The sequence below is a fragment of the Shimia biformata genome, assembly GCF_016888515.1.
Classification (GTDB): domain Bacteria; phylum Pseudomonadota; class Alphaproteobacteria; order Rhodobacterales; family Rhodobacteraceae; genus Shimia_A; species Shimia_A biformata.
In genome coordinates this window covers 285,316-341,573 of the sequence record NZ_JAFEJK010000001.1, presented here as the reverse complement: position 1 = coordinate 341,573, position 56,258 = coordinate 285,316, and the positions used below count along the sequence as shown (strand labels likewise).

Genomic DNA, 56,258 nt, shown 5'->3' with positions numbered 1-56,258 from the left:
GGGCGGGACCCGTTGGGGTCCTTGGCCAAAACGCTATTGGCACGGCTTTCGGCCTATACGGGCACGGACGCGTTTCCCGACGATGTTTCGGGAATGGTCCTGGCGTTTGACCATTAGCCCAGAGCCAGCCGCGCAAAATGCTGATCGCCGGTATTGGCCAGAAGTGGGATTGCGTCCTCGGCGTCCATCCAGAAGGCAGTATGCCCCGGTTCGGTCGGCGGACCCAGCCGTGTGACCGGGCGCGCCAGGTAGATCGTGCATAGTTTTTCGGCCCAAAGGTCATATTCCGGCATATAGGCAAACCGACGGAACGCGCCCAGCCGTACTGGGGTCGAAATGGTCCAGCCGGTTTCCTCGTAAACCTCGCGGTGCAGTGCGCGCTGGGGTGATTCGCCGGGGTCGATACCGCCGCCTGGCAGCTGAAACTCGTAGTCCGGTTCGTCCTGGAAGGTGACCAGCATGTCCCGACCCCGCAGAAGAACAGCATAGGCGCCGGGGCGCGGACGGTAGTTGATACCGGCTGTTGGGGGGGCGCCAAATCTGGGGATCATGGGGTCGGTCCCTTCCTGTTCGTCTTGTCGCCCTTATATAGTCGCGATAAGGCAAGGGAAGACCCCGAAGGAAACCCGATGAGTATTGGTACCAAAATCGCCTGGGACGACACGGTATTGCCGTTCCAACTGGATGCTTCTGATGTGCGCGGTCGCGTTGCGCGGCTGGATTCCGTGCTGAGCGGCATCCTGAAGCAGCACGACTATCCCCCGCAGGTCGAGGCGCTGATCGCCGAGATGGCGCTTTTGACCGCTTTGATCGGTCAGACGGTCAAGCTGCGCTGGAAGCTGTCGCTGCAGGTGCAGTCGAAGGGCGCCGTGCGCATGATCGCAACCGACTATTACGGCCCGACCGAAGAGGGTGAGCCCGCCCGCATCCGCGCCTATGCCAGTTTCGACCGCGACCGCCTGACCGACGCGCCGCCGTTTGAGCAGGTGGGCGAAGGGTATTTCGCGATCATGATCGACCAGGGCACGGATATGCAGCCCTATCAGGGGATCACCCCGATTGCGGGCGGGTCGTTGAAAGCCTGCGCCGAGGCCTATTTCGCCCAGTCCGAACAGTTGCCGACCCGGTTCGAACTGCGTTTCGGCAAGTCAATCGAACCCGGTGTCGGCGAACACTGGCGCGCCGGTGGAGTGATGCTGCAGCACATGCCCAAGGCGTCACCTTTTGCCAAGGGTGAAGGCGGCAGCGGCGAGGATGGGTTGTTGGTGGCCAGCGACCTTCTGGATGGCGACGACGGCGAAAACTGGAACCGCGCAAACATCCTGCTGGATTCGGTTGAGGATCTAGAGATGATCGGCCCTTCGGTGGACCCGGCAACCCTGTTGTTGCGCCTGTTCCACGAGGAAACCCCGCGCGTCTATGACACTCAGCCGGTCCGCTTCGGCTGCACCTGTTCCGAAGATCGCGTGCGCGAAAGCCTGTCGATCTATTCGGCCAGGGATATCGAGACGATGACCACTGATGATGGCATCGTCACAGCCGATTGTCAGTTCTGCGGCGCACATTATGCATTGGACCCCAAGACGCTGGGGTTTGATGCTGATGGGGAAGCCGAAGGAGAGGCGCGTGACTGATCCGCTGGTGCCCCTCATCGCGGCATTGCAGCGGGATGGCGGGGCGTCGTCGGATTTTGACCTGAACCCGGATGTGAAACTGCCCGAGGGCCGGAAATTGCGACCGGCCGGGGTGTTGGTGCCGATCCAGATCGTCGATGATGTGCCGCATGTCATTCTGACCAAGCGGGCCTCGCATCTCAAACACCATCCGGGTCAGATCGCCTTTCCCGGCGGCAAGCAGGATGACGGGGATGCCGATGTCATCGCCGCCGCCCTTCGTGAGGCGCGTGAGGAAATTGGCCTGCCGACCGGCAATGTCGACGTTCTGGGCACGTTGCCAACCCATGAAACCGTGACCAGTTTTACCGTGACACCTGTTTTGGGCAGGGTCAGGCAGGCATTCGACATCGTTCCCGAGCCCGGTGAAGTCGAGGAAGTGTTCCACGTGCCGCTGTCTCATGTAACAAACCCGGCGCGGTTCTCGATTCAGTCTCGGCGGTGGATGGGGCAGCGACGGCATTATTTCACGGTGCCGTTTGGCCCCTATTACATCTGGGGTGCGACGGCGCGCATCTTGCGCGGACTGGCTGAAAGGCTGCCGCGATGACAAAAATAACCGGCGACTGGATCACCCGACCTGCGACGCAGGCCGTGTGTGTCATGCTGGAAGGCGCCGGGTATCAGGCGCTGTTTGTCGGTGGCTGTGTGCGCAACGCCCTGTTGGGCACCGAGGTCAACGACATCGACATCGCCACTGACGCGCATCCCGATCAGGTGGTCGCGCTGGCGGAGAAGGCGGGATTGCATGCGATCCCAACGGGTATCGACCATGGCACCGTTACGGTGGTGTCGGATCACGTCCCGCACGAGATCACGACCTTCAGAAAGGACGTGGAAACCGACGGGCGCCGTGCGGTGGTAGCGTTTTCGCCACGGGTTGAGGATGACGCCCATCGCCGCGACTTTACCATGAACGCGCTTTACGCGTGTTCGGACGGCACCGTTCTCGATCCATTGGGTGGGCTGGCCGACCTTGACGCGCGGCGGGTGCGCTTCATCGACGACGCGACAGAACGCCTGCAAGAGGACTATTTGCGGGCGCTGCGTTTCTTCCGGTTTCACGCCTGGTACGGCGATGAAAAGGCTGGAATGGATGCAGATGCACTGGCGGCAATTGCCGCGAATCTGGACGGGTTAGAGACACTTTCGCGTGAACGTGTCGGGGCCGAGACGTTGAAACTGCTGGCCGCACCCGATCCCGCGCCAGCCGTGGGCGCGATGCGAGCGACCGGGGCGCTTGCGCGGCTTTTGCCCGGCGCAGATGACCGCGCGCTGGCCCCTCTTGTTCACCTTGAGGGGCAGGTTGGCGTCGCGCCGGATGCGCTGCGGCGATTGGCGGCGCTAGGCGGGGATGACCTGCCGAAACGTCTGAGGTTGTCGAGACAGGACGGCAAACGACTGACCCTGCTCAGAGAGCAGATCGGAACACCCGCTGGCGCGGCGGAACTGGGCTATCGTTTCGGCAAGGACACTGGATGCGATGTGTTGTTGTTGCGGTCGGCGGTGCTGGAGATGACCTTGCCTGACATGATGCAGGCCGATCTTACCAAGGGCGCGGCGGCGCGGTTCCCCATCTCTGCCACCGACCTGATGCCGGATGTTCAGGGTCCCGCGCTGGGCGCGGCGCTGACCAAGCTGGAAAACCTCTGGATCGCTTCGGGGTTCACCTTGGACAAACACACGCTTCTGGCCTTGAAATGACAACGTTTTGGGCCGGATTAGACCCGCTTTTCGGGTTCGTCTTTCTTGGCCTGTTCTCCCCGGGTCCAAATGTCATTTTGCTGACCACGTCTGGCGCGCGTTTTGGTTTTCGCGCGACGTTGCCGCATTTGTTTGGCGTCGTGCTGGGGGTAGGGATCATCGCCGCGCTGACCGCGCTGGGCATTGGTGCATTGCTTCTGGCGATGCCGGTTCTTGAAGCAGGGCTGAGGATTGCCGCGGCGGTCTGGATGCTTTGGATGGCCTGGAAACTGTGGGTTACGGCCCCGCCCAGCACCGACACCAAGGCGCGGCCTTTCACCTTTTTTCAGGCGGTGTTGTTCCAATGGGTGAACCCGAAAATCTGGGCGGTCGCGTTGGCGGCGTCATCCGCGTATCCGTCGGGCCTTCCTGTTGCAGCCGAAGCGCTGCGAATGGGTCTGGCGTTTTCCGGCTTCAACCTGTTTGTCTGCCTGTTCTGGTCCGGCACCGGGGCTGGGCTGCGATACTTGTTGGCTCACCCGCAGGTATGGCGCATCTTTGCCCGCGTCATGGCGGCGGTGCTGGCGGCATTTGCAGTTTCGCTGGTCATCTGACCTGCAGATTTGACAACCGACGACCTTCGCGCCAATGTCACCGTTACCTGACAAGGAGGGTGCAGCATGTATCGCGGGATTTGGTTCACCTGAACCGATAAACCAGCGCGCCAGTTTGAGCGGCGCGGCCGATCCCATTTGCATGTCCTGTTACCTGAAGGCACCCCCTGATGTTCAAGTATTTCGAAAACCTCGTTGATCCCTATGTCGATTACGTCGAAGAAGACGCCCCGCCGCAAAAACTGTGGCCTTTCCTGGCCCGTTACATGGTCCCGTTCCGCAAGGTGTTTGTGGTCGCGGCGATCATGTCCGTCGTGGTCGCGGTGATCGAGATCTGGCTCATTTACTACATGGGCCGGCTGGTGGACCTGCTTTCCGGCGATCCGGCGCAGGTCTGGCAGACCTACAAGTGGGAACTGATTGGCGTCGTGGGTTTCATGCTGTTGATCCGTCCGGCGATCCAGGCGTTTGACGTACTGCTGCTGAACAACACGATCCTGCCGAACTTCGGAACACTGATCCGCTGGCGGGCGCATAAGCACGTGTTGCGACAGTCGGTTGGCTGGTTCGAAAACGATTTTGCCGGGCGGATTGCCAACCGTATCATGCAGACGCCCCCAGCGGCGGGTGAGGCGATTTTTCAGGTCTTTGACGCGATCACCTTCTCGATTGCCTATTTCGCGGCAGCAATCGTGTTGTTGTCCGACAGCGATCCACGGCTGGTGATCCCGATGCTGATCTGGCTGGCGCTATACGCGGTGCTGGTGGTCTGGACCACGAAACGGGTCGGCCCTGCGTCGCAAAAAGCGTCGGATGCGCGCTCGGCAGTGACCGGGCGGGTGGTGGATGCCTATACCAATATCCATTCCGTGAAGCTGTTCGCGCATAACAGACGAGAGCTGGATTATGCCAAGGATGCCATCGAACACAGCCGCGAGACGTTCCGCGCCGAGATGCGGATCTACACGATCATGGATGTCGCGCTGGTCACGTTGAACGGCTTTCTTGTGGTGGCCGTGGTTGGCTGGGCGATCTGGCTTTGGATGGGCGGCGATGCCACCGTAGGCGTGGTGGCCGCCGCCGCCGCGCTGACCCTGCGCTTGAACGCGATGACGGGCTGGATCATGTGGGCACTGACCACGTTTTTCCGACAACTGGGCGTCGTGGCCGAAGGGATGGAGACGATTGCCCAGCCAATCGACCTTGTCGACGCACCGGATGCGAAACCATTGCAGATGGCTGAGGGTCGGATCGAATTGCGTGACCTGTCGCATCATTACGGGCGCGGGGCCGGGGGGCTGGACAAGGTGTCGCTGACCATCGCGCCGGGTGAGAAGGTCGGGCTGATCGGTCGCTCGGGTGCCGGGAAATCGACCTTGGTCAAGCTGCTTTTGCGCTTCTATGACGCCGAAGCTGGACGGATCCTGATTGACGGGCAGGACATTACGGGCGTGACGCAAGACAGCCTGCGGGACGTGATCGGTATGGTGCAGCAGGATTCATCGCTGCTGCATCGCTCGGTCCGTGACAATATCCTGTATGGCAGGCCCGACGCGAGTGAGGCGCAGATGATAGCGGCGGCGAAAAGGGCCGAGGCGCATGATTTCATCCTTGATCTACAAGACCCCGAGGGGCGAACGGGCTATGACGCGCAGGTGGGTGAGCGCGGGGTCAAGCTGTCGGGCGGCCAACGCCAGCGCATCGCGCTGGCGCGGGTGATGCTGAAAGACGCGCCGATCCTGATTTTGGACGAGGCGACAAGCGCACTTGATTCCGAGGTCGAGGCGGCGATTCAGGAAACGCTTTATGGCATGATGGAAGGAAAGACCGTCATCGCCATTGCCCACCGTCTGTCGACCATTGCGCGGATGGACCGCATCCTTGTGCTGGATGACGGGCATATCGTCGAGCAGGGCAGTCATGACGACCTTTTGGGCAAGAACGGGCTATATGCCAGCTTCTGGGCGCGACAGTCGGGCGGGTTTCTGCAAACCGAGGATGCGGCCGAATAGAGCCGGGCTTTCCTTGTGTGTGAGGTCGCGCTAGGGGAGGGGCATGACAGAATACGTGATCGAACGATTGGGACATCAGGGCGACGGCATTGCCGCCGGGCCGGTATTTGCGCCGATGACGCTGCCGGGTGAGGTGGTGACCGGGACGCTTGATGGCACCCGATTGACGGAAGTGCGAATCGTGACGCCCTCGGATGCGCGGGTGCGCCCGCCTTGCCGCCATTTCAAATCCTGCGGCGGGTGCCAGTTGATGCATGGCTCGGACGACTTCCTTGCAGGTTGGAAGCGCGACGTGGTGGTGCAGGCATTGGCGGCACAGGGGATCGCGGCCGATGTGCGCGCGACGATCACCTCGGGTATCGCAACTCGACGGCGGGCGACATTCTCGGTTCGGCGCACAAAGAAGGGTGCGCTGGCGGGGTTTCACGGGCGTGCCTCGGACGTGATTGTCGAGATCCCCGATTGCCAGCTGATCGATCCGGGTCTCAAGCCCGCGCTGGAAGTTGCCAAGGCGCTGGCGGTGCTGGGCGGCAGCCGCAAGGGGGAGATGTCGGTCACGGCGACCGTTTCGTTGGCGGGTTTGGACCTGTCGGTCGTTGGCGGCAAGCCGACAGACGGGCCGCTGTTGGCGACGCTGGCGCAAGCCTGTGAGCAGCACGGACTGGCGCGGCTGTCGTGGAACGGCGAAGTGGTGGCAATGCGCCATCCGCCGACTCAGGCTTTTGGCGCGGCGCGGGTCGTGCCGCCGCCGGGCGCCTTTCTTCAGGCGACGCCCGAGGGCGAGGCGGTGCTGCTGACGGCTGTGCAGGATGTGGTTGGAACGGCCAGGCGCGGGATCGACCTGTTTGCAGGTTGTGGCACCTTCACCCTACCGTTGGCAGAAAGCGCCGAGATGCACGCTGTTGAGGGCGAGGCCGCGATGGTGGCCGCACTGGATTCGGGCTGGCGGCGCGCACAGGGTCTGAAGAAGGTCACGACCGAGGCGCGTGATCTGTTCCGTAACCCTGTCATGGCCGAGGATCTGAAATACGATTTCGCGGTGATCGACCCGCCCCGTGCAGGCGCCGAAGCGCAAGTGGCAGAGCTTGGCGCATCCAAGGTGCCGGTGATTGCCTTTGTTTCCTGCAATCCGGTCACCTTTGCCCGGGATGCAAAAACCCTTTTGGAGTCGGGGTATCGCCTTGAGTGGGTGCAGGTTGTCGATCAGTTCCGATGGTCAAGCCATATCGAGATCGCTGCCCGCTTCAGCCGCTGATTGGCGCCTTTGTCGACAGTATTGCAATTGCGGCCTACCGAAGACGGTCGGTTTGGTGTAAAACATAGCCATATAAAACAAGGCAACGAGCAGTAGGGGCAGATTGAAAATGCGCTGGGTAGCAGTGGTGATGGCGTCCATTCTTGTGGTCGGACTGGGCGGGTGTTCATCCAAGTTCAAGACCTATAACGGCCCAGAGGTCACGCGTGTTCTGGTCTACAAGGAAAACCGCAGCATGTATCTGATGCACCACGACAAGGTGCTGAAGAAATACGATATCGGGTTGGGGTTCCAGCCCAGCGGCCACAAGCAACACGAGGGTGACGGGCGCACGCCGGAAGGGGCCTATCTCATCGATCGCCGCAACCCGAACAGCGAGTTCCACCTGAGTCTTGGAATTTCCTATCCTAATGAGACCGACCGCGCGCGGGCATCGGCCATCGGCAAATCTCCGGGTGGTGATATCTTCATCCACGGTGGGCCGAACCGGTATATTCGGGGCACCAAGGATTGGACCGCGGGCTGTGTTGCCGTATCGGATTCTGAGATCGAGGACATCTATGCGATGGTCAAGACCGGTACGCCGGTGATGATCTATCCCTGAGCCAGGGGTTTCCTGACGTCCGGCCGGATCAGTTCGGGATCATCGGCGCCTGTTCGCTTGTGCCCATGACCAGCGTCCACCAGATCTTGCCGTTGCTTTCCTGGAACCAGGCAAATCCCATGTCGCGGGCATCCTTGTCCAGGATCACCGCGCGGGTGTCATCCTGTTCCATCCACGCGCCGAGGGTTTCAAGCTCGGTCTCATAGGTTTCCGAGATGGTTTCACCGACTAACCGGCCCGCGTAACCTGTACGCGCCACGCGTTCGATCGGGGACGAGCCGTCCGAACCGAAATGCCAGGGCCGGTTCTGAACGGACATGTCGCGGGCATGAGTCGCGGCTGCGGCGTTCAACTGCGCATTCAGCTGCACCGGTTGCACCCCTGCGGCGCTGCGCAGCGCGTTTACCGAATCAAGCGTGCGGTACTGGACCTTGGACGTCCCTCCTGCCGAGACCTTGTATTGAGATGTGCCGACGCCGGCGTCGCAACCGGCAAGGGTCAGGGCAGACAACAGGACAAGGGCAATCAATCGGGTCATGGGACGTATTCCGTTTTCGTGTTGACGCCTTCTCTAGCCTGTTGTGCGTTGCAAAGGAAACCCACAATGGAACCAGAGCAGGCCGGGCCCGGTGTTTGATTTGCGACTGCGGCAATCCCGCAATATGATCGCGTGGTCTATTTGAGTTTCGTGGAGGGGTTCATGGCTGATTTCAAGTCCAGCAAAGTGGGGCGCCGGGCATTCTTGACCGGGAGTGCTGCGTTGTTGGCTGCGCCAGCGTTGGCACAGACTTCCGTGGATGGCGATGAAACAGTCGAGGTCGAGCGCGATGTCTCGGAAGTGGTCAAGCGCAATATCTCAAGTTTCCGCACGCTGGATTGGCGTCCCTATTTCAGCAATACCCGCAATGGGGCCATCCTTGTCGACATTTCGAGCCGGGCCTTGCATTACTGGTCGGATGACCAAAGCGTCTACAAGTTGTTCCCGACCAGCGTTCCACTGACCGACGACATGACCCGAAAAGGGCGCACCAGTGTCGTTCGCAAGGTCGAAGGCCCGGATTGGCGTCCGACACCGGCGATGCGCAAGCGCAATCCCGAGTGGCCGGACTATGTGCCACCCGGACCGGATAACCCGCTGGGCACGCATGCGTTGTATCTGAGCTGGACTTACTACCGTATTCATGGCACGCATGACACACGCAAGATCGGGCGGCGGTCGTCGAATGGCTGTATCGGCCTTTACAATGAGCATATTTCACAGCTTTTCGAGCTGGCGAAGGTTGGGACTCAAGTGTTGCTAATTTGACGACAAGTGGCCTGAGTCATTGAAATTGCCGTTAAGATCAGTTTGCAAAACCCCTAATTTGTTGTTTAGAGACAAATTACGAGGTAAGTCTTGGGAGCTTGTCGTCGTCCTCAATTTTGCGACGATGAGCTAAAACTGGAGGTTAATTATGAAGAAACTCGTTCTCGCAGCAGCCCTGGCCGCAGCCGCATCGACCGCGACCGCAGGTTCGATGGCTGACCCGATTGTTGAGCCGATCGTTGTTGAAGAACAAGCAGGTTCGTCGGCACAAGGCATCTGGGTTCCCCTGCTGCTGCTGGCCGTTGTTGCTGCTGCTGTTGCTGCTGCCGACTAAGTCGCAGTATCAATTGAATATTAAAAAGGCGGGGTTTTGGCCCCGCCTTTTTTCTTTTGGCTATCAACTCTGCACCAACTCAAAGCGTGAACCGCGCCGAGAGCGCACAGATCAGTCCAGCCAACCCCTGAGATTGTCCGAGATGATATCGGACAAGGCCGCGATATGGTCGGGTGCGTCGTTGAGGCAGGGGATATAGGTAAATGTCTCGCCCCCGGCCTCCTCAAAGCTTTCTTTGATCTCTTCGTTAATCTCTTCAAGCGTCTCGATGCAATCGGCGGAAAAGGCTGGGGCGATCACGGCGATGTTCTTCCTGCCATCTTCGCGCGCCAGCCGCGCAACTTCTTCGACCGTGTAGGGCTGCAGCCATTCCTCGGGTCCGAACTGGCTCTGGAAGGTGGTGATCAACTGGGTATCCTCCCAACCCAGCCGTTCTTTCAACAGCCGCGTCGATTTCTGACATTGGCAGTGATAGGGGTCGCCTTCCATCAGGTAGCGGATCGGCATCCCGTGGTAGGAAACCACCAGAAGCTCGGGTTTCTGATTCATCGCGCCATAAGCGGTTTCGACCGATTTCGCCAAAGCGTCGATATAGCCGGGATGCTCGAAATAGGCCGGGACAGTGCGCACGGCGGGCTGCCATTTCTCGTCCATCAGGGCGCGGAAAAACTCGTCATTCGCGGTGGCCGTCGTTGCGCCGGCATATTGCGGGTAAAGCGGGAAGAACAGGATACGTTCACAGCCCGCAGCCACCATCTCGCGGACCTTGGAGCGGGTCGAGGGGTTGCCGTAGCGCATGCAGAAATCGACCATGACCTGATCGCCGAACCGATCCTTCATCGTCGCGGCGATGGCGGCGGTCTGATCCTTGGTAATGGTCATCAGCGGACTTTCGCCCTTGTCCTCGTTCCAGATCGATTTGTAGGCCGCCCCAGAGGAAAACGGCCTTTTGGTCAGGATGATCGCCTGCAGGATTGGCTGCCATTTCCACTTGGGATAGTCGATCACCCGCTTGTCCGACAGAAACTCGTTCAGATAACGGCGCATCGGCCAATAGCTATAGTCGTCGGGTGTCCCGAGGTTGGCAATCAGGACGCCGGTCTTGCCGCGTGGTGTGGCGGGGTGGTCCTTGGGGGCGTGTTCGGGTCTGCTCATGTCTCGGGTCATCTTGTCCTGTGATCTAGCCTGATCGCGATCTAACGCGCCGGGGCGTCCGGTCAATCCTTAAGCTTTGTTTCGTCGGTGCCCAATGCGTCCGCCAGCCGCGCCGAGGCCGATCCGGGGCGCAGGGGTTGCGGCTGCGACGCATCGGGCGCCCAGCCGGTGAGAAAGATCATCTCGAACGTTGCCGGGATACGCCCGTCCTCCATGAAGGTCTGGGTATAGATTTCTGCCGCACGCATCAGGACCTTGCGCCCGGTGAAACGGCGCAGGCGATGGGCAAGGGCGTTGGCCTCGCCCATGGCGCGCAATTCGCGCATCAGATGCCAGGGCGTTTCATAGGTCACTTTCAGGGGCACAAGGTCGGCCACCGGCAGTGCCAACCCTGCCCGCTGCAGCAATCCGCCAAGATCGCGGATTTCGCCCATCGGGGCGATGCGGGGGGACAATCCCCCGGTGACTTCGGATTCGGCCTGGCCCAGCGCGGCGCGCAGCTCGGTCAGGGTCTGGCCACCAAACATCGCCCCAAGGAAGAATCCATCGGGTTTCAGTGCGTTTCGGCATTGCACAAGCTGGCCCACCGGGTCGTTGGCCCAATGCAGGCACAACCCATGAATGACAAGGTCATAGGTGTCGGGCTGCAGGCTCAGAACATCATCATCCGCGACGATATCAGCATGCGGCACGCAGCGCCGCCATTCGTCGGGCTGTGAGGTGACGATCGCGACCTTCGTAAACGCCCTGTTAACCATGGTCAGGCGATCCTGAACCTCTTCCACCGCCGCGCGGTGCAGGAACAGGCCATCTGGCCTGGCGCGGTTTCGGTTGCGCATCAGGGCGGCGCGGTCAGTCATTTGGGGTGGTCTTGTCATGAGGGCGGACAATAGGGCGATGTTGCGCGGGTTTCAAACCGCCTTGCGCATGATCTATCCCGCCCGGTGCGTTTCCTGCGGGGACCGTGTCGACAGCGATTTCGGCCTGTGCGGTCCTTGCTGGCGCGAAACGCCGTTCATCGGCGGATTGGTGTGCGATCTGTGTGGCACACCGCTGCCGGGAACGACGAACGAAGGGGCCTCTGTGCATTGCGATGACTGCATGACCATTCCCCGCCCGTGGGCGCAAGGGCGCAGCGCGCTGATCTATCGCGGCAATGGTCGCAAGCTGGTGCTGGGATTGAAACACGGCGATCGCACCGATATCTGCCACCCGGCCGCGGTCTGGATGGCGCGGGTCGCGAAACCGATGCTGACCGGGACCGAGGTTCTGGTGCCCGTTCCCATGCACAAATGGCGCTATCTCAAGCGTCGCTACAATCAGGCTGCGCTTCTTGCGCAGGAAGTTGGCGCGCGGCTTGGGGCTTGATGTCATCCCGGATGCGGTATTGCGGACGGGCGACAAGGGATCGACCGACGGGCTGAGTTTCGATGAGCGGTTTCAAAGGCTGGACGGCGCGATGAGTGTGAACCCACGCCAGGCCGGGCAGCTGATGGGGCGAAACGTGATCGTGGTGGATGATGTCATGACCTCGGGGGCGACTTTGGCTGCGGTCGCTGAAGTCTGTCATGCGGCGGGCGCGACACGGATATGCGTTCTGACACTGGCGCGCGTCGACAAGGACGCCTAGATTTGTCCCAAAGGACGAATTTGGACCAAGAGACATGAAACCCGTCGAAATCTATACCAGCCCGCTTTGCGGATTTTGTCATGCTGCCAAGCGGCTTCTGACCCAGAAAGGCGTCGCCTTCACCGAAATTGACGTTCGGAGCGATCCCGACCGCAAGCCCGAGATGATCGCCCGCGCCAATGGTGGGCGCACTGTTCCGCAGATTTTCATAGGCGAAACCCATGTCGGCGGCTGCGATGACCTTTATGCGCTTGAGCGGGCCGGCAAGCTTGACCCGTTGCTGGCGGCCTGATCGGTGAAGGCGGCGCTTCTACAGATCACCTCGTCCGACGATCCGGGCGAAAACCTTGGCGCAGTGCGCGCCATGTTGCGGCAGGCGGCGGAACAGGGGGCGGGGTTCTGCCTGACGCCTGAGGTGACGAATTGCGTATCGGGCAGCCGGACGCATCAAAACGCTGTTTTGCAGCTGGAGCAGGACGACTCCACTCTTGCCGGGCTACGGGACGAAGCCGCCAAGCTGGGTATCTGGCTGTTGATCGGGTCACTTGGGCTCAAGACACATGATGCAGACGGCCGCTTTGCCAACCGGTCTTTCCTGATAGACCCGACAGGCGGGATCGTGGCACGATACGACAAGATCCACATGTTCGACGTCGACGTGACCCCGGACGAGACCTATCGCGAATCCGATGGCTATCGGCCCGGCGACCAAGCGGTGGTTGCCGACACCCCGTTTGGCAAGATCGGGATGACGATCTGTTACGATGTGCGTTTTCCCTATCTGCACCGTGCGCTGGCCAAGGCCGGGGCGCAAATCCTGACGGTCCCGGCTGCATTCAGCCATGTGACCGGCGCGGCGCATTGGCATACGCTGTTGACGGCGCGCGCTATTGAAACCGGTTGCTATGTACTGGCCCCGGCCCAGACCGGCACCCATGCTGCCAGCCGTGGCAGAACGCGCAAAACATTTGGGCATTCGCTGGCAATTGCGCCCTGGGGAGAGGTTTTGGCCGATGCGGGCGAGGCGCCAGGGCTTAGTTTTGTCGATCTGGACCTTGCCAAAGTGGACGAGGCGCGGAAAAAGGTGCCATCCCTGCGCCATGACCGCCCGTTTGACGGACCCTCCGTTTGACAGCCCAAGGCCACCCTGAACCTGGAAAGGCCGGATATGAGCGACAATAACGCACTTGCGATCTCGTTGTTTGGAGAGATCCTGATGGCGGACCAGCTGGCCCGCGCCCGGCTTACCCGCGCGTTGCCCAAGGGCATGGAATTGTCGCATTTCTCGGTTCTCAACCAATTGGCGCATTCCGGGGTGGAACGCAGCCCGGCGCAACTGGCAAAGGCATTCCACGTCACGCGGGGCGCGATGACCAACACCCTGTCGAAACTCGAAGCGGCGGGATACGTGCATATCCGCCCCGATTGGGACGATGCGCGGCGCAAGATGGTGTCGATCAGCCCGGCGGGAAACCGCGCCCGCGACGCGGCGCTTGCCTCGATCGCGCCGATGATCGGCGAAATCGTGTCGGAACTGGGCGAAAGGCGTGTGCGTTCAGTGCTGCCAATTCTGCGAGAGCTGCGCGGCAGGCTTGAGGGCGACGGTTAGGCCGGCTTCAGGCTGGCGGTGACATAGTTCACGCTGAGGTCGCGATCCGACAGGGACCAGGTCCAGAAGATCGGGTTGAACACGAACCCCTTACGATCAACAGGCGTCAGGCCCGCTTGTTCGATCAGCGCAAACAACTCGTCCGGTGTGATGAACTTGTCCCATTCATGCGTGCCTTTGGGCAGCCAGCGCATGACGTATTCCGCCCCGACAATGGCCATGGCAAAGCTTTTCGGATTGCGGTTAATGGTTGAACAGATGTGAAGCCCGCCCGGTTTCAAAAGTTGCTGGCAGGCGGTGAGATAGGCCAGCGGGTCGGCGACATGTTCGACCACTTCCATGTTCAAAACCACGTCGAACTGTTCGCCTCCCTCGGCCAGCGCCTCGGCCGTGGTGTTGCGATAGTCGATAGTCAGCCCGGATTGTTCGGCATGGACCTGCGCAACGGGAATATTGCGTTCGGCGGCATCGGCGCCGACGACGGTGGCGCCCAGCCGTGCCATCGGTTCCGAGAGCAATCCGCCACCGCAGCCGATGTCCAGCAGCCGCAGTCCTTTGAACGGCTCCGGCGCGGAAAGGTCGCGATCGAACTCGCCCGCGATCTGGGACGTGATATAGTCCAGACGGCAGGGGTTGAGCATGTGCAGCGGTTTGAATTTGCCGTTGGGATCCCACCACTCGGCGGCCATGGCCTCGAACTTGGCAACTTCGTTCGGGTCGACGGTGGTCTGAGAGGCTTGCATTCTCGTCTCCATATGCTCATTTGGGCGCCCACACCTATATAGGTCATCCATGGACAAAAACTCGGGCCAAAAAAGCGCAGTTCAGTATCTCTATCCGCCGACGACCCCGTTCGATCAGCGGATGCTGGAGGTCGGCGACGGCCATACTGTCTATGTAGAGCAATGCGGAAATCCGCAAGGGGTGCCCGTGGTCGTGCTGCATGGCGGTCCGGGGGGCGGGTGCAGCCCGGCGATGCGGCGCTATTTCGACCCGGCGGTTTACCGGATCGTGCTGTTTGACCAGCGCGGCTGTGGCAAATCCACGCCGCATGCGTCGGTCGAGGCGAACACCACCTGGCATCTGGTTGCGGATATCGAACGAATCCGCGCGACGCTGGGCATCGAGCAATGGATCGTGTTCGGCGGAAGCTGGGGGGCGACCCTGTCGCTGGTCTATGCCCAGACCCATCCCGACCGGGTGGCCTGTCTTGTGTTGCGCGGGGTGTTCCTGATGACCCGGCGCGAATTGCAGTGGTTTTATGGTGGCGGGGCCGGTCAGTTCTGGCCCGAGGCCTGGGCGCGGTTCACCAGCCTCATCCCGGAAGACGAGCATAACGACCTGATCGCCGCCTATCACAAACGCCTGTTCAGCGGCGAGCGAACGACCGAAATCCAATATGCCCGCGCCTGGGCAACGTGGGAAAACGCACTTGCCTCGGTGTCGTCCGATGGTGCGGGCGGAGAGGTGCCGCCGGTTTATGCGCATGCGTTTTCGCGGCTTGAAAATCACTATTTCCACAATGCCGGTTTCCTTGAAGAGGACGGGCAAATCCTGAAGAACATCGCCCGGATCGAGCATATCCCCGGCTATGTCGTTCAGGGGCGCTATGACATGATCTGCCCGCCGCGGTCTGCCTATGAGCTGACGCGACGTTGGCCCGCAAGCCGCCTGCGCCTGATCCGCAACGCCGGGCATGCCCTGTCTGAGCCGGGAATCAGTGCCGAGCTGGTGCGGATCATGGACGAAATCGCCCGACTCTGACGGGCCATTTCTTGTTTGGCCATTTAAAAGTAAGACATTATTGCCTTTTTATTGCTTTACACGCGGGTATCAGCCGCTAACCTTTAGTGAAAACAGATAAAACCAACAGGTGAGGGCAATTGACCTCAATCTTACGGATCATAGCCCAGCGGCTTTTGCTGGGCATTTTGACCCTGTTTGTCGTGTCGATCGTGATCTTTACAGCGGTCAACATGCTTCCCGGAGACTTTGCGCAACTGATCCTTGGTCAGGGTGCAACGCCTGAAGCGGTTGAAGCGATCCGCAAGGACCTGGGACTCGATCAGCCGCCGATCACGCGATACTTCCAGTGGCTTGCGTCTGCGCTTCAGGGTGACCTGGGCAACAGTTTCGCGCAGGCCAACTTCGCCAGTTTCGTCGGTGCAGACGGGTCCACCAACATGGCGTCGGTGGCGGCGCAGATTGCCCCCAGGTTCGAAAACACGCTTTTCCTGGCCGGGGTGACGGCACTGATCGCCGTGCCGTTTTCGCTTTTCCTTGGCATCCTGGCTGCGCTTTACCGCAACTCGATCTTTGACCGCGCGACCAACATCCTGACCTTGTCGTCAATCTCGTCGCCTGAGTTCTTCCTGGCCTATATCTTGATCCTGTTCCTGGCGGTTCTGAACCCGATCCTGCCGTCCCTGTCGAACATCTATGCCGACATGCCCTTTGACGAGCGGTTGACACGCACCCTGTTGCCGGCACTGACGCTAACCTTGGTGGTGACCGCGCATATGATGCGCATGACACGCGCGGCGATCATCAACCTTCTGGCATCGCCTTACATCGAGATGGCGCGGCTCAAGGGCATTTCTCCGATGCGGGTGATCGTAAAGCACGCGCTGCCCAATGCGCTGGCGCCGATCATCAACGTGGTGGCACTGAACCTTGCCTATCTGATCACTGGCGTCGTGGTGGTTGAAGTGGTGTTTGTCTATCCCGGCATCGGCCAGCTGTTCGTCGACAGCGTGAAAATCCGTGACATCCCCGTGGTGCAGGCCTGCTGCCTGATCTTCGCCACCGCCTATATTCTTCTGAACCTGACCGCCGATATTCTGTCAATCATCAGTAACCCGCGGCTGAGGCACCCGAAATGAGTATCTGGCTGACTCTCATCCTTGGTCTTCTGGCCATCGCCGCCGGTGGCTGGCTGTTCCGCTTTGCCGGACAGAAGATCACCGGTGACGCGCCCAGGTTCCGCGACATGCCCTACGGCGTCGCCTTTGGGTATGTGTTCGGAGCTGTGATCGTCGTCTGGCTGGCATGGGCCTACTGGCTGTCGCGATCGGCTGACCCGGCCGTGGCGAATAAGTATTTCTTCCTCGGCAAGGCGATCGAGGGGCTGATCCTGTTTGCCATCGCCGCATGGCTGTTCCGGCTTCTTGGGCGCTCGGTCGGCACCGAAGGTACAAAAAAGCTGTTTCGCTCGATGCCGCTGACGGCGTCTTTCGGCATCCTGATGATCCTGATCTATGCCTTTGTCGCGATCTTTGCCGGCGCGCTGGCCCCCTTTGGTCAGGAAGAAGTGCTGGCGCAGGCCAATGTCGTGCCGGGGGGTGATCCCGCCATGGGCGGCAACCCGGACTATCCGCTGGGCACTGACCAGATCGGCCGCGATATCCTGTCACGTCTAATCTATGGCGCACAGAACACCGTGGGGATTGCGTTTATCACCACATGTCTTGCCTTTTTCATCGGCGGAACGCTGGGTTTCCTCGCCGCAACGCTGCAAGGCTGGCTGGACCAGGTTCTGAGCCGCGCAGTGGATGTCCTGATGGCGATCCCGTCTCTGATCTTTGCGCTTTTGTTGATGACAATTGCCAGCGCCTGGGCCGGGTCCGAGAAATGGCTTCTGACCGTTTACATGGTCATCATCATCGCTGTGATCGACTCGACCCGCGTGTTCCGTCTGGCACGGGCCGTCGGGCTGAACATCGTTGTGATGGACTATATCGAGGCCGCGAAATTGCGGGGCGAGGGGCTGGGCTACCTGATCTTCAAGGAGATCCTGCCGAACGCAACCGCACCGCTTCTCGCCGAGTTCGGGTTGCGGTTCTGTTTCGTGTTCCTGACCATTGCCTCGCTGTCCTTCCTTGGTGTCGGTATCCAGCCACCCTTGGCCGATTGGGGCACGATGGTGCGTGACCTTGCACAGTTCATCAATTTCGCGGTCTTCGCGCCGCAGGTCGCGTCGGCACCTCTGCTTGCGGCGGGCGCGATCGCCTTGCTGACCGTGGCGGTGAATTTCGTTGTCGACTGGATGCTGCACAAATCGTCGGGGCTGAAGGAATGAGTGATCTGCTTCTCAAAGTCCGTGGCCTGAAGATCGAAGGCCGGTCCGAAGAGACCTGGAACCAGATCGTCAATGGTGTCGACCTTGACCTGAACAAGGGCGAAGTACTTGGCCTGATCGGGGAATCTGGTGCGGGCAAGTCGACCGTGGGCCTTGCCACGATGGGGTTTACCCGCGATGGCTGTCGCATTTCTGCGGGGTCGGTCGAGTTTGACGGGATCGACCTTGTGAATGCCTCGGCCAAGGTAAAGCGGGGGCTTCTGGGCAAACGGATTGCCTATGTCGCGCAATCGGCGGCTGCGTCGTTCAACCCTGCCCATCGGCTGATCGACCAGCATAGCGAAGGCCCGGTGCAGCATGGTGTGATGAGCCGGTCGGACTCGGAAGCTGACGGGATCGAGCTGTACCGCAAGCTGCGCCTGCCCAACCCCGAGCAGATCGGCTTCCGTTACCCGCATCAGGTGTCGGGTGGTCAGTTGCAGAGGGCGATGACGGCGATGGCCATGTCCTGCCGCCCTGACCTGATTATCTTCGATGAACCGACGACGGCGCTGGATGTCACAACTCAGATCGAGGTGCTGGCGTCGATCCGCCAGATCGTCGAGGAATACGACACCGCTGCGATCTATATCACGCACGACTTGGCCGTGGTTGCGCAGATGGCGGACAAGATCAAGGTGCTGCTGAAAGGCGATGAGGTCGAAGAGGCCGATACCCGCACCATGCTGTCCGACCCGAAAGAGGATTACACCAAGTCGCTGTGGGCAGTACGCAGCTTCAAGCGCCCGCAGAAACCCGCCGTGAATACCGGCGCGACCCCGGTGGTTTCGGTCCAGAACGTGACCGCCGCCTATGGCACCCAGCCGGTGCTGTTCGACGTGAGTTTCGACATTCACGAGGCCCGCACCGTGGCGGTTGTGGGTGAGTCCGGGTCCGGCAAATCGACGACGGCGCGCTGTATTACGGGGCTTCTGCCACCAAAACAGGGGCATATCGAGTTCGACGGGCAAGCTCTGCCGCTGGACTATCGCAAGCGGAACAAGGACCAGCTTCGTCAGGCACAGATGATCTATCAGATGGCCGACACCGCGCTGAACCCGCGCAAGACGATCGGTGAGCTGATCGGGCGTCCGGTGCAGTTCTACCTTGGTCTGTCCGGAAAGGAAAAACGCCGCCGGGTCGAGGAACTTCTGGACCAGATCGAGCTTGAGCCAAGCCAGTATATCAACCGCCTGCCATCGGAACTGTCGGGCGGCCAGAAGCAGCGGATCGGCATTGCCCGCGCGTTGGCCGCCGAACCGAAGTTTATTATCTGCGACGAGGTCACATCGGCATTGGACCAACTGGTCGCCGAGGGCATCCTGAAACTTCTGGCACGGCTGCAGGACGATCTGGGCCTCAGCTATATGTTCATCACCCATGACCTTGCTACGGTGCGGTCCATCGCTGACGAAGTTGTGGTGATGAAGGACGGGCGCGTGGTTGAACAGGGACCAAAGACAGAGATGTTCCAGCCCCCGCACCATGCCTACACCGATCTCTTGCTCAGTTCGGTGCCGGAGATGGACCCGGATTGGCTGACAAATCTGCTGAACGAGCGTGGAGTTGATAACATCGGTGACGCCGCTGTTGATAAGATGACATGAGAATCGCCCGAGATAGGGCGACACAAGGGACAAGAACCCAAACAACAAGGGAGTATGATATGACCAGAATTAGCAGACGCGGATTGCTTCGCACCGGCGCGGCCGCTGGTGTGCTTGCCGCCACCGGCCTGCCGCTGCGCGCGGCGCCGAAACGTGGTGGTAAGCTGCGAGCGGGGCTTTCGGGCGCCAACACCTCGGACAGCTGGGATGGACGCACCCATTCCGACCTATTCATGATCGCATCGGCGCAAGGCACGGTGTTTGACAGCCTGACTATGGTGGCGGCGGACGGGTCGCTTCAGGGCGAACTGGCGGAAAGCTGGGAAGCCAGCGCCGACGCCAAGACCTGGACTTTCAACCTGCGTCAGGGTGTGACTTTCCACAACGGCAAGGCCTTTGGTGCCGACGACGTGATCGAGTCGCTGAACCTACACACTGCAGAAGGTGCGAAATCGGCGGCAAAACCCATCGTTTCGGCCATCACCGAGATGAAGAAGGTCACCGACCATCAGGTCATGTTCACGCTGGAAAACGGCAACGCCGACTTCCCCTATCTGATGTCGGACTATCACATCCTGATGTATCCGGCGGGTCAGATCGAAGAAGCCATCGCCAAGGGCATCGGCACTGGTCTTTATGCCGTGACCTCGTTCGAGCCGGGCGTGCGCATGACCGCGAAGCGCTATGATGGCCACTACAAAGGTGACAGCGCCGGTTTCTTCGACGAGGTCGAGTATATCGCGATCAACGACAATACCGCCCGGATGAACGCGCTGATGACCGGGCAGGTGGACGCGATCAACCGGATCGACTTCAAGACCGAGGCATTGCTGCGGGCGAACCCGAACATCGCGATCCAGGAAGTGACCGGCAACCAGCACTATACCTTCCCGATGCTGTCCAAGACGGCACCGTTCAATGACGTGAACGTGCGCCGCGCGCTGAAATACGGCGTCAACCGTCAGGAAATGGTCGACAAGATCCTGCAAGGCCACGGTCAGGTCGGCAACGACACGCCCATCGGTCCAGCCAACCAGTATTATGCCGGCGACATGGAGCAGCTGGAATACGATCCCGACAAGGCCAAGTTCTACATGAAAGAGGCCGGGCTCGATTCGATCGACATCGACTTGTCGGCGTCCTCGGCGGCGTTCGAAGGTGCGGTGGACGCGGCGCAGCTTTATCAGGCTTCGGCCAAAGGTGCGGGCATCAACATCAACGTGGTTCAGGAACCGGCGGACGGTTACTGGTCGAACGTCTGGCTCAAGAAACCGTGGTGCGCCTGCTACTGGTCGGGTCGCGCGACCGAGGACTGGATGTTCTCGACCGCATACGAGGCCGGCGCGCCCTGGAACGACAGCCAGTGGGATCACCCGCGCTTCCAGGAGCTGCTGCTTTCGGCTCGTGCCGAGCTGGATTCCGGCAAGCGGCGCGAGCAATACCGCGAGATGCAGGAAATCCTGCGGACCGACGGTGCCGTGATCGTGCCGATGTTCGCCAACTACGTTCAGGCGATCTCGACCAAGCTGGAAACCCCGGAAACCGTGGGCAACCTCTGGCAGATGGACAACGGCCGCATGGCGGAACGCTGGTGGTTCAGCTAAGCGACGCTGCTTGAACGACATGGAAACGCCCCGCCATTTGGTGGGGCGTTTTTCTTTTTGGCCGGGCGCACTAGGTGGGTTGGACAGGGAGGTGCCAGATGACCGAAAAACCAACCATCGAAGAACGTGAAAACGGCCCGCTTGTGGTCAAGGGATTGACCCGCCTGATCGGACCCGATGGAACGGAATACGAGACCAAGCCGGTCATGGCCCTTTGTCGATGTGGGCATTCCAAGAACAAGCCGTTTTGCGACGGTTCGCACAATGACGCCGGTTTCAAAAGCCGCGGCGGAACACCAGCGGGCATTGACCGCGTGTTGGTGTATGAGGGGGCGGATGTGTCGGTCTCGTTCAACCCGCGGCTTTGCGCGCATGCCGCCGAGTGCGCCCGGATCGCGCCAACGGTTTTTGACGCTTCCCGCAAACCCTGGGTTCAGCCGAACAACGGCAGCGTGGATGACATTCGCGAAGTGATCGCCGCCTGCCCCTCTGGGGCATTGGCCATCGTGACCGAAAGCGGCCCGCAGCATCTTGGCAAGAACGGGCCGCAGATCGAGGTCATGGACGACGGGCCCTATTGTGTCAGTGGCGTCGAACACCCCGCCCAGGCACCGGGTGAGGCGGCAGCGAAAACCAAGTTTGTGCTATGCCGCTGCGGATTGTCCGGCAACAAACCTTATTGCGATGGAACCCACCACGACAAAGGCTGGACCGCCGACTAGGCGATTCCCCTTGCAGACTCGGCCCATCCCGCATATATCCCCCTCAACAGCGATGTGCTGGGGTCCAAACCCGGCGCACACCGGATACGACGCGACGGGCCGCTGGCCCGTTTTTTTGTGCTTGGACGAAACGATATGAATGACCTGATTGCCAAGGCCGCCATCGACCGCCGCATGGCCGAGATCATCACTCCGGTGATCGAGGACATGGGGTTCGAACTGGTGCGCGTGCGGCTGATGGGCGGCAAGACCGCGACCCTGCAAATCATGGCCGAGCGGCCTGAGGGCGGGATCGAGGTCGACGAATGTGCCCGGATCTCGAATGCGGTCAGCGCGGTTCTGGATGTCGAGGACCCGATTGCCGACGCCTACAACCTTGAGGTCTCAAGCCCCGGTATCGATCGACCGCTGACCCGGCTCAAGGATTTCGAGACCTTCGAAGGTTATGAGGCCAAACTTGAAACCGCCGATCTGGTCGGTGGGCAGAAGCGCTTCAAGGGCGTTCTGGCCGGGGTCGAGGGCGACGAGGTGCTGATCAATATCGAGGGCGCCGATAAGGAAGAGGTCACCGTGGGCCTGAAATTCGACTGGTTGGCCGAGGCCAAGCTGGTCCTGACAGATGAACTGATCACCGAGATGCTGCGCCAGCGCAAGGCCGCCGGCAACATCGACGAATCCCAATTTGACGAGATTGAAACCGACACCGGTTCCGAGGAGGACTGAGAACATGGCAATTACTTCCGCAAACCAGCTGGAGCTGTTGCAAACCGCCGAGGCCGTGGCCCGCGAAAAGATGATCGACCCCGGTCTGGTGGTCGAAGCGATGGAAGAGTCGCTCGCCCGTGCCGCCAAGTCGCGTTATGGCGCCGAGATGGACATCCGTGTGTCGATCGACCGTCGCACCGGCAAGGCCACCTTTACCCGCGTGCGCACCGTTGTCGACGAGGAAGAGCTTGAGAACTATCAGGCCGAGTTCACTGTCGAACAGGCCAAGCAATACATGGACGACCCCAAGGTCGGCGACCAGTTCATCGAAGAAATCCCGCCGGTCGAACTGGGCCGGATCGCGGCACAGTCGGCCAAGCAGGTAATCCTGCAGAAGGTCCGCGAAGCCGAACGCGACCGCCAGTTTGCCGAGTTCGAGGACCGCATCGGCACCATCATCAACGGTGTCGTCAAGCGTGAGGAATATGGCAACGTCATCGTTGACGTGGGCCGTGGCGAAGCGATCCTGCGCCGCAACGAGAAGATTGGCCGCGAAAGCTATCGTCCGAACGACCGTATCCGCTGCTACATCAAGGATGTCCGCCGCGAGACCCGTGGCCCGCAGATTTTCCTGTCGCGCACCGCGCCGGAATTCATGGCCGAACTGTTCAAGATGGAAGTGCCGGAAATCTATGACGGCATCATCGAGATCAAGGCCGTGGCCCGTGATCCCGGTTCGCGCGCCAAGATCGCCGTGATTTCCTATGACGGTTCGATCGACCCGGTCGGTGCCTGTGTCGGTATGCGCGGCAGCCGCGTTCAGGCCGTCGTGAACGAACTTCAGGGCGAGAAGATCGACATTATCCCGTGGAACGAGGATCAGCCCACCTTCCTTGTTAACGCGCTGCAACCGGCGGAAGTCACCAAGGTTGTTCTGGATGAAGAAGCCGGCAAGATCGAGGTTGTGGTTCCCGAGGAACAACTGTCGCTGGCTATCGGCCGCCGCGGTCAGAACGTGCGTCTGGCGTCGCAGCTGACCGGTCTGGACATCGACATCATGACCGAAGAAGAGGAATCGGCGCGTCGTCAGAAAGAATTTGAGGAACGCACCGGCCTGTTCATGGAAACGCTGGATCTGGACGAATTCTTCGCCCAGCTTCTGGTCTCGGAAGGTTTCGCGACTCTGGAAGAAGTCGCTTATGTCGAACTGGATGAGCTTCTGGTCATCGACGGCGTGGACGAAGACACCGCGAACGAGCTTCAGGCCCGTGCGCGCGACTTCATCGAAGAACAGAACCGCAAGGCGCTGGAAGCGGCCCGCGATCTGGGCGTCGAGGACAGCCTTGTCAACTTCGAGGGTCTGACCCCGCAGATGATCGAGGCGCTGGCCAAGGACGGCGTGCTGACGCTGGAAGATTTCGCAACCTGCGCTGACTGGGAACTGGCCGGTGGCTGGACCACGGTCGACGGCGAACGCACCAAGGATGACGGCATTCTGGAACCCTTCGGCCTGTCGCTGGAAGAAGCGCAGGACATGGTTATGACCGCGCGTATCGTTCTGGGCTGGGTTGATCCGGCCGAGCTTGAAGCCGAAGCCGAGGAAGAGGCCGGCGAGGAAGCGGAAGGCGAAGAAGAACAGCAGCAGGAGGCCGGGGCCTGATCTCAGGCCCCGAGGGCTTGGCGATGGGGCGCGGCGGACGCACCAAGGACCACGTGGAAGGTCCCGAACGCAAGTGCATTGCAACGGGTGAGGTGCGCCCGGTGCAATACATGGTGCGGTTCGTGGTCGGACCCGATGGCCAGATCTTTGCCGATACGATGGGCAAGCTGCCCGGACGCGGCATCTGGGTCTCGGCGGATCGCGCTGCGATCGCGCTGGCGGCAAAGAAGAACCTGTTTTCGCGGGCGGCCAAGCAGCCCGTGACCGTGCCCGACGGCCTTGCCGACGCGGTCGAGGCGCAGATCGTGCGCCGTGTCGTGGATTTGATCAGCCTAGCGCGCAAGGCCGGTGATGCGGTGGCGGGCTATGAAAAGGTCAAAGACTGGCTGATGAAAGAAGAAGCCCGCGTGCTGATCCAGGCAAATGACGGATCGACGCGCGGGAAATCGAAACTGAGCACGCCCTACAAGGGCCATTACATCGGCTGGTTGACGGCAGATGAATTGGGTTTGGCATTTGGGCGACAAACTGTGATACATGCTGCGCTTGCGTCTGGCGGACTCACGCAGCGTGTTGTAGAGGAGGCCCAAAGACTGAAGGGTTTCCGCGAAATTGCGGTGGCAGGGGCCACCGGAAAGGGTAAGACGACTAGATGAGTGATAGTGACGGCAAAAAACCTCTGGGCCTGCGTGGTGGGCGTCCTGGCAACGTGAAGCAAAGCTTCAGCCACGGGCGGACCAAGAACGTGGTGGTTGAGACCAAGCGCAAGCGCGTTGTGGTGCCCAAGCCCGGTGCGTCCAAGCCAGCCGCAGGGTCGGCTTCGGGCGGCGCGCCCGGTGCCGGTAATCCCGCGCGCCGTCCCGCCGGTATCTCGGACGCCGAGATGGAACGCCGCCTGAAGGCATTGCAGGCAGCGAAAGCCCGCGAAGCCGAAGAAGCGGCCGCACGCGAAGCCGAGGAGAAGGCCCGCGCCGAAGAGCGTGAGCGTCGTCGCGCCGAGGCCGAGGCCAAGGAACGCGAACAACGCGAGTTGGAAGAGCGCGCGCGCCAGAAGGCCGAAGAGGATGAGCGCAAGAAGCGCGAGGAAGCGGAAGCTGCCAAGCGCGCGGCCGCTGAAGCGGCTGCAGCTGCTGCGCAACCGAAATCGGATGCTGCGCCAGCGCGCTCCGCGCCGGCCAAGACTGCTGCGCCCGCCCGTCGGCAGGAACGTGACGATCGTCAGAACCGTGGGCCCAAAGGTGGCCGCGATGACGGCCGTCGCTCGGGCAAGCTGACGCTGAACCAGGCGCTATCAGGTGAAGGTGGCCGCCAGAAATCGCTGGCTTCAATGAAGCGCAAGCAGGAACGCGCGCGTCAGAAGGCGATGGGCGGTCAGGTTGAGCGTGAAAAGGTCATTCGTGACGTCCAGCTGCCAGAAGCCATCGTGGTGTCCGAGCTGGCCAACCGCATGGCGGAACGTGTCGCTGACGTGGTCAAGGAACTCATGAAAATGGGGATGATGGTCACGCAGAACCAGACCATCGACGCCGACACCGCTGAACTGATTATCGAGGAATTCGGCCACAACGTCGTCCGCGTGTCGGATGCCGACGTCGAGGATGTGATCTCGGATGTGGAGGACAAGGACGAGGACATGGAACCGCGTCCGCCCGTCATCACGATCATGGGCCACGTCGACCACGGCAAGACCTCGCTTCTGGATGCGATCCGCGACGCCAAGGTTGTTGCGGGCGAGGCCGGCGGCATTACCCAGCATATCGGCGCCTATCAGGTTACGACCGACAATGGTGCGGTGCTGACCTTCCTCGATACACCGGGCCACGCGGCCTTTACTTCGATGCGGTCGCGCGGTGCGCAGGTCACCGATATCGTGGTTCTGGTGGTGGCGGCCGATGACTCGGTCATGCCGCAGACGATCGAGGCGATCAACCACGCCAAGGCCGCCAAGGTGCCGATGATCGTGGCGATCAACAAGATCGACAAGCCCGCCGCAGACCCGAACAAGGTGCGCGCGGAACTGCTGCAACACGAGGTCATCGTCGAGCAGATGTCCGGTGAAGTGCAGGATGTCGAAGTGTCGGCACTGACTGGTCAGGGCCTGGATGAATTGCTGGAAGCCATCGCGCTTCAGGCGGAAATCCTGGAACTGAAAGCGAACCCCAACCGTGCCGCACAGGGTGCCGTGATCGAGGCCCAGCTGGATGTTGGCCGCGGTCCCGTCGCAACCGTTCTGGTCGAGAAGGGCACGCTGCGCCAAGGCGATATCTTTGTTGTGGGCGAGCAATACGGTAAGGTCCGGGCTCTTATCAACGACAAGGGCGAGCGCGTCGAAGAAGCGGGTCCGTCGGTTCCGGTCGAGGTTCTGGGTCTGAACGGTACACCTGAAGCGGGTGACGTTCTGAACGTGACCGAAACCGAAGCGCAGGCGCGCGAGATCGCCGCCTATCGTGAACAGGTCGCCAAGGACAAACGCGCCGCTGCCGGTGCTGCCACCACGCTGGAACAGTTGATGGCAAAGGCCAAGGAAGACGAGAATGTTTCCGAACTTCCGATCCTTGTGAAGGCCGACGTGCAGGGTTCCGCCGAAGCGATCGTTCAGGCGATGGAGAAGATCGGCAACGATGAAGTGCGCGTGCGCGTGCTGCATTCGGGTGTTGGGGCCATTACCGAAACCGATGTCGGCCTCGCCGAAGCATCAGGCGCCCCGATCATGGGCTTCAACGTCCGTGCCAATGCCTCGGCGCGCAACACCGCCAACCAGAAGGGTGTCGAGATCCGTTACTATTCGGTGATCTATGACCTTGTGGATGACGTGAAAGCTGCCGCTTCAGGTCTGCTGAGTGCCGAGATCAAGGAAAACTTCATCGGTTACGCCGAGATCAAGGATGTCTTCAAGGTCTCGAACGTCGGCAAGGTCGCAGGCTGTCTGGTGACCGAAGGCGTTGCCCGCCGCTCGGCTGGCGTTCGCCTGCTGCGCGACAACGTGGTGATCCACGAAGGCACGCTGAAAACGCTCAAACGCTTCAAGGATGAAGTGGCCGAGGTTCAATCGGGTCAGGAATGCGGTATGGCATTCGAAAACTACGACGATATCCGCCCCGGCGACGTGATCGAGATCTTCGAGCGCGAGGAAGTGACCCGCACGCTGGACTGATCCGCGTCACACGGCAGTCAGAGAATAAGAGAGGGGACCGCATAGCGGTCCCCTTTTAGTTTCCGTGAGCATTTTCTTGTTATTAACACGCCGAAATAGGCGTGCCCGAGTAAACCTGTCTTCCGACCCGGACAGCAATCCGTCCTCCTGGCAGCTTCTGCACAAAGATGCCCTGAACGGACACGCAACTGCCCAGCATAATCGTTCTCAACACGTCGAAATCCCCCTCCCAGTAGATTTGACCGTACTCTGGTGAAACGTGGCGATCATGGCAGTGATCGACATATTCACATTTTTGTTACCTTAAGGGCAAGCTGTGAAATTGGGCAATAAACTTTTTCAACTATGCGCAAAAAAGGGTGCTCGCGAAAAATCGGCGAGAAAAGCGACTACAGCCAATCTCGGATCATGGGGATCAACGGCACGTCGGCGGGTGGCATTTCGAAATTGCGCAGATCTTCTGGCCGGACCCATTTCAATGCCTGCCCCTCGCGAGAGGCTGGAATCCCTTCCCACTTGCGGCAGGCAAAAAGTGGCATCAGCAGGTGGAAGTCATCATAGGTGTGGGATGCGAAAGTCAGGGGTGCAAGACAGCTGGCCCAGGTGTCGATGCCCAATTCCTCTTGCAGTTCGCGGATCAGGGCTATTTCCGGAGTTTCGCCGGGTTCGACCTTGCCGCCGGGAAACTCCCACAGACCGGCCATGGACTTGCCTTCGGGACGCTGCGCGAGAAGCACGCGGCCATCGCGGTCGATCAGCAGGACGGCAGAAACAAGAACGGTTTTCATGGCACGCTTTCTTTTGCGCAGGACCGGGGGCTAGCCCCCGGACCCCCAAGGTATTTCAGGCAAGAGGAAAATTATGAACGGTAGTCGGCGTTGATCGAGATGTAACCGTGGGTCAGGTCGCAGGTCCAGACCGTCGACGCGCCATCACCAAGACCAAGATCGACGCCAATGACGATCTCTTGTTCCTTCATCAGCGCTGCACCCTGTTCTTCCTTGTAGGACGGCGAGACCCAGCCGTTTTCGGCAACCACGACGTCACCGAAGCGGATCGACAGAAGATCGCGGTCGGCGGCGGCGCCGGATTTGCCGATGGCCATGACGATGCGGCCCCAGTTCGGGTCTTCTCCCGCGATGGCGGTTTTCACAAGTGGCGAGTTGGCGATGGCCAGCGCGTGAGTGCGGGCATCGGCGTGGTTGGCGGCACCGGTCACGTTGATCTCGACAAACTTGGTGGCGCCTTCACCATCTTTGACGACCTGGTGCGCGAGATCCAGCATCACGCCATACAGCGCATCGCGGAAGGGGCCAACAGTATCGGTGACTTCGACGCCGCTGGTTCCGGTCGCGGCCATCAGCAGCGTGTCAGACGTCGACGTGTCGCTGTCCACGGTGATGTTATTGAAGGTGAGGTCGGTCAGTTCCGATAGCACCTGCTGCAGCACGGGACGGGTGACCTTGGCGTCGGTGAAGATGTAGACCAGCATCGTCGCCATGTCGGGTGCGATCATGCCTGACCCCTTGGCGATGCCCGCGATTTTCACTGGTTTGCCATTGATTTCAACGGTCGCCGTTGCGCCCTTGGCAAAGGTGTCAGTGGTGCGGATGCCCTCTGCGGCGTCCTTCAGCGCGTTGGGCGAAAGTGCTGCCTTCAACTCGTCCAGCTTGGCTGTGATGCGCTCGTGCTTGAGCGGCTCGCCGATTACGCCGGTTGAGGACGAGAACACCCGGCTTTCCGGCAGGTTCAGGCATTTTGCGACGGCGCTGGTTACCGCGCGGGTGGCCTCGATCCCGTTCTTGCCGGTGAAAGCATTGGCATTGCCCGCGTTCACGATGATCGCCGCGCCCGCGTCGCTGTCGCCGCCGATCTTGGCCTGGCAATCCAGCACTGGCGCCGCGCGGGTCGAGGACCGGGTAAACACGCCCGCCACCGTGCTGCCGGGAGCAAGGGCCATCAGTGTGACATCCTTGCGCCCCTGGTAGCGCACCCCGGCCTCGATCGAGGCAAAGGCCGCGCCTTCGATCACCGGGAGGTCGGGGAAAGACGCGGGGGCAAGCGGAGAGACGGACGTGATCTTGGCCATGATTTATTCCTGCAAGAGGTCGATGTTGTTGATCATGGAAGGATCAACTGCATCTGCGCCAGCTTTGTCAATCGCCGCATTTTCGGTCAGAGCGGTGACGTGGTCGTCAACGATCTTTTCCTGCAGTTCCTGGGTCAGTTCCTGACGCACTTGATCCAGCGGGGGGGCGTCCGAGAAGCGTTTGTCGTTCAGTTTGATGATATGCCAGCCGAACTGGGTTGCGACGGGTTCGGAAAGGGCACCAACTTCGAGCGCGGCGACGGCGTCCTCGAATGGCTGCACCATCTGGCCGGTGCCGAACCAGCCCAGTTCACCACCCGACGGACCCGACGGGCCGGTCGATTCGGTCTTGGCGGTTTCGGCAAAATCGGCGCCTGCCTTCAGGGTTTCCAGCACTTCGGTCGCTTTTTCCTGTGAGTCGACCAGGATGTGAGAGGCATTGAACTCAACTGGCCCCTTTCCATCGACAAAGCGGGCGTCATAGGCGGCCTGCAGTTTTTCCTCGGTCACGGCGTCCGCCAGAAGATCGGCCAGCGCTTCGGCGGCCAGAAGTTGCAGGCGTTCGTTCTTGAGCGACATTTCAACGCGCAGTGGCACGTTGTTCTGGCGCGCTTCGGCCACCAGAGACTGCTGGATCAACTGGTCGAGAATACCGGTGAACAGCACATCCGCCGGGAACTGGTTGTATTGCTCGGGCAGGGCGGCGCGCAGGATGATCATCTGGCCCAGCGTGATGTCCTGGCCGTTCACCGTGGCGACCACGGTTTCGGCAGTTGGCTCCTCAGCGGCGAAAACCGGGGTGGCAAGAGCAATCGCAAGCACGGTGGATCGCAGAAATTTGAGCTGTTTCGACATCGAATGGTCCCTGAGCATGGCCGCGCGGTCTGGCGGCGTTGACACTGTATCATGCGTTCCTTACATCGCCTTGAGGCCAATGCAATAACGCCCTCGCGCTCTTCTTAGGGACATGGGAAAACGGGGGCAAGCGAATGGCACAAACATGCACGTGAACGAGAGGCAGGAATATGCTGGGTCTGGGTAAAATCGCCAAGAAGGTGTTCGGCACACCGAACGACCGCAAGATCAAGGCGACCTTGCCTCTTGTCGAGAAGATCAACGCGCTGGAACCGGAGTTCGAGGCGCTTTCGGACGAAGGTCTGAAGGACAAGACCGAGGAATTGGCCAAACGCGCGATGGAGGGTGAAAGCCTTGATGCGCTGCTGCCCGAAGCCTTTGCCAATTGCCGTGAGGCCGCGCGCCGCGCCTTGGGTCTGCGCGCTTTTGACGTGCAGCTGATGGGCGGGATTTTCCTGCACCAGGGCAATATCTCGGAAATGAAGACGGGTGAGGGCAAGACCCTAGTCGCGACCTTCCCGGCCTATCTGAACGCGCTCACTGGCAAGGGTGTGCATGTGGTCACGGTGAACGATTATCTCGCACGTCGTGACGCTGAGTGGATGGGCAAGGTCTATGGCGCGCTGGGTCTGACCTGTGGCGTCGTTTACCCGCAGCAGGACCCGAACGAGAAAAAGGCCGCTTATGCCTGTGACGTGACCTATGCGACCAACAACGAGCTTGGGTTCGACTATCTGCGCGACAACATGAAGGGCGATCTGGCCGAGATGTTCCAGCGCGAACACAACTTTGCCATCGTGGACGAGGTCGACTCGATCCTGATCGACGAAGCGCGGACGCCGCTGATCATCTCTGGCCCGGCGCAGGACCGCAGCGATCTTTATGTCGCCATCGACAAGCTGATCCCGGATTTGCAGGACGACCATTTCTCGCTTGATGAAAAGACCCGCGCAGTGACGTTTACCGACGAGGGTAACGAGTTTCTTGAGGAACACCTGCACGCGCGCGGATTGTTGCCAGAGGGCCAGTCGCTTTATGACCCCGAAAGCACCACGATAGTTCACCACGTTAACCAGGGTCTTCGGGCACACAAGCTGTTCACCAAGGACAAGGACTATATCGTTCGCGGTGGCGAGGTTGTCCTGATCGACGAGTTTACCGGGCGGATGATGGCCGGGCGCCGCTTGTCTGAAGGTCTGCACCAGGCCATCGAAGCCAAGGAAGGCTGCACCATCCAGCCCGAGAACGTGACGCTGGCGCAGGTGACGTTCCAGAACTATTTCCGGCTTTACAACAAGCTGGCCGGCATGACCGGCACCGCGGCAACCGAGGCCGAGGAATTCATGGAGATCTATGGCCTGGGCGTGGTTGAAGTTCCGACCAATCGTCCCGTAGCGCGGATCGACGATGATGACGCGGTCTATCGCACCGCGGCTGAGAAATACGATGCCATCGTTGCAGCGATCAAGGACGCGCATGAAAAGGGTCAGCCGACCCTTGTCGGCACGACGTCGATCGAGAAATCGGAATTCCTGTCGGACATGCTGAAAAAGGCCGGGATCAAGCACAACGTCCTGAATGCCCGCCAACACGAGCAAGAGGCCCAGATTGTTGCGGATGCCGGCAAACTGGGGGCGGTGACCATCGCAACGAACATGGCCGGGCGCGGGACGGACATCAAGCTGGGCGGCAATGTCGAGTTCAAGATCCTTGAAGCCATCGCTGCCGATCCCGAAGGCGACCACGAGGCGATCCGGGAAAAGATCGAGTCCGAGCACAAGGCCGATGAAGACGCCGTGAAAGCAGCCGGCGGGTTGTTCGTCCTGGCCACCGAACGGCATGAAAGCCGCCGTATCGACAACCAGCTGCGCGGCCGTTCGGGTCGTCAAGGTGACCCGGGGCGGTCGTCCTTTTTCCTCAGCCTCGAAGATGACCTGATGCGGATCTTCGGGTCCGAACGTCTGGACAAGGTGCTGTCGTCGCTGGGCATGAAGGAAGGCGAGGCCATCGTTCACCCCTGGGTCAACAAATCTCTTGAGCGCGCTCAGGCTAAGGTCGAGGGCCGCAACTTCGACATCCGCAAGCAACTGCTCAAGTTCGACGACGTGATGAACGACCAGCGGAAAGTGATCTTCAGCCAGCGCCGCGAGATCATGGAAGCCAAGGACGTCTCGGAAACGACGCAGGACATGCGCAACGAGGTGATCGACGACCTTGTCCATGAATTCATGCCGCCCAAGACCTATGCCGACCAGTGGAACACCCAAGGTCTTTATGCCGCTGTGATCGAGAAGCTGGGGATCGACGTCCCGGTCATCGACTGGGCCGCCGAAGAAGGTGTTGATGACGACGAAATCGCCGAGCGGCTGGAAAAGGCTGCGGACGAGGCGATGGCGCAAAAGGCGGTCAAATTCGGCGCCGAGAACATGCGCATGATCGAAAAACAGGTCCTGCTGCAGACCATCGATACGAAATGGCGCGAACACCTGTTGACGCTGGAACATCTGCGTTCGGTCGTCGGTTTCCGGGGCTATGCGCAGCGCGACCCGCTGAACGAATACAAGACCGAGGCATTCCAGCTGTTCGAAGGCATGCTTGACAGCCTGCGCGAGGACGTGACCAAGACGCTGGCCCATATCCGCCCGATGACGGAAGAGGAACAGCAGCAGATGCTGGCCGAGATGCAGGAACAACGCGCTGCACAAGAGGCCGCAGCCGCCCCGGTAGGCTCAGATACTCCTCCCGCAAACCCCGAAGCGGCCATCGAAGGCTTTGATGAGAACGACCCGGCCACCTGGGGCGATCCGGGCCGGAACAGCCCATGTCCGTGCGGGTCCGGCAAGAAGTTCAAGCACTGCCACGGCAAGATCTGACCATCATCCTTTCCAAGATTGAACCAAAGGGCGCCATATGTGCGCCCTTTTTCTTTGGCATTCCAGTCTTCGGGTGATGTGACCGGAGGTAACGATGACTGAAGATCGTAGTGTTGTAAGACGGTATGCCTTGGCCTGCATGACAGGGACCTGCGCCATTGCAATCGGGTTCCTGATGCAATCAAGCGAGGCAAGCCAGGCGGCCCAAGCCCCTGAGTTCCCCCAGTCCGTCGCGGCCCCCTTGCAGCCGCAGCAGGTGCGACTTCAGGTCAATCCGGTCATCCAAAGCGCAGATGGTCAATCTGTGACGCCGCTGCCCTACCTGCCGAACGAGGCGCTGCGCGAAGTCGATCTGCCCGATCAACCCATTGTTCTTCTGGTGTCGCGGGACGCGCCCGTGGCCGAAATGCCTGCCGAGGAAGCGACACCGATGCTGTCCTGCGACGCGCAACTGACGGCGGAGGCCGGCGCAGCCGCCACAGTGACGCTGACCCTCACGGCGCCTTGCCTCACTGGTGAGCGGGTAACGTTTCACCACGAGGATTTGAAATTTACCCACAGCGTCGGAGCCGACGGCAGTCTGACGATCACTGTCCCTGCGTTGGCAGAAAACGCGGTTTTCATTGCGGCATTCCCTTCGGGCGAAGGTGCGGTTGCAAACGCTGCGATGCCGTCGCTGTCTTTCTATGACCGCGTTGTGGTGCAGTGGCAGGGTGACAGCGGGCTTGAGCTTCATGCGCTGGAATTTGGCGCCGACTACGGTCAGGACGGGCATGTCTGGCGCGCCGCGCCGCGCGATCTGACCTCGGTTCTGGGGGGGCATGGCGGTTTCATGATGACGCTTGGCGATCCGACCGTTCCCGAGGCGCAGCGCGCCGAAGTCTATACCTTCCCCAGCGGTCAGGCCCGGCGCAGCGGCGATGTGTCCCTGTCGGTCGAGGCCGAGATCACGGCAGATAACTGCGGCAAGCAGTACAAGGCCCGTTCGATCGAACTTCTTGGCGGGCAAGCCCCCCGAATCCGCGAGATTGACCTGGCCATGCCGGGTTGCGACGGTGCCGGTGGATTTCTGGTGTTGCAAACCTTGCTGGAAGACCTGAAAATCGCCCAAAAATAAATCGGGCCGGTCAGGAATTCGCAATGAAGCAGTTTCGTGCGGCGGTTATCGCCGCACTTTTTCTTGTTGGTGCCGCTGCGCCTGTTGCAGCGCAGGACGTGACGCTGACGTCGCGTGACGGCGCAGTCGAAATCACCGGCACCTTGTTGGGATTCGACGGCGAATTCTATCGCGTGGACACGGTCTATGGGGAATTGACGGTCGACGGGACCGGCGTGACCTGTGATGGGCCGGGTTGTCCGAACCTGATTGATTTCGTGGCTGAACTGGCCATCTCGGGTTCTGCCACAATGGGCGACGTGTTGTTGCCCGCGCTGGTCGAGGCGTTTGCGCTTCGTAACGGTTATCGCGTGGAGCGGGTGATCACCGATACCCGGCATTTCGAATACCACCTGTTCACTCCTGATCCCGGGCGGAAACTGGCTGAATTCACGTTCCGCGCGTCGAATTCGGACGAAGGTTTTGCCGATCTTCTGGCGGATGAGGCAGATGTCGCCATGTCCCTGCGCGAGATCCGGCCAACCGAGGCGCAGCGTGGGTTCGAAGCCGGTCTTGGCGATATGACCGACACCAATCGCAGCCGTGTTCTGGCACTGGACGGTATGGTGGCGGTTGTTGCGCCGGGCAATCCGGTCGGCGCAATATCGGTTCAGCAGCTGGCCGAAGTCTTTGCCGGACGGATCGACTCCTGGGCGGCGCTGGGCGGTCCCGACGCGCCGATCGGATTGCACCTTCTGGCGCCAAGTTCCGGGTTGAGCCAGGCGGTCGAGGATCAACTGATGACGCCGGCAAAGCTGCCGCTGTCCAACCTGATCGAACGACATGACCGTGGCGCAGCCCTTGTATCCGCCGTGACCCGCGATCCGTTTGGTATTGGCATTGCCAGCTTTGCCGAGACCGGAAATGCCAAGCGTTTGGTGCTGACTGGGACGTGTGGTTTCTCGCTTGAGGCGACCCGGCAGACGATTAAGACCGAGGATTATCCGCTGACCGCGCCGATGTTCCTGTATTTTCCGGCGCGGCGGCTGCCCAAGATCGCGCGTGAGTTCCTGGCTTATACCCGCAGCCCGTCGGCGCAGGTCGTGATCCGGCGCGCGGGTTTTGTCGATCAGGCCCCGGAAGAGGTGCCGCTGGCGGTGCAGGGTGATCGGCTGGCCAATGCGATTAAGGTCGCGGGTGACGACCTGCCCTTTGAGGAATTGCAGGGGATGATCGACACGCTGCGCCCGTTGGCGCGGCTGACGACCTCGTTCCGGTTCCAGCGCGGATCTTCTCGGCTGGATGCGCAATCGCGTTCGAACGTGCAGCAACTGGCTCGCGCCATCGAGGGCGGCAGCTATGACGGGCGCAAGCTGGTCTTTGTCGGTTTTTCCGATGGCGAAGGACCCGCCGCGGGAAACCGCCAGATCGCGCTAAAACGTGCCGAGGCGGTGCGTGACGCGGTTCTGTCTGCCGCCGAGACCGCCAACCCCGAGCAATTGGCGATCGAAGTGCAGGCATTTGGAGAAGCGATGCCCATGGCCTGCGACGACAGCGACTGGGGCCGCCAGGTCAATCGCCGGGTCGAAATTTGGGTGAAATGACTAGAGATAACCCGCACCGCGAAAGCTGAGTTCGCAGTCCTTTCCGATGATTAAGTGGTCATGCAGTGTGATCCCCAGCGCATCTGCGGCGCCGCGGATTTGATCTGTCATGGCGATATCTGCCTCGGATGGGGTCGGGTCGCCCGACGGGTGATTGTGGACAACGATCAACGCCGATGCGTTGAGTTCCAGCGCCCGCCGCACGACCTCGCGCGGGTAGACGGGCACGTGGTTCACGGTTCCTCGAGCCTGTTCCTCATCAGCGATCAGCGTGTTTTTCGTGTCGAGATAAAGCACGCGAAATTGCTCGGTCTCACGGTGGGCCATGCTTGTGTGGCAATAGCGCAAAAGCGCGTCCCAACTGGAGAGGATCTGTCGTTGCATGACGCGACTGCGGGAAAGGCGGTGGGCGGCGGCCTCGACAATCTTCAGTTCCAGAATCACGGCATCACCCACCCCATGGGTTTCCTTCAGCCGTGCGGGGTTGGCCGACAGCACGTTGTTGAAATTACCGAACCGGTCCAGAAGGCGCCGCGCCAATGGTTTCACGTCCTGCCGGGGAATGGCGCGAAACAGGATAAGCTCCAGCATCTCGTAGTCCGGCAGTGCATCAGCCCCCCCGCCCATGAACCGCTCGCGAAGACGCTTGCGGTGGTCGACGATATAGGACGGCAGTCGTCCGCCGCGCGGTACGGCCTGCACAGGCACGTCATCGCGATCAAATGGAAGCGCGGGGGCCTCTGAAAAAGAGGGCGGGTTGGTCATGCGGGCAGGTTGCCACGGTATTGGTTGTCAAATGGTTAAGGTCCAATGACATCTGCGACCATTCTTCTCTTGATTGTTTTCACTTGCTTTGGTTTGACCTTGAGTGGAGTAAAGTAAGCAGGGTCAGGATGAAAAAGATACTACTTACCGCGGTACTTGCAGCGGGCGTCGTTGCCGCATGTTCCGACGGCGCAAACCAATCCATTTCCACCAAGTCGGGTGCCGGGACGGTCACATATGATCAGGCCGTGTTCCAAGTCGAGGAACTGAAGGACGTCGGCGAGGTCCTTGTCCGCTATGAACGTGGAAGTAGCATTCAACATGTGACCTTCAATTCTGAAAGGGCCAAGGAAGGACCGGAAGGCTATTTTCGCGACATTGCGGAAACGTTTTTTGCCGAACAAAACAAACGCTGCGAAGTTGGGCCAGGCTACATGGTCTCAAGGTTTGAGTACAAATACCGGTACCAATGCGGCCTTCAACCAAAGGCAACTTCTATCACGCCGCAAGAATACATGAAGCAATACGCTGGAATTGCGCCACAGTCAGTTTATCAAGCCGGTATCAACTGGAAAATTCTGGAAGATAGCGACAAGAGAAAGCTGCTTGTTGGCGCACCTTCGACAAGCGAAATGGCATCTAGCCATGATCCGACCTACACTTCGAAGCAGTTGCGTTTTGAAGGCGCGGCTTTGAAGTATTTCAAAGAAACCGGACGAGCGTGTGCGGTCAATGCTCCGACGTTGGTGGATGACTTTCACTTCGAATACTCATATAGCTGCACATAGACAGAAAAAGCCGCCGGAACCCATTCCGACGGCTTGTTTTCAGTAGCGGATCGGGCGCACTAGCCTTTCATCGAATCCCAGAACGATTTGACCGATTTGAAAAAGCTTGAGCTTTCGGGGTTGTTCTCTTCCGAGAGGTCCTCGAATTCGCGCAGCAGTTCCTTTTGGCGGCTGGTCAGGTTGACCGGGGTTTCCACTGCCAGTTCGATGAACATGTCGCCCTGGCCGCCGCCGCGCAGCGCGGGCATGCCTTTTGAGCGCAGGCGCATCTGGCGGCCGGATTGCGATCCGCCAGGGATTTTCACGCGGCTGCGGCCGCCGTCGATAGTCGGCACTTCAATGTCACCGCCAAGTGCTGCGGTTGCCATCGACACCGGGACGCGACAGAACAGATTCACACCGTCGCGTTCGAACAGTTTGTGCGGCGCGACCTCGATGAAGATATAGAGGTCACCTGACGGGCCACCGCGCATCCCGGCCTCACCTTCGCCAGCGAGACGGATGCGGGTGCCGGTTTCGACGCCGGCAGGAATGTTGACCGACAGCGCGCGGTCACGCTCGATCCGGCCTTGTCCGCCACAGGATTTGCACGGGTTCGAGATGATCTGCCCCATGCCCGAACAGGTCGGGCAGGTGCGTTCGACGGTAAAGAACCCTTGCTGCGCGCGGACCTTGCCCATGCCTGAACAGGTCGGGCAGGTGGTCGGCTCGGCGCCGTTTTCCGCGCCGGATCCCTTGCAGCTTTCGCACGCGGTAGAGCCGGGCACGTTGATGGTTTTCTGGATGCCGGTATAGGCGTCCTCGAGGCTGACACGCAGGTTATAGCGCAGGTCCGCGCCTCGCGACGCACGTCCCCGGCCGCCGCCACGCTGACCTCCCATGAAATCGCCGAAAAGATCGTCGAAGACATCGGAAAACGCGCTGGCGAAATCGCCCTGTCCGGGATGCCCGCCCCGAGGACCGCCGCCGCCCATGCCGCCTTCAAAGGCGGCGTGGCCAAAGCGGTCATAGGCCGCCCTCTTGTCGGCGTCCTTCAGGACCTCATAGGCTTCGTTTGCTTCCTTGAACTGCGCTTCCGCATCCGGGTTGTCCTTGTTGCGGTCGGGATGAAGTTCCTTGGCCTTGCGGCGAAAGGCTTTCTTGATCTCGTCCGCTGAGGCACCCTTGGAAACGCCAAGCACCTCGTAGAAGTCACGTTTGGACATATGTCACTCCTTCACGGTGCGGAACGCGATGGGCCGGCCCGGTTGCGCGGACCGGCCCCAGTTGGTTCCGTGGACCGAATTACGAACGCTTGTCGTCGTCCAGGTCTTCGAAATCGGCGTCGACGATGTCATCGTCATCGGCCGGACCGTGGTCCGCCGCTGCGGGCTCTTCGGCATCTTCCTGGCTGGCCTTGTAGATCGCCTCGCCCAGCTTCATGGCCGCTTCGGTCACGTTCTGGATGCCGCCACGGATCTTGTCTGCGGCGATGTCATCTTTTTCCAGATCATCCTTCAGCGCCGCAATCGCCAGTTCGATCGCCTCTACGGTGGTCGGGTCGACCTTGTCAGAATGCTCTTCCAGCGATTTCTCGGTCGAGTGGATCAGGCTTTCGGCCTGGTTCCGGGCCTCGACCAGTTCCTTGCGGGCCTTGTCTGCTTCGGCGTTTTCCTCGGCGTCGCGGACCATCTTGTCGATGTCCTCGTCCGAAAGACCGCCCGAAGCCTGGATCGTGATCTTCTGTTCCTTGTTGGTGCCCTTGTCCTTGGCGCCCACCGACACGATGCCGTTGGCGTCGATGTCGAAGGTCACCTCGATCTGAGGCATGCCGCGCGGTGCGGGCGGGATGTCTTCAAGGTTGAACTGACCAAGGATCTTGTTGTCGGCGGCCATTTCACGCTCGCCCTGGAACACGCGGATCGTCACGGCGTTCTGGTTGTCCTCGGCGGTCGAGAAGATCTGCGACTTCTTGGTCGGGATGGTGGTGTTGCGGTCGATCAGACGGGTGAACACGCCACCCAGCGTTTCGATACCCAGCGAAAGCGGGGTCACGTCGAGCAGTACGACGTCCTTCACGTCACCTTGCAGAACACCGGCCTGGATTGCCGCGCCCATGGCGACGACTTCATCCGGGTTGACGCCCTTGTGCGGCTCTTTGCCAAAGAACTTGGTGACCTCTTCGATCACCTTCGGCATACGGGTCATACCGCCGACCAGAACGACCTCGTCAATGTCGCCTGCCGACAGGCCGGCATCTTTCAGCGCGTCCTTGCAGGGTTTCAGAGACGATTTGATCAGGTCACCCACCAGCGATTCCAGCTTGGCGCGGGTCAGTTTCATGACCATGTGCAGCGGCTGGCCGTTCGAACCCATCGAGATGAACGGCTGGTTGATTTCGGTCTGGCTGGACGACGACAGCTCGATCTTGGCTTTCTCGGCCGCCTCTTTCAGACGTTGCAGCGCCATCTTGTCGTTGGTCAGGTCGACGCCGTGTTCCTTTTTGAACTCGTCGGCCAGATAGTTGACGATGCGCATGTCAAAGTCTTCACCACCCAGGAACGTGTCACCGTTGGTCGACTTGACCTCGAACAGGCCGTCGTCGATTTCCAGGATGGTCACGTCGAAGGTCCCGCCGCCAAGGTCATAGACCGCGATGGTGTGGGTGTCTTCCTTGTCCAGGCCATAGGCAAGCGCAGCCGCAGTCGGCTCGTTGATGATGCGCAGCACTTCGAGGCCCGCGATCTTGCCCGCGTCCTTGGTGGCCTGACGCTGAGCGTCGTTGAAATAGGCCGGAACGGTGATGACCGCCTGGGTCACTTCTTCGCCAAGATAGCTTTCGGCGGTCTCTTTCATCTTTTGCAGGATGAAGGCCGAGATCTGGCTGGGCGAATATTTCTCACCCTTGGCTTCGACCCATGCGTCGCCGTTGCCGCCGTTGATCAGTGCAAACGGCAGGTTCTTCTTGTCCTTGGCAAGATCGGCGTCGTCGAACCGGCGACCGATCAGGCGCTTCACGCCAAAGATGGTGTTGTCGGGGTTGGTCACTGCCTGGCGCTTGGCCGACTGGCCCACCAGACGTTCGTCGTCCGTGAAGGCGACGATCGAAGGGGTCGTGCGTGCCCCTTCCGAGTTTTCGATCACTTTGGGTTGCGAACCATCCATGATGGCAACGCAGGAGTTTGTCGTACCGAGGTCGATACCAATCACTTTGCTCATGTTCTTCGATCCCTTCTTACTTAAGGCGATGTCTCAGGCGCGGACCCATTTCGGCATCCTTGCCCGATCCGGTTGTGCAGGCGACCACATCTGGCCGACTGCGCTTCGCAGGGTATATAGGGAGGTGAAACAGGTGCTGCAACCATCCATGACGGGGCGTTCGGCCATATTTTTCGCGAGTTTTTGCAGAAACGAGACAGTTGAGACATGTCATCGCCGCTTCGGGTTAAGGGATTCCAAATATTTGCAGAATATCTGGACCGTGCCGCCTGTGACGCGCTGGTCCATGACCTGCGGGATGTGGCGCGGGTGGCGCCGTTCCGCGTGCCGGTCACACCATCGGGTAAGGTGATGTCGGTGCGCATGACTTCGGCAGGTCGGGTGGGGTGGATCACCGACCAAAAAGGCTATCGCTATGAATCCGTACAGCCTTCTGGCGCGCCGTGGCCGCCGGTGCCCGTCCGGTTGCTGGAACTGTGGCGCGACGTGACCGGGCTGACCCGCGACCCGGATTGCTGTCTGGTCAACTACTACGGTGAAGGCGCGAAAATGGGGTTGCACCAGGACAAGGACGAAGGAGACTTCGATTGGCCTGTGGTGTCGGTTTCGCTGGGGGACGAGGCGCTGTTTCGCATGGGCAATCCGACGCGTGGCGGCTCAACGGACTCCGTCTGGTTGAAATCGGGCGATGTGGTGGTGATGGGCGGCGCGGCACGGCTGGCTTATCATGGCATCGACCGGGTCCGGTTCGGCTCGTCCAACCTGCTGAAGGATGGCGGGCGGATCAACGTCACATTGCGGGTGGTTGCCGGTTGACCTCAACCCGGTAGCGGTGCCCGCAGCAGGTGCCCCAAGTTGGCCATCGACAACAGGACCAGCCAGAGGTTCAGACCCCACCACAACGGGTCAAACGCATCGGTCATAATCCAATAGGAAATCGCCATGACACCGGCACAGAACATCAGCGTCGCTGCGATCAGTGCGAGACGGTGACGCAACGCGGGCGATCCAGAACCAAAACGCGAATAGAGCCCCAGCCCGGCAAAAGCCACGTCGATCGGCAAAAACGACCAGTTCCATGCCACCACCAAGGGGTTGGTGTGGTCCGAGTACATGTATTCTGCCGGGATCGCGACGATCCCCAACGCCAGAGTTGCCGCCAGCAGCCAATAGGCCAGCATTCCGACCTCGGTCACCGTGAGAAGGGGTTTCAGCATGGTCGGTTTCCCAGATGCGGATCAGTCCGGTGCCAGCATGTAACCCGCGCCGCGCACGGTTTGCAGGTAACGTGGCTGTTTGGGGTCTTCTTCCAGCTTGCGGCGCAGGCGGGTGATCTGGACATCCACCGCGCGTTCCTGTGCCTGTCCGCGGTCGCGGCCCAGATCCTCGACCAGTTTGGCGCGGCTGATCGCTTCGCCGGGTTTGGCGGAGAAGATCTTCATTAATTGGCTTTCGGTGGCGGTCAGGCGGACAAGATCTTCGCCTCGCCACATCTCGCCGCGCTCGATATCGTAACGCACCGGACCCAGATGCAGGACCTTGGGCGCGGTGTCGGCCTCGGTCACATCCGGCATCCGCCGCAAGATGGCATTGATCCTGAGCAACAGCTCTTTTGGTTCGAATGGCTTGGCAAGATAATCGTCAGCCCCGGCTTCCAGCCCGCGAATGCGGTCCTCGGTCTCGCCCTTGGCGGTCAGCAGCATGATCGGGGTCATGGACGTTTCGCGGATGGCGCGGGTCAGGGTCATGCCATCCTCGCCCGGCATCATCACGTCCAGCACGATCAGGTCGAAATCGAGACCGGACAGGATGCGACGGGCATGAGCCGCGTCGCGGGCGGCGGTGACCAGGAACCCGTTGCGCATCAGGAACTTCTTGAGAAGCCCGCGGATACGTTCGTCATCGTCAACGATCAGAAGATGCGGCGCCGGTTCGCTCATTGGCCGGACTCCCTGAGGGCGGCGTAGCGGCGTTTCATCTCCTTGTCCATCATGGCCTCCAGCACACGGCGAAAGCCCGAAACGGCCTCGGGTCCGGCATCGCGGTAAGCGGCGCGCATGCGGGTGCGCTGGGCGTCGGACAGCCGGTTCTCAAGCGCCTCGCCCGCCTCGGTCAGATAGAGGTTGCGCTCGCGACGGTCCGCTGATCCGACCCGGCTTTCGACCAGCCCGTCCTCGATCAGAGTGCGCAACACGCGGTTCAACGACTGCTTGGTCACGCCGAGGATTTCCAGAAGGTTCGTGACCGTGGTGCCGGGTGCGCGGTTGATGAAGTGGATCGCGCGGTGATGGGCGCGGCCATAAGCCATGGTTGCAAGGATTCGGTCGGGATCGGCCGTAAACCCGCGATAGGCGAAATACATGGCCTCGATCCCCTGCCTCAGCTGTTCGTCAGTGAGGTAAAGCAGGCTTTCACCGCCATGAGAATCCGCCATGATCCGTCCCCTGGTTCACATTTTGCCTCTTTGATCGTCACAATAAGTCAGCTTTGTTGACATTCCAATACTCAACTGGTAGCGAATCGCAGATTTTGCGCAACTTTATGACCGATGCGGCCTTAACTCGCGCAATAAATGGAAACTGAACGAGAGTGAGGAGGATACCATGGCAGGTTCTTACGCCGATATGGACGGCAAGATCTGGATGGATGGCAAACTGGTCGATTGGCGCGATGCGAACGTGCATATCCTGACCCATGCAATGCATTACGCATCTTCCGTATTCGAGGGCGAGCGCGCTTATGGCGGCAAGATCTTCCTCAGCCGCAAACACTCGGAGCGGCTTCTGAAGTCGGGCGAAAACCTCGACATGAAGATCCCCTACACGGTGGATGAGATCGAAGCCGCGAAGTACGAAGTGCTTGAGGCCAATGGTCTGTCCGACGCCTATATCCGCGTCGTTGCCTTCCGTGGCGCGGGCGAAGACATGGGCGTCTCGGCCCGTCGCAACCCGGTGCGTGTCTTCATCGCCGCGTGGAAATGGGGCAACTACTATGGCGACGCCAAGTTTCAGGGCGCCAAGCTGGATATCTCAAAGTGGAAGCGCCCCAGCCCCGAGACCATCCCGACATCGGCCAAAGCCGCCGGTCTCTACATGATCTGCACCATGTCCAAACACGCTGCCGAAGAAAAAGGCTGCTCGGACGCGCTGTTCTATGACTATCGCGGCTATGTCGCCGAGGCGACCGGCGCCAACGTGTTCTTCGTCAAGGACGGAGAGGTCCACACGCCGCTGCCAGATGCGATCCTGAACGGGTTGACGCGCCAGACCGTGATCGGCCTGCTGAAAGACCGCCAGATCAAGGTGCATGAACGCCACATCATGCCCGAGGAAATGGAAGGGTTCGAACAATGCTGGCTGACCGGGTCGGCGGCAGAAGTCACGCCAGTCGGTCAGATCGGAGACTATACGTTCGAAGTCGGCGCGCTGACGCGCGAGATTTCGGATGCGTATGAGAAGCTGGTGCGCGAATAATCAACTGCACAATCAAGACGACAAGCCCCGCCATCGTGCGGGGCTTTTTCTTTGACTTTATCCCTGCGGCGTCAGGTTCTGACGCGACCCGCGTTTCAGACCCAGTTGCCGTTCGCGCCAGATGATCAGGATACCGGCGGCGATGATGATGCCCGACCCGATTAGGGTGTAGATCGTTGGGATCTCGGCAAAGAAGACATATCCGAACAGGATCGAGAACAGCATCGAGGCATAGTCGAACGGCGCCACGGTTGACGCCTCTGCATAGCGATAGGCCGAGGTCAGGAAAATCTGTGCCACACCCCCGACAAGCCCGGCGGTGACCAGAAGCATCGCCTCGGTTGCCGTGGGCACTACCCAGCCAAGGGGCAGGGTCAGCAGGCTGAGACACGTTGCAGTCAGCGAGAAATAGAACACGATGGCCGAGGTCGTATCGGTCTGGACCAGTTTGCGGATGTGGATCTGCGCCAGCGCCCGGAAAACGGCAGAGCCAAGGATGAACATCACCCCCAGCGTCGCCGCCGTGTCTGCGGCGCCATTTCCAAAGATCGTCAGGCGTGGCCAGAGGACCACAAACACCCCAAGCAATCCGATTCCCACCGCCGTCAGCCGGAAGGCACGCACGGTTTCGCCCAGGAACATCGCGGCGAAGACGACGGTCAGAAGCGGCGCAGCATAGCCGATGGCCGTGACCTCGGGCAGGGGCAACAAGCCCAACCCGGCAAAGCCCAGCGCCATGGCCGTGGTGCCGACAAAGCCGCGCCAGAAATGGCCCATCGGGTTGGTCGCCTTCAACCCGGTCCGCAACTCTCCGCGCTGGGCCAGCCACAACAGGATTACCGGCAAGGCAAAGAAGGAACGGAAGAACACCGCCTGTCCCGGCGGCACATGCGCCGACGCCGCCTTGATGCAGGACGCCATGACGGTGAACAGCAGGATTGCCGTGAGCTTGAACAGGATGCCGCGCGTAGGATTCATGGGGGCACCCTAATCCCGCCGCAGGCCGTGAACAAGTGAAGGAATGGCGGTCAGCCGATCTTGCCGCGGTTTTCACCAACCTGGCCGCGATGCAGCAGCATATGGTCAAGGATCACGCAGGCCATCATCGCTTCGCCGACCGGCACGGCGCGGATGCCGACACAGGGGTCATGGCGGCCTTTGGTCACGACCTCGATCGGGGTGCCGTCCTTGCGGATCGACTTGCGCGGTGTCAGAATCGACGAAGTCGGCTTGACCGCAAATCGCACCACCACATCCTGCCCGGTCGAGATCCCGCCAAGGATACCGCCGGCATGGTTCGACGAATATTCCGGCCCGTTTTCGCCCATGAAGATCTCGTCAGCGTTGTCGGTGCCCTTCAACCGCGCGGCGTTCATACCTTCGCCGATCTCGACACCCTTCACCGCATTGATCGACATCATCGCGGCGGCAAGGTCCGTATCCAGCTTGCCATAGACCGGCGCGCCCAGACCGGCGGGTACATTTCGGGCGACGACCTCGACGATGGCGCCGACCGAATTGTGGTCCTTGCGCAGCTGTTGAAGGTAGTCCTCCCATTCCTGCGCCACCTGCGGCCCTTGTGGAATCCAAAACGGGTTCTGGTCGATCTGGTCCCAGTCGAAATGGCTTCGGTCGATGTCGAGATCACCCATCGCGGTCATGTAACCCTTGATCTCGACCCCCGGTGCCAGCGCCTTGATGGCTTCGCGTGCGATGCCGCCCGCGGCCACCCGCGCCGCCGTCTCCCGCGCCGAGGACCGCCCGCCGCCGCGATAGTCGCGGATGCCGTATTTCTGCCAATAGGTTATGTCGGCGTGACCAGGGCGGAAGGTTTCAGAAATGTCGCCATAGTCCTTGGACCGCTGGTCGGTGTTTTCGATCATCAGTTGGATCGACGTGCCGGTGGTCTGGCCTTCGAACACACCCGACAGGATTTTCACCGCGTCCGGCTCATTGCGCTGGGTCATGTTCTTGTTCTGACCCGGACGGCGCTTGTCCAGCCAGTGCTGCAACATCGCCTCGGTCACCGGCACACCCGGAGGACAGCCATCCACCGTTGCGCCAAGTGCGGGTCCATGGCTTTCCCCCCATGTGGTGACACGGAAAAGATGGCCAAACGTGTTCATCGACATTGCGGCAAGCTCCTGTTTCGCAGCACCATTAGCCCGATTGCCCAATCAATTAAAGCCACTAGAAATGCAAAAAAGGCCACCCAATGCGGATGGCCTTTGAAATATGTCTGGTAATCTGGGATTAGAACCCGCCAGCGATCCCCCAGGTATTGTTAAAGGCCGAGCGATGGTGGAACGATGCACGTCCTTTGCTGGGTTCTCCGCCAATCGGCATCCTAACGGCAAGCGAGAACTGGTCGAGTTCGGTGCCATCCAGGTCCATGCGACCAATACCCCCAACCAGATAAACCGGCGCGGCGCTGCCACCGGCTCCGAAATTGTAGCCAACTGTCAGGCCGTATTGGTCCACGGAGGTTCCGGTGACCGACTCGGATACGTAATATGCGCCAATGTCGAATGCCTGCGTAATGGCATAGTTGAAGTCGACGCCGTAAGCGTCCGAATGACTGGGCGCGCCCAGGTCGTCATAGTCGCCTACGCCATAAAATGCCGTGACCTCGACCCGGTCCGCGCGGAAGCCGCCTTGCAGACCATAAAGATAGGAATACCCGTCAAACGGGCCCGGTCCGTTCAGCTTGGTGTAGTCAAAGAAAGCCCCGACAAACCCGCCATTCCCGAAATAATAGTTGCCGGTTGCGGATAAGCGGAGGATGGTGTCCAACCCGCCAATCGAATCAGGAGACGCAAACCCCGCCCCCAGTCCAAGGCCGAAGTTGTTGAACATCAACTCGGTATCAACCGCCCCTTGGATGCCATCAGCCTCGCCGCCGAACCCTTCCAGGCGATCCCAGCCAAGTGTGAATTCTGTACCAGTGGTTTCGACGGCAAGAGCGCCAGAAGCGGTCATGGCGATTACGCTTGCCGCGGCCAAAGTGTTTCTAAACATTGAAACCTCATTTTGTTTGAAATTTTGATGCCGCCGTAACGACGATCTTTGAATGGGGTCACTGCTATCACGCTGATCGCAAGCCGTCAGCCGTGTGGTCGATCGGTTTTTGTATCGAGTGGTCAAATTACCACGTGTGATCACAGCCTTGCCATGCTTCGGCAAAAGCCATACACACGGCCTCACCTCGGGGTGCCCAGCAGGGCTGAGATGCAATGATGCGAACCCGTTGAACCTGAACCGGTTAAGACCGGCGGAGGGAAGGTTTTGGACATCTTCCAGACTTGCTCCGCCCGTCGCATTTTGGAGGATGACATGAAACATCTTGCACTTGCAGCGGGACTGATTGCGGCCACCCAGGCGGTGGCGGACACGCCAGTTCTGACGATCTACACCTATGACAGCTTCATTTCCGATTGGGGCCCCGGTCCCGCAGTGAAAGCGGCCTTCGAAGAAACCTGTGACTGCGAAGTCAAATTTGTCGGAGCGGGCGATGGCGCCGCGCTTTTGTCGCGGCTCAAGCTTGAGGGCGCGCGGTCCGAGGCTGACATCGTGCTGGGTCTGGACACCAACCTGACGGCGCTGGCGGTGGAATCCGGGCTAATCGCCGAGCATGGCCAGTCAGTGACCGTCGACGTGCCGAACCCCTTTGGCGAAGCAGGCGCATGGGACGATCCGCATTTCCTGCCCTATGACTGGGGGTATTTTGCATTTGTGAAGAATGTCGATCTCGATGCGCCTTCGAACTTCAAGGACCTTGCCGAAAGCGATCTGAAAATCGTGATCCAGGATCCGCGCTCGTCCACACCCGGTCTGGGTCTGCTGATGTGGGTCAAGACCGCCTATGGCGACGAGGCGCCGGAAATCTGGGAGGGGCTGTCGGACAATATCGTGACCGTGACCAAAGGCTGGTCCGAGGCCTATGGCATGTTCCTTGAGGGTGAGGCGGACATGGTTCTGTCCTACACGACCTCTCCGGCCTATCACATCATTGCCGAGGAAGATGACAGCAAGGACGTCGCGGTGTTCGACGAAGGTCATTACATGCAGATCGAGGTTGCCGGAAAGCTGGCCGCGACCGATCAGAGCGAACTGGCGGACAAGTTCCTGGCCTTCATGGTCACGGATGCCTTCCAGTCGATCATCCCGACGACCAACTGGATGTATCCCGCCGTGACCCCGGCCGAAGGCCTGCCCAAAGGGTTCGAAGCCCTGGTGAGCCCGGAAAAGGCGCTGCTGATCCCTGCGGGTGAAGTGGTTGCCAAACGGGAAGAGGCGCTGGCGGAATGGCTGTCGGCCCTGTCGCAATAAGACGCTGGCCAGGGATCATTGCGGCAACCGTTGTTGTCGCTCTGATCCTTGGCACGCTTTTGGCGGTCGGCCTTCGGGCCGAGGCCGGGGCGGGGCTTGGCCCCGCCGATTTCGCCGCCATCCGGTTCACGGTCTGGCAGGCGTTTTTGTCAGCCACCCTCTCCTGTCTTATTGCTGTGCCTGTTGCGCGTGCGTTGTCACGGCGCCGGTTTGCCGGTCGCGGCTTGCTGATCCTGTTGCTGGGCGCGCCTTTCATCCTGCCGGTCATTGTTGCGGTCATGGGATTGATTACGGTTTTTGGTCGCAACGGCTTGTTGAACGGCCTGCTAGGGGCGCTGGGCCTGCCCGAGGTCTCGATCTATGGGCTTCACGGGGTGGTTCTGGCGCATGTGTTCTTCAACCTGCCGCTGGCGACGCGGCTGATCCTGCAAGGCTGGGCGGCCATCCCGGCAGAGCGGTTCCGGCTTGCGGCGCAGCTTGGCTTCGGGTCGCGCGATACCTTCCGTGTGCTGGAACTTCCGATGCTGGGGCGTGTTCTGCCAGCGGCCTGGGCCGTTATCTTTGCCATTTGCCTGTCAAGCTTCGCCGTTGCCCTGACCTTAGGCGGCGGACCCAGGGCGACGACCGTCGAATTGGCGATCTACCAGGCGTTCCGGTTTGATTTCGACCTGGGCAAGGCGGCGTTGTTGTCGATAGTGCAGATTGCAATGGCGGGAAGTGCGGCCCTGGTTGCGCTGAAACTGTCGCGTCTTGACGGGTTCGGCGGCGGGTTGGATCGCGGCATCCGGCGATGGGACGGGCATGGGCGCGGACTGCGACTTGCTGACAGCCTGTTCATCGCATTGGCCGCCACCTTTCTGATCCTTCCTTTGGGCATGGTTGTGTTGCGCGGAATTGGCGGTATGGCCGACCTGCCCGCAAGCGTCTGGGCGGCGGCGGTCAACTCGATCTGGGTGGCGTTGGTGTCGACTGTCTTGATGCTGTGTTTCGCGCTTCCGATGGCGGTGGCCGCCAGTGGCAAACGGACGGTAGTCGAGGCCGTGGGGCTGCTGGGGATCGCCGCGTCACCATTGGTCATTGGCACCGGTCTGTTCATCATAGTGAATCCTGTGGCGGATCCATTTGCGCTGGCCCTGCCGGTGACGGCGCTTGTCAATGCGGTGATGGCATTGCCTTTCGCGCTGAGGGTGATGATTCCAGAGACGCGGGATGTGGTCCAGGACTATGGGCGGTTGTCGCTGTCTCTGAACATGAATGGGTGGACATGGCTGCGGCTGGTTTTGCTGCCACGCATCCGGGCACCGCTTGGGTTCGCGGCCGGGCTTGCGGCGGCACTATCGATGGGAGATCTCGGGGTGATCGCACTGTTTGCCGATCCCGAAACCGCAACTTTACCCTTGCAGATGTACCGGTTGATGGGCGCCTATCGGATGCAGTCGGCAGCAGGGGCGGCCTTGTTGCTGCTGGCGCTGTCGCTGGGTCTGTTCTGGCTGTTTGACAAAGGGGGACGGGGCCGTGCTGAAGCTTGAGTCTTTGACGATCGCACAGGGCGACTTCGCGCTTTCGGCGGATTTTGAGGTGACCGCGGGGCAGCGGATGGCGGTGATCGGACCATCCGGTGCCGGGAAATCGACCCTGTTGTCGGTAATCGCGGGGTTTTTTGCCCCGGTCGGCGGGCGCGTATTGTGGCAGGGGCAGGACATGACGGGCACCGCCCCCGGCAAGCGGCCCATCGCGATGTTGTTTCAGGACGCGAACCTGTTTCCGCATCTCAGCGTCACGCAGAATGTCGGGCTGGGACTGCGGCCGGATTTGCGCCTTTCGGCTGAACAAAAGCAGGCGGTGACTGATGCGCTGGACCGGGTCGGGCTGGACGGGTTCGGAGCGCGCAAACCCGCTGCCCTGTCCGGGGGGCAACAAAGCCGCGTGGCTTTGGCGCGGATACTGGTGATGAACCGACCGTTGTTGTTGCTGGACGAACCGTTCGCGGCGTTGGGGCCGGCACTAAAAGCCGAGATGCTGGACCTTGTTGCTGCGCTTTTGGACGAGACAGGCGCAACGTTGATGATGGTCAGCCATGACCCTGAAGATGCCCGCCGCATTGCGCCGCACACGGTTCTGGTAGCGGATGGCGTGGCCCATGCACCGCAACCTACGGGGCCGCTTCTGGACAATCCGCCGCCCAGCCTGAGGGCCTATTTAGGCTGAAACAGGGTCTGATATTGGTCGCGCAGCAGGTTCTTCTGCACCTTGCCCATGGTGTTGCGCGGCAGTTCATCGACCACGATCAGCTTTTGCGGCTGCTTGAAACGGGCCAACTTGTCCGTCATCGCCACCGCAATCGCGTCGGTGTCCGGGGCGGTCTCACCTGATGCCACGAGGATGCCAACCGGAGTTTCTCCAAAATCGGGGTGCGGCACCCCGATCACGGCGCTTTCCAGCACGCCGGGCATGTCATCCAGCACCAGTTCAACCTCTTTCGGATAGATATTGTAGCCGCCCGAGATAATCAGGTCCTTGCCGCGCCCGACGATGGTCACATAGCCGTCGCCGTCCACGAAACCCAAATCACCGGTGATGAAGAACCCGTCGGCGCGCAGTTCCTCAGCCGTCTTTTCCGGCATGTTCCAATAACCCTTGAACACGTTGGGTCCGCGCACCTCGATCACCCCGATCTCGCCCTGCGGCAAGGGCCTTCCGGTTTCGGGGTCCGTGACTTTCAACTCGATCCCCGGCAATGGAAAACCGACTGTTCCGGCGCGGCGATCCCCGTCATAGGGGTTCGAGGTGTTCATATTGGTCTCGGTCATGCCGTACCGCTCCAGGATGCGATGTCCGGTGCGGTTTTCGAACGCGACATGTGTCTCTGCCAAGAGGGGTGCACTGCCCGAAATGAACAGCCGCATATGCGCAGTCAGGTCGGGGGTGAACCGGGGGTCGCCCAGAAGCCGGGTGTAGAAAGTTGGCACCCCCATCAGCGCGGTGGCGCGGGGCATGTTGTCGATCAGTGCATCGAGGTCGAATTTTGGCAGGAACACCATGGCGCCACCGGCCAGCAGCATGACATTGGTGGCCACGAACAGCCCATGAGTGTGGAAGATCGGCAAGGCGTGCAGCAGGGTGTCATCTGCAGTGAACCGCCAATAGTCGACCAGAGTCTGCGCGTTCGACAAAAGATTGGTTTGCGTCATCATCGCGCCCTTGGACCGGCCCGTGGTGCCCGAGGTGTAGAGAAAGGCGGCAAGATCGTCGCCATTGCGCGTCACCGTGTCGAACTGGTCGGGTTTGGTTGCGGCCAGATCAATGAAGCTGCCGGTGCCGTTGGCATTCATCGTTTCAAGCCGGGCATTTGCGTCGGTGGCGACCGGGGTCAGGCTGTCGGCATCGGCGCCATCGCAGATCAGTAGTTTCGCGCCAGAATCCGAGACGAAATAGCTGACTTCGGAGGCGGTGTAGGCGGTGTTCAATGGCAGGAAGATCACGCCCGACTGCACGCAGGCGGCATAGATCGCCAATGCCTCAGGCGATTTCTGCACCTGAAGCGCGATGCGGTCCCCGGTTTCAACGCCCAGACTGCGGATCGCATGGGCAAAACGGGCGGCCATTTTCAGGAATTCGGCGTGGGTCAGGGTCGATCCGTCGGGAAGATGCAGAAATGGGGTTTCCTTGCCCGCATGCGTGCCGAACAGGGTGTCAAAAAGTGGATTTGCCATGGTCGCCTCCGGGGTTTTCAATTTCTTAGCCGAGATGTGCCAGAACCGGAATGGCTGTCTTCACCGTGATGAACGCGGGTCAAACTCCCAGATACCTGTCAGTTATGTCCGCGCCCAGATCCCGCATCGCACCCTGCCAGACGGTTTCGCCCCGCTGCAGCACTACGGCACGATCGGCAACTTGTTCCAATTCTTTCAGCGACTTGTCGACGATCAGAAGTGACAGCCCGCCCTCGGCCTTCAACGCCCCGATCGCCTGCCAGATCTCTTGCCGGATGATAGGGGCCAGCCCTTCGGTCGCCTCGTCGAGGATCAAAAGGCGCGGGTTGGTCATCAGGGCGCGGCCAATGGCCAGCATCTGTTGTTCCCCACCCGAGAGCGAGGCCGCCGACTGGCCGCGCCGTTCGGCAAGCCGGGGAAACAGGGTGGTCACGCGGGCCATGCCCCACGCGCCCGATCGTGCGGCGGCGATCAGGTTTTCCTCGACACTCAGTTTCGGAAAGATCCGGCGGCCCTCGGGCACCAGCCCGATCCCCATGCGCGCGGCGCGGTGACTTGGAATGCGTCGAAGGTCGTGACCATCGAACCGCACTTCGCCGCCCTTGTGCGGCAGCATCCGACAGATCGTCTTGATCGTCGTGGATTTACCCATGCCATTCCTGCCCAGAAGCGCAACGGCCTGCCCATGATCGACCTCTAGCGAGACTTTGAACAAAGCCTGAGACGCGCCGTAAAAGGCCGAGACATCGGTCAGCGACAACAGCGTCATGTCTCTTCCCCCAGATAGGCGCGGCGCACGTCCGGGTGGGCGCGGATTTCGTCCACGGTGCCGGTTGCGATAATGCGGCCATAGTCCAGAACGCTGATCCGGTCGGCCAGCGCAAAAACTGCATCCATGTCATGCTCGACCAACAGGATCGGAGCCTCGTGGCGCAAGTTGGACAGGATCGCGGTCAGGTCATGGGTGCCAGACGTGCCCAAGCCCGCCATCGGTTCGTCCATCAGGAAGGCGCGCGGCGACAGGGTCAGCGCAACCGCGACCTCAAGCTGGCGGCGTTGCCCGTGGCTGAGTTCGCCGGTGACGGTGTTGTGGTGGGTGGACAGACCCATGCGATCCAGCGCGGCCTCGGCCACCTGCCGCAGCCCCTTGTCGCGCATGATTGGCCGCAGGATCGAGAACGGGCGCCCCTTGGCCCCAAGCGCCCCCAACATGGCGTTTTGCAGGACCGTATCCTCCATCGCCAGAGCCGATATCTGGAAGGTGCGGCCAAGACCCAGCCGTGCGCGGGCAACGGTGTCCAGCCCGGTCACGTCACGCCCAAGGAAATGCACCGACCCGGCATCGGGGGTCAATCCGCCCGAAATCTGCTGGATCAGGGTCGATTTTCCCGCTCCGTTTGGCCCGATCAGCGCGTGGATTTCCCCCGGCATCAGGTCCAGCGAGACATTGTCGCTGGCCGCCAGCGCACCGAACATCTTGGTGATATTGCGGATCGACAGGACCGGCTCAGTCATTGCGGGCCCCCTGTCCGGCCAGTGTGCCGATAATGCCGCCCCGGGCAAACAGGACCACTGCCAGCAGCAACAGGCCAAGGTGGACATGCCAGTATTCGCTGAGCCCCCCCAGCGCTTGCTCAAGGAAAATGAACAGCGCCGCCCCCGCGACTGGACCAAACAGGCGCGCGGTGCCGCCGAGGATGATAAACACCATGATCTCACCCGAGGTCTGCCAGCTGAACATCGACGGGCTGACAAAACGGTTCAGATCGGCAAACAACGCCCCCGCCAGCCCTGTGATCGCGCCCGAGATGACAAAGGCCAGAAGGCGCAGACGATAGGGTGAGATGCCCACTGTCTCGACCCGCTGCGGCGACTGCCGCGCGGCATTGAGGGCAAGTCCAAAGGGCGAGCGCGCCAGCCGCGCCGAGAAGGCAAGCGCCAAGATCAGAAGCACATAGCAGATGGCAAAGAACTGGATCGGGTCCAGCGTGTTCAGGCCGGGAAAGCCATTGCGCACGTAGATCGACAGCCCGTCTTCGCCGCCATAGGCGGGCCAGCTGATGGCGAAGTAATAGAGCATCTGACCAAAGGCGAGCGTGATCATGATGAAATAGACACCTGATGTGCGCAGGCTGAGCGCTCCGATCAGCAACGCGGTAAGGGCGCTGACAATGACGGCCACCAGCCAGATCACCGGCATCGACTTGGTGCCTTCAACCACGAGCGGCCATTCCATCAGTGGGGTGTAATTCTGGGCATGGGCGGCAAGGATGCCCATCGCATATCCGCCCAATCCGAAAAACGCGGCATGGCCAAGGCTGACCAGCCCGCCCAGTCCCAGCGCGATGTTCAGACCGACGCCGGCCAGAGCAAGGATTGCGACCTTGGTGGCAAGGGTGATGGTAAAGGGCTCGTCCGCGACCCAGGCCCAAAGCGGCACGGCAAGAAGGCCCAGCGCAAGCGCGGCGTTGATCCATGTCTCTCGTGTCATGCCTTGGCTCCGAACAGGCCTGTAGGCTTCACCACCAGCACGGCGGCCATCAGGATATAGATCGACATGGTTGCCAGGGATGCGCCGATAGAGGTGGCAGTCGAGGGATCAAGGAACAGCTTGAACACTTCGGGCAGCAGGATGCGGCCAAGCGTGTCGGTCAGACCCACAAGAATCGACCCTATCAATGCCCCTTTCACCAATCCGATACCGCCAATCACGATGACCACGAAGGCGAGGATCAAAACGGGTTCGCCCATACCGACCTGCACCGACTGGATCGCGCCAACCAGCGCACCGGCCAACCCCGCCAGAGCCGCACCAAGGGCAAAGACGATGGTGTAAAGCTTCGAGATATCGACACCCAGCGCGGCAATCATCTCGCGGTCGGACTCTCCGGCGCGGATGCGGATGCCGAGCCGCGTGCGCGAGATTAGAAGGAACAGACCCCCCGCGATGACAAGGCCAATGGCGATGATGGTCAGGCGGTACAGCGGGTACTGAATGCCCCCAGGCAGGGTGACCGGGCCAGACAGCCAGGTGGGAATGTTCAGATACAGCGGAAAAGAACCGAACAGCCAGCGGGTGCCTTCGGAAAAGATCAGGATCAGCGCGAAGGTCGCCAGCACCTGATCGAGGTGATCGCGGGAATACAGCCGACGGATCACAAGCATTTCGACCAACGCCCCGGCCGCGGCCGCCGCAGCGAGGCTGGCAGCCAGAGCAAGGATGAATGACCCCGTCGCGCCGGCAACCGCGGCGGCGGCAAAGGCGCCAACCATGAACAGCGACCCATGGGCAAGATTGATCAGCCCCATAACGCCAAAGACCAGCGTCAGGCCAGCGGCGGTCAGGAACAGCATCACGCCGAATTGTAGCCCGTTCAGGACCTGCTCGATAAGAAGGATGGTGGTCATGAGTTTGTTTTGTTCGCCCAGCGGCTTGCCGGGCAGCGCCATGTCTTTCCCTAAAGTCGGGCGCTGCCCCGCGGTTTTGCTTGCTTACATCTTGCACTCGGCGGCATAGGCGTCGCCGTGATCAGTCAGCGCGGTGCCGATGATCTTGTTGGCAAACACGTCGCCTTCCTGGATCACCTCGCGGACAAAAATGTCCTGGATCGGGTGATGGTTCGGACCGAATTTGAAATCACCCCGAACAGATGCGAATTCGGCCGCCTCAAGCGCCGCGCGGAATGTGTCCTGATCGGCCACATCTGCTTTGGCCATCGCCGACAGGATCAGGTTGGCGGTGTCGAATCCTTGCGACGCATAGAGCGAAGGCAGACGACCGTATTCGGCCTGGAAAGTCTCGACAAACGCCTTGTTCGCGGCGTTGTCGATGTCCTTGTTCCACTGGCTGGTATTAATCACGCCCAGCGCCGCCGCGCCGACCGCCTGAAGGATGCCCTGATCGAATGAGAAGGCCGGGCCGACAACTGGCAGCTCAACGCCGGAATCTGCATATTGCTTGAGGAAGGAAATCCCCATGCCGCCGGGCAGGAAGAAGAACACCGAATCCGCACCCGATGCGCGGATCTGCG

The 56,258-nt window shown here is 60.6% G+C and carries 55 protein-coding genes, 1 pseudogene and 1 riboswitch (2 of these 57 only partly in view); of the genes and pseudogenes, 33 read left to right on the top strand and 23 right to left on the bottom strand.

Features of this window, described 5'->3' with window-relative positions; translation table 11 throughout:
- Positions 1-117 carry the final stretch of a PP2C family protein-serine/threonine phosphatase gene (locus JQ863_RS01540; RefSeq protein WP_204112574.1) on the top strand. Its footprint begins 1,158 nt before the window's first position, so only the last 117 of its 1,275 coding nucleotides appear in the window; its start codon lies off the left edge, out of view; its stop codon occupies positions 115-117.
- On the opposite strand, the gene JQ863_RS01535 is transcribed toward JQ863_RS01540, so the two are convergent.
- Positions 114-551, bottom strand: coding sequence for an NUDIX hydrolase (locus tag JQ863_RS01535; protein WP_204112573.1), 438 nt, complete (start codon positions 549-551; stop codon positions 114-116). The two genes, JQ863_RS01540 and JQ863_RS01535, sit on opposite strands and share 4 nt — an antisense overlap.
- A 78-nt stretch (positions 552-629) precedes the next feature.
- Between JQ863_RS01535 and hslO the strand changes: the two genes are divergently transcribed.
- The 7 genes from hslO to JQ863_RS01500 all read left to right on the top strand — a co-directional run bounded on the left by hslO (position 630) and on the right by JQ863_RS01500 (position 7,841).
- Positions 630-1,634, top strand: a complete 1,005-nt coding sequence (gene hslO / locus JQ863_RS01530; RefSeq protein WP_204112572.1) for an Hsp33 family molecular chaperone HslO — start codon at positions 630-632, stop codon at positions 1,632-1,634.
- On the top strand, positions 1,627-2,223 hold the full coding sequence (locus tag JQ863_RS01525) for a CoA pyrophosphatase (RefSeq protein WP_338055464.1): 597 nt from the start codon (positions 1,627-1,629) through the stop codon (positions 2,221-2,223). Before hslO ends, JQ863_RS01525 begins: the two co-directional genes overlap by 8 nt.
- A complete protein-coding gene (locus JQ863_RS01520) occupies positions 2,220-3,377 on the top strand; it encodes a CCA tRNA nucleotidyltransferase (RefSeq protein ID WP_204112570.1) in 1,158 nt (385 codons plus the stop codon). The genes JQ863_RS01525 and JQ863_RS01520 overlap by 4 nt, the downstream gene beginning before the upstream one ends.
- Positions 3,374-3,970 carry a LysE family translocator gene (locus tag JQ863_RS01515; protein ID WP_204112569.1) on the top strand — a complete coding sequence of 199 codons (597 nt, stop codon included), beginning with the start codon at positions 3,374-3,376 and terminating at the stop codon, positions 3,968-3,970. Before JQ863_RS01520 ends, JQ863_RS01515 begins: the two co-directional genes overlap by 4 nt.
- A 170-nt stretch (positions 3,971-4,140) precedes the next feature.
- The gene (locus tag JQ863_RS01510; protein ID WP_204112568.1) at positions 4,141-5,982 is read left to right on the top strand and encodes an ABC transporter ATP-binding protein; all 1,842 of its coding nucleotides are present in this window, start codon (positions 4,141-4,143) and stop codon (positions 5,980-5,982) included.
- Positions 5,983-6,025: 43 nt separating this feature from the next.
- Positions 6,026-7,237, top strand: a complete 1,212-nt coding sequence (locus JQ863_RS01505) for a class I SAM-dependent RNA methyltransferase (protein WP_204112567.1) — start codon at positions 6,026-6,028, stop codon at positions 7,235-7,237.
- Positions 7,238-7,367: 130 nt separating this feature from the next.
- Positions 7,368-7,841 (top strand): L,D-transpeptidase family protein, encoded by a 474-nt coding sequence (locus JQ863_RS01500; protein ID WP_239113190.1) that lies wholly within the window; start codon positions 7,368-7,370, stop codon positions 7,839-7,841.
- Between the two features lie 28 nt (positions 7,842-7,869).
- On the opposite strand, the gene dalA is transcribed toward JQ863_RS01500, so the two are convergent.
- Entirely contained in the window at positions 7,870-8,379 is a 510-nt protein-coding gene (gene dalA / locus JQ863_RS01495; RefSeq protein WP_204112565.1) for a divisome-associated lipoprotein DalA, read from the bottom strand.
- 162 nt (positions 8,380-8,541) lie between these two features.
- Between dalA and JQ863_RS01490 the strand changes: the two genes are divergently transcribed.
- Positions 8,542-9,147, top strand: coding sequence for a L,D-transpeptidase (locus JQ863_RS01490; protein WP_204112564.1), 606 nt, complete (start codon positions 8,542-8,544; stop codon positions 9,145-9,147).
- Between the two features lie 148 nt (positions 9,148-9,295).
- Positions 9,296-9,481, top strand: coding sequence for a hypothetical protein (locus JQ863_RS01485; protein ID WP_204112563.1), 186 nt, complete (start codon positions 9,296-9,298; stop codon positions 9,479-9,481).
- A gap of 111 nt (positions 9,482-9,592) precedes the next feature.
- Here the strand turns inward: JQ863_RS01485 and hemH are convergent, their stop codons facing one another.
- Together hemH and JQ863_RS01475 are read right to left on the bottom strand one after the other, a co-directional pair.
- A complete protein-coding gene (gene hemH / locus JQ863_RS01480) occupies positions 9,593-10,636 on the bottom strand; it encodes a ferrochelatase (protein ID WP_239113189.1) in 1,044 nt (347 codons plus the stop codon).
- Positions 10,637-10,698: 62 nt separating this feature from the next.
- Entirely contained in the window at positions 10,699-11,514 is an 816-nt protein-coding gene (locus tag JQ863_RS01475; protein WP_204112561.1) for a methyltransferase domain-containing protein, read from the bottom strand.
- Positions 11,515-11,533: 19 nt separating this feature from the next.
- Between JQ863_RS01475 and JQ863_RS01470 the strand changes: the two are divergent.
- From JQ863_RS01470 to JQ863_RS01455, 4 genes and pseudogenes are all read left to right on the top strand, one after another.
- A pseudogene (locus JQ863_RS01470) lies at positions 11,534-12,266 on the top strand (ComF family protein).
- Positions 12,267-12,300: 34 nt separating this feature from the next.
- Positions 12,301-12,558: a glutaredoxin 3 gene (gene grxC / locus JQ863_RS01465; RefSeq protein ID WP_204112560.1), complete on the top strand. Its 258-nt coding sequence runs from the start codon at positions 12,301-12,303 to the stop codon at positions 12,556-12,558.
- A gap of 3 nt (positions 12,559-12,561) precedes the next feature.
- Positions 12,562-13,398, top strand: coding sequence for a nitrilase-related carbon-nitrogen hydrolase (locus JQ863_RS01460; protein WP_204112559.1), 837 nt, complete (start codon positions 12,562-12,564; stop codon positions 13,396-13,398).
- 36 nt (positions 13,399-13,434) lie between these two features.
- Positions 13,435-13,875 carry a MarR family winged helix-turn-helix transcriptional regulator gene (locus JQ863_RS01455; protein WP_204112558.1) on the top strand — a complete coding sequence of 147 codons (441 nt, stop codon included), beginning with the start codon at positions 13,435-13,437 and terminating at the stop codon, positions 13,873-13,875.
- Here the strand turns inward: JQ863_RS01455 and ubiG are convergent.
- Entirely contained in the window at positions 13,872-14,618 is a 747-nt protein-coding gene (gene ubiG / locus JQ863_RS01450; RefSeq protein ID WP_204112557.1) for a bifunctional 2-polyprenyl-6-hydroxyphenol methylase/3-demethylubiquinol 3-O-methyltransferase UbiG, read from the bottom strand. The two genes, JQ863_RS01455 and ubiG, sit on opposite strands and share 4 nt — an antisense overlap.
- A 49-nt stretch (positions 14,619-14,667) precedes the next feature.
- Between ubiG and pip the strand changes: the two genes are divergently transcribed.
- The 10 genes from pip (at position 14,668) to infB (ending at position 27,444) form a co-directional block, all read left to right on the top strand.
- Entirely contained in the window at positions 14,668-15,639 is a 972-nt protein-coding gene (gene pip / locus JQ863_RS01445; protein WP_204112556.1) for a prolyl aminopeptidase, read from the top strand.
- A gap of 119 nt (positions 15,640-15,758) precedes the next feature.
- Positions 15,759-16,757, top strand: coding sequence for an ABC transporter permease (locus tag JQ863_RS01440; RefSeq protein WP_204112555.1), 999 nt, complete (start codon positions 15,759-15,761; stop codon positions 16,755-16,757).
- Entirely contained in the window at positions 16,754-17,953 is a 1,200-nt protein-coding gene (locus JQ863_RS01435; protein ID WP_204112554.1) for an ABC transporter permease, read from the top strand. The genes JQ863_RS01440 and JQ863_RS01435 overlap by 4 nt, the downstream gene beginning before the upstream one ends.
- Entirely contained in the window at positions 17,950-19,599 is a 1,650-nt protein-coding gene (locus JQ863_RS01430) for an ABC transporter ATP-binding protein (protein WP_204112553.1), read from the top strand. The genes JQ863_RS01435 and JQ863_RS01430 overlap by 4 nt, the downstream gene beginning before the upstream one ends.
- A gap of 59 nt (positions 19,600-19,658) precedes the next feature.
- A complete protein-coding gene (locus JQ863_RS01425; protein ID WP_204112552.1) occupies positions 19,659-21,203 on the top strand; it encodes an ABC transporter substrate-binding protein in 1,545 nt (514 codons plus the stop codon).
- A 98-nt stretch (positions 21,204-21,301) separates the two neighbouring features.
- Positions 21,302-21,925, top strand: coding sequence for a CDGSH iron-sulfur domain-containing protein (locus tag JQ863_RS01420; RefSeq protein ID WP_204112551.1), 624 nt, complete (start codon positions 21,302-21,304; stop codon positions 21,923-21,925).
- Positions 21,926-22,060: 135 nt separating this feature from the next.
- Positions 22,061-22,648: a ribosome maturation factor RimP gene (rimP, locus tag JQ863_RS01415; RefSeq protein ID WP_204112550.1), complete on the top strand. Its 588-nt coding sequence runs from the start codon at positions 22,061-22,063 to the stop codon at positions 22,646-22,648.
- 4 nt (positions 22,649-22,652) lie between these two features.
- A complete protein-coding gene (gene nusA / locus JQ863_RS01410) occupies positions 22,653-24,290 on the top strand; it encodes a transcription termination factor NusA (protein ID WP_204112549.1) in 1,638 nt (545 codons plus the stop codon).
- A 23-nt stretch (positions 24,291-24,313) separates the two neighbouring features.
- A complete protein-coding gene (locus JQ863_RS01405; protein WP_204112548.1) occupies positions 24,314-24,946 on the top strand; it encodes an RNA-binding protein in 633 nt (210 codons plus the stop codon).
- Entirely contained in the window at positions 24,943-27,444 is a 2,502-nt protein-coding gene (gene infB / locus JQ863_RS01400; RefSeq protein WP_204112547.1) for a translation initiation factor IF-2, read from the top strand. Before JQ863_RS01405 ends, infB begins: the two co-directional genes overlap by 4 nt.
- A gap of 389 nt (positions 27,445-27,833) precedes the next feature.
- Here the strand turns inward: infB and JQ863_RS01395 are convergent, their stop codons facing one another.
- The 3 genes from JQ863_RS01395 to JQ863_RS01385 all read right to left on the bottom strand — a co-directional run bounded on the left by JQ863_RS01395 (position 27,834) and on the right by JQ863_RS01385 (position 30,433).
- Complete coding sequence (locus JQ863_RS01395; protein WP_204112546.1) at positions 27,834-28,232, bottom strand: (deoxy)nucleoside triphosphate pyrophosphohydrolase; 399 nt, start codon at positions 28,230-28,232, stop codon at positions 27,834-27,836.
- Between the two features lie 71 nt (positions 28,233-28,303).
- Positions 28,304-29,533 carry a bifunctional glutamate N-acetyltransferase/amino-acid acetyltransferase ArgJ gene (argJ, locus tag JQ863_RS01390; protein ID WP_204112545.1) on the bottom strand — a complete coding sequence of 410 codons (1,230 nt, stop codon included), beginning with the start codon at positions 29,531-29,533 and terminating at the stop codon, positions 28,304-28,306.
- A gap of 3 nt (positions 29,534-29,536) precedes the next feature.
- Entirely contained in the window at positions 29,537-30,433 is an 897-nt protein-coding gene (locus tag JQ863_RS01385; protein ID WP_338055463.1) for a peptidylprolyl isomerase, read from the bottom strand.
- A gap of 125 nt (positions 30,434-30,558) precedes the next feature.
- On the opposite strand from JQ863_RS01385, the gene secA reads away from it, so the two are divergent.
- From secA to JQ863_RS01370, 3 genes are all read left to right on the top strand, one after another.
- A complete protein-coding gene (gene secA, locus JQ863_RS01380) occupies positions 30,559-33,261 on the top strand; it encodes a preprotein translocase subunit SecA (protein ID WP_204112544.1) in 2,703 nt (900 codons plus the stop codon).
- Positions 33,262-33,355: 94 nt separating this feature from the next.
- Positions 33,356-34,378, top strand: coding sequence for a hypothetical protein (locus JQ863_RS01375; protein ID WP_204112543.1), 1,023 nt, complete (start codon positions 33,356-33,358; stop codon positions 34,376-34,378).
- A 23-nt stretch (positions 34,379-34,401) separates the two neighbouring features.
- Positions 34,402-35,961 carry a phosphate ABC transporter substrate-binding/OmpA family protein gene (locus JQ863_RS01370; RefSeq protein ID WP_204112542.1) on the top strand — a complete coding sequence of 520 codons (1,560 nt, stop codon included), beginning with the start codon at positions 34,402-34,404 and terminating at the stop codon, positions 35,959-35,961.
- Here the strand turns inward: JQ863_RS01370 and radC are convergent, their stop codons facing one another.
- On the bottom strand, positions 35,962-36,726 hold the full coding sequence (gene radC / locus JQ863_RS01365) for a RadC family protein (RefSeq protein ID WP_204112541.1): 765 nt from the start codon (positions 36,724-36,726) through the stop codon (positions 35,962-35,964). It abuts the gene before it with no gap.
- Between the two features lie 128 nt (positions 36,727-36,854).
- Here radC and JQ863_RS01360 point away from each other — a divergent pair, with 128 nt between their 5' ends.
- On the top strand, positions 36,855-37,514 hold the full coding sequence (locus JQ863_RS01360) for a hypothetical protein (protein ID WP_204112540.1): 660 nt from the start codon (positions 36,855-36,857) through the stop codon (positions 37,512-37,514).
- Between the two features lie 59 nt (positions 37,515-37,573).
- On the opposite strand, the gene dnaJ is transcribed toward JQ863_RS01360, so the two are convergent.
- Both dnaJ and dnaK read right to left on the bottom strand, forming a co-directional pair.
- On the bottom strand, positions 37,574-38,719 hold the full coding sequence (gene dnaJ / locus JQ863_RS01355; protein WP_204112539.1) for a molecular chaperone DnaJ: 1,146 nt from the start codon (positions 38,717-38,719) through the stop codon (positions 37,574-37,576).
- Positions 38,720-38,798: 79 nt separating this feature from the next.
- Positions 38,799-40,712 carry a molecular chaperone DnaK gene (gene dnaK, locus JQ863_RS01350; RefSeq protein ID WP_204112538.1) on the bottom strand — a complete coding sequence of 638 codons (1,914 nt, stop codon included), beginning with the start codon at positions 40,710-40,712 and terminating at the stop codon, positions 38,799-38,801.
- 207 nt (positions 40,713-40,919) lie between these two features.
- Between dnaK and JQ863_RS01345 the strand changes: the two genes are divergently transcribed.
- The gene (locus JQ863_RS01345) at positions 40,920-41,528 is read left to right on the top strand and encodes an alpha-ketoglutarate-dependent dioxygenase AlkB family protein (protein ID WP_204112537.1); all 609 of its coding nucleotides are present in this window, start codon (positions 40,920-40,922) and stop codon (positions 41,526-41,528) included.
- 2 nt (positions 41,529-41,530) lie between these two features.
- On the opposite strand, the gene JQ863_RS01340 is transcribed toward JQ863_RS01345, so the two are convergent.
- The 3 genes from JQ863_RS01340 to JQ863_RS01330 are packed head-to-tail and all read right to left on the bottom strand — an operon-like array spanning position 41,531 to position 43,146.
- A complete protein-coding gene (locus tag JQ863_RS01340; RefSeq protein ID WP_204112536.1) occupies positions 41,531-41,929 on the bottom strand; it encodes a DUF5360 family protein in 399 nt (132 codons plus the stop codon).
- A gap of 21 nt (positions 41,930-41,950) precedes the next feature.
- Complete coding sequence (locus JQ863_RS01335; RefSeq protein WP_204112535.1) at positions 41,951-42,652, bottom strand: response regulator; 702 nt, start codon at positions 42,650-42,652, stop codon at positions 41,951-41,953.
- Positions 42,649-43,146 carry a MarR family winged helix-turn-helix transcriptional regulator gene (locus tag JQ863_RS01330; RefSeq protein ID WP_204112534.1) on the bottom strand — a complete coding sequence of 166 codons (498 nt, stop codon included), beginning with the start codon at positions 43,144-43,146 and terminating at the stop codon, positions 42,649-42,651. The genes JQ863_RS01335 and JQ863_RS01330 overlap by 4 nt, the downstream gene beginning before the upstream one ends.
- A 169-nt stretch (positions 43,147-43,315) precedes the next feature.
- On the opposite strand from JQ863_RS01330, the gene JQ863_RS01325 reads away from it, so the two are divergent.
- Positions 43,316-44,185: a branched-chain amino acid aminotransferase gene (locus tag JQ863_RS01325; protein WP_204112533.1), complete on the top strand. Its 870-nt coding sequence runs from the start codon at positions 43,316-43,318 to the stop codon at positions 44,183-44,185.
- A 57-nt stretch (positions 44,186-44,242) separates the two neighbouring features.
- Here JQ863_RS01325 and JQ863_RS01320 read toward each other — a convergent pair whose 3' ends face one another.
- The 3 genes from JQ863_RS01320 to JQ863_RS01310 all read right to left on the bottom strand — a co-directional run bounded on the left by JQ863_RS01320 (position 44,243) and on the right by JQ863_RS01310 (position 47,203).
- Complete coding sequence (locus JQ863_RS01320; RefSeq protein ID WP_204112532.1) at positions 44,243-45,163, bottom strand: DMT family transporter; 921 nt, start codon at positions 45,161-45,163, stop codon at positions 44,243-44,245.
- 50 nt (positions 45,164-45,213) lie between these two features.
- Positions 45,214-46,317, bottom strand: coding sequence for a chorismate synthase (gene aroC / locus JQ863_RS01315; protein ID WP_204112531.1), 1,104 nt, complete (start codon positions 46,315-46,317; stop codon positions 45,214-45,216).
- Positions 46,318-46,438: 121 nt separating this feature from the next.
- Positions 46,439-47,203, bottom strand: a complete 765-nt coding sequence (locus JQ863_RS01310) for a hypothetical protein (protein WP_204112530.1) — start codon at positions 47,201-47,203, stop codon at positions 46,439-46,441.
- Between the two features lie 178 nt (positions 47,204-47,381).
- Positions 47,382-47,482: riboswitch (TPP riboswitch) on the top strand.
- Positions 47,483-47,518: 36 nt separating this feature from the next.
- Between JQ863_RS01310 and thiB the strand changes: the two genes are divergently transcribed.
- Genes thiB through thiQ form a run of 3 tightly spaced genes read left to right on the top strand, consistent with a single transcriptional unit; the run spans position 47,519 to position 50,722 of the window.
- On the top strand, positions 47,519-48,514 hold the full coding sequence (gene thiB / locus JQ863_RS01305; protein WP_204112529.1) for a thiamine ABC transporter substrate binding subunit: 996 nt from the start codon (positions 47,519-47,521) through the stop codon (positions 48,512-48,514).
- Positions 48,490-50,043, top strand: coding sequence for a thiamine/thiamine pyrophosphate ABC transporter permease ThiP (locus tag JQ863_RS01300; protein ID WP_204112528.1), 1,554 nt, complete (start codon positions 48,490-48,492; stop codon positions 50,041-50,043). Before thiB ends, JQ863_RS01300 begins: the two co-directional genes overlap by 25 nt.
- Positions 50,030-50,722 (top strand): thiamine ABC transporter ATP-binding protein, encoded by a 693-nt coding sequence (gene thiQ / locus JQ863_RS01295; protein ID WP_204112527.1) that lies wholly within the window; start codon positions 50,030-50,032, stop codon positions 50,720-50,722. The genes JQ863_RS01300 and thiQ overlap by 14 nt, the downstream gene beginning before the upstream one ends.
- Here thiQ and JQ863_RS01290 read toward each other — a convergent pair.
- The 6 genes from JQ863_RS01290 to JQ863_RS01265 all read right to left on the bottom strand — a co-directional run.
- Positions 50,710-52,227: a malonate--CoA ligase gene (locus JQ863_RS01290; RefSeq protein ID WP_204112526.1), complete on the bottom strand. Its 1,518-nt coding sequence runs from the start codon at positions 52,225-52,227 to the stop codon at positions 50,710-50,712. The two genes, thiQ and JQ863_RS01290, sit on opposite strands and share 13 nt — an antisense overlap.
- A 79-nt stretch (positions 52,228-52,306) precedes the next feature.
- On the bottom strand, positions 52,307-52,996 hold the full coding sequence (locus tag JQ863_RS01285) for an ABC transporter ATP-binding protein (protein WP_204112525.1): 690 nt from the start codon (positions 52,994-52,996) through the stop codon (positions 52,307-52,309).
- Positions 52,993-53,742, bottom strand: coding sequence for an ABC transporter ATP-binding protein (locus JQ863_RS01280; protein WP_204112524.1), 750 nt, complete (start codon positions 53,740-53,742; stop codon positions 52,993-52,995). The genes JQ863_RS01285 and JQ863_RS01280 overlap by 4 nt, the downstream gene beginning before the upstream one ends.
- Positions 53,735-54,718 carry a branched-chain amino acid ABC transporter permease gene (locus JQ863_RS01275; RefSeq protein WP_204112523.1) on the bottom strand — a complete coding sequence of 328 codons (984 nt, stop codon included), beginning with the start codon at positions 54,716-54,718 and terminating at the stop codon, positions 53,735-53,737. The genes JQ863_RS01280 and JQ863_RS01275 overlap by 8 nt, the downstream gene beginning before the upstream one ends.
- The gene (locus JQ863_RS01270) at positions 54,715-55,635 is read right to left on the bottom strand and encodes a branched-chain amino acid ABC transporter permease (protein WP_204112522.1); all 921 of its coding nucleotides are present in this window, start codon (positions 55,633-55,635) and stop codon (positions 54,715-54,717) included. The genes JQ863_RS01275 and JQ863_RS01270 overlap by 4 nt, the downstream gene beginning before the upstream one ends.
- A gap of 84 nt (positions 55,636-55,719) precedes the next feature.
- Positions 55,720-56,258, bottom strand: the final stretch of a protein-coding gene (locus tag JQ863_RS01265) for an ABC transporter substrate-binding protein (RefSeq protein ID WP_204112521.1). The gene runs 598 nt beyond the window's last position; 539 of the gene's 1,137 nt are visible here — the last part of the coding sequence; its start codon lies beyond the right edge, outside the window; it ends in the stop codon at positions 55,720-55,722.

Excerpts from the sequence above, each read along its gene's own strand:
- JQ863_RS01535 (WP_204112573.1), bottom strand. The coding sequence starts at position 551 with ATGATCCCCAGATTTGGCGCCCCCCCAACAGCCGGTATCAACTACCGT.
- hslO (WP_204112572.1), top strand. The coding sequence starts at position 630 with ATGAGTATTGGTACCAAAATCGCCTGGGACGACACGGTATTGCCGTTC.
- JQ863_RS01520 (WP_204112570.1), top strand. The coding sequence starts at position 2,220 with ATGACAAAAATAACCGGCGACTGGATCACCCGACCTGCGACGCAGGCC.
- JQ863_RS01515 (WP_204112569.1), top strand. The coding sequence starts at position 3,374 with ATGACAACGTTTTGGGCCGGATTAGACCCGCTTTTCGGGTTCGTCTTT.
- JQ863_RS01510 (WP_204112568.1), top strand. The coding sequence starts at position 4,141 with ATGTTCAAGTATTTCGAAAACCTCGTTGATCCCTATGTCGATTACGTC.
- JQ863_RS01505 (WP_204112567.1), top strand. The coding sequence starts at position 6,026 with ATGACAGAATACGTGATCGAACGATTGGGACATCAGGGCGACGGCATT.
- JQ863_RS01500 (WP_239113190.1), top strand. The coding sequence starts at position 7,368 with ATGGCGTCCATTCTTGTGGTCGGACTGGGCGGGTGTTCATCCAAGTTC.
- dalA (WP_204112565.1), bottom strand. The coding sequence starts at position 8,379 with ATGACCCGATTGATTGCCCTTGTCCTGTTGTCTGCCCTGACCCTTGCC.
- JQ863_RS01490 (WP_204112564.1), top strand. The coding sequence starts at position 8,542 with ATGGCTGATTTCAAGTCCAGCAAAGTGGGGCGCCGGGCATTCTTGACC.
- JQ863_RS01485 (WP_204112563.1), top strand. The coding sequence starts at position 9,296 with ATGAAGAAACTCGTTCTCGCAGCAGCCCTGGCCGCAGCCGCATCGACC.
- hemH (WP_239113189.1), bottom strand. The coding sequence starts at position 10,636 with ATGAGCAGACCCGAACACGCCCCCAAGGACCACCCCGCCACACCACGC.
- JQ863_RS01475 (WP_204112561.1), bottom strand. The coding sequence starts at position 11,514 with ATGACAAGACCACCCCAAATGACTGACCGCGCCGCCCTGATGCGCAAC.
- grxC (WP_204112560.1), top strand. The coding sequence starts at position 12,301 with ATGAAACCCGTCGAAATCTATACCAGCCCGCTTTGCGGATTTTGTCAT.
- JQ863_RS01455 (WP_204112558.1), top strand. The coding sequence starts at position 13,435 with ATGAGCGACAATAACGCACTTGCGATCTCGTTGTTTGGAGAGATCCTG.
- ubiG (WP_204112557.1), bottom strand. The coding sequence starts at position 14,618 with ATGCAAGCCTCTCAGACCACCGTCGACCCGAACGAAGTTGCCAAGTTC.
- pip (WP_204112556.1), top strand. The coding sequence starts at position 14,668 with ATGGACAAAAACTCGGGCCAAAAAAGCGCAGTTCAGTATCTCTATCCG.
- JQ863_RS01435 (WP_204112554.1), top strand. The coding sequence starts at position 16,754 with ATGAGTATCTGGCTGACTCTCATCCTTGGTCTTCTGGCCATCGCCGCC.
- JQ863_RS01430 (WP_204112553.1), top strand. The coding sequence starts at position 17,950 with ATGAGTGATCTGCTTCTCAAAGTCCGTGGCCTGAAGATCGAAGGCCGG.
- JQ863_RS01425 (WP_204112552.1), top strand. The coding sequence starts at position 19,659 with ATGACCAGAATTAGCAGACGCGGATTGCTTCGCACCGGCGCGGCCGCT.
- JQ863_RS01420 (WP_204112551.1), top strand. The coding sequence starts at position 21,302 with ATGACCGAAAAACCAACCATCGAAGAACGTGAAAACGGCCCGCTTGTG.
- rimP (WP_204112550.1), top strand. The coding sequence starts at position 22,061 with ATGAATGACCTGATTGCCAAGGCCGCCATCGACCGCCGCATGGCCGAG.
- nusA (WP_204112549.1), top strand. The coding sequence starts at position 22,653 with ATGGCAATTACTTCCGCAAACCAGCTGGAGCTGTTGCAAACCGCCGAG.
- JQ863_RS01405 (WP_204112548.1), top strand. The coding sequence starts at position 24,314 with ATGGGGCGCGGCGGACGCACCAAGGACCACGTGGAAGGTCCCGAACGC.
- infB (WP_204112547.1), top strand. The coding sequence starts at position 24,943 with ATGAGTGATAGTGACGGCAAAAAACCTCTGGGCCTGCGTGGTGGGCGT.
- JQ863_RS01395 (WP_204112546.1), bottom strand. The coding sequence starts at position 28,232 with ATGAAAACCGTTCTTGTTTCTGCCGTCCTGCTGATCGACCGCGATGGC.
- argJ (WP_204112545.1), bottom strand. The coding sequence starts at position 29,533 with ATGGCCAAGATCACGTCCGTCTCTCCGCTTGCCCCCGCGTCTTTCCCC.
- secA (WP_204112544.1), top strand. The coding sequence starts at position 30,559 with ATGCTGGGTCTGGGTAAAATCGCCAAGAAGGTGTTCGGCACACCGAAC.
- JQ863_RS01375 (WP_204112543.1), top strand. The coding sequence starts at position 33,356 with ATGACTGAAGATCGTAGTGTTGTAAGACGGTATGCCTTGGCCTGCATG.
- JQ863_RS01370 (WP_204112542.1), top strand. The coding sequence starts at position 34,402 with ATGAAGCAGTTTCGTGCGGCGGTTATCGCCGCACTTTTTCTTGTTGGT.
- radC (WP_204112541.1), bottom strand. The coding sequence starts at position 36,726 with ATGACCAACCCGCCCTCTTTTTCAGAGGCCCCCGCGCTTCCATTTGAT.
- JQ863_RS01360 (WP_204112540.1), top strand. The coding sequence starts at position 36,855 with ATGAAAAAGATACTACTTACCGCGGTACTTGCAGCGGGCGTCGTTGCC.
- dnaJ (WP_204112539.1), bottom strand. The coding sequence starts at position 38,719 with ATGTCCAAACGTGACTTCTACGAGGTGCTTGGCGTTTCCAAGGGTGCC.
- dnaK (WP_204112538.1), bottom strand. The coding sequence starts at position 40,712 with ATGAGCAAAGTGATTGGTATCGACCTCGGTACGACAAACTCCTGCGTT.
- JQ863_RS01345 (WP_204112537.1), top strand. The coding sequence starts at position 40,920 with ATGTCATCGCCGCTTCGGGTTAAGGGATTCCAAATATTTGCAGAATAT.
- JQ863_RS01340 (WP_204112536.1), bottom strand. The coding sequence starts at position 41,929 with ATGCTGAAACCCCTTCTCACGGTGACCGAGGTCGGAATGCTGGCCTAT.
- JQ863_RS01335 (WP_204112535.1), bottom strand. The coding sequence starts at position 42,652 with ATGAGCGAACCGGCGCCGCATCTTCTGATCGTTGACGATGACGAACGT.
- JQ863_RS01330 (WP_204112534.1), bottom strand. The coding sequence starts at position 43,146 with ATGGCGGATTCTCATGGCGGTGAAAGCCTGCTTTACCTCACTGACGAA.
- JQ863_RS01325 (WP_204112533.1), top strand. The coding sequence starts at position 43,316 with ATGGCAGGTTCTTACGCCGATATGGACGGCAAGATCTGGATGGATGGC.
- JQ863_RS01320 (WP_204112532.1), bottom strand. The coding sequence starts at position 45,163 with ATGAATCCTACGCGCGGCATCCTGTTCAAGCTCACGGCAATCCTGCTG.
- aroC (WP_204112531.1), bottom strand. The coding sequence starts at position 46,317 with ATGTCGATGAACACGTTTGGCCATCTTTTCCGTGTCACCACATGGGGG.
- JQ863_RS01310 (WP_204112530.1), bottom strand. The coding sequence starts at position 47,203 with ATGTTTAGAAACACTTTGGCCGCGGCAAGCGTAATCGCCATGACCGCT.
- thiB (WP_204112529.1), top strand. The coding sequence starts at position 47,519 with ATGAAACATCTTGCACTTGCAGCGGGACTGATTGCGGCCACCCAGGCG.
- JQ863_RS01300 (WP_204112528.1), top strand. The coding sequence starts at position 48,490 with ATGGCTGTCGGCCCTGTCGCAATAAGACGCTGGCCAGGGATCATTGCG.
- JQ863_RS01290 (WP_204112526.1), bottom strand. The coding sequence starts at position 52,227 with ATGGCAAATCCACTTTTTGACACCCTGTTCGGCACGCATGCGGGCAAG.
- JQ863_RS01285 (WP_204112525.1), bottom strand. The coding sequence starts at position 52,996 with ATGACGCTGTTGTCGCTGACCGATGTCTCGGCCTTTTACGGCGCGTCT.
- JQ863_RS01280 (WP_204112524.1), bottom strand. The coding sequence starts at position 53,742 with ATGACTGAGCCGGTCCTGTCGATCCGCAATATCACCAAGATGTTCGGT.
- JQ863_RS01275 (WP_204112523.1), bottom strand. The coding sequence starts at position 54,718 with ATGACACGAGAGACATGGATCAACGCCGCGCTTGCGCTGGGCCTTCTT.
- JQ863_RS01270 (WP_204112522.1), bottom strand. The coding sequence starts at position 55,635 with ATGACCACCATCCTTCTTATCGAGCAGGTCCTGAACGGGCTACAATTC.